The organism is Rhodococcus sp. 11-3, assembly GCF_023704055.1.
Taxonomy (GTDB): Bacteria; Actinomycetota; Actinomycetes; order Mycobacteriales; family Mycobacteriaceae; genus Rhodococcus; species Rhodococcus aetherivorans.
Window position 1 is genome coordinate 1,817,775 of sequence record NZ_CP080406.1, and the last position, 54,699, is coordinate 1,872,473.

A 54,699-nucleotide genomic window follows, 5' to 3' on the forward strand; every position below is an offset into this window, starting at 1 on the left:
CACCTCGTAGGCGAGGTCGCCGCCGGAGTGGGAGGCGCCCACCACGAGCACCGGCCCGTCGTTCAGCTGTGTCGGATTGCGGTACTCGCTCGAGTGCAGCTGCACGATCCGCGGGTCCAGCTCCGCTGCGAATTCCGGGATGCTCGGGGTGCGGCCGAACGTGCCGGTCGCGACGACGACGTTGCCGGCCTCGATCCGCATCTCGCCGCAGTCGAGGAGGAAGCGGTCGCCGTCGCGTGAGAGCCGACGCACCCGGGTGCCGCCCGCGACGGGGAGATCGAACCGCGCGGCGTATGCCTCGAGATAGTTTGCGACGTCGTCCTTCGTCGGGAACCGGTGCGGATCGCCGGGGAACGGCATGCCGGGCAGGCCGTCGTATCCGGCGGGGCTGTACAGGCGCAGCGAATCCCAGTGGCTGCGCCAGTTGTCGCCGATCCGCCGGTTCGCGTCGACGATCAGGAAAGAGCGGCCGCGCCGGGCGAGGTGGTAGCCGGCGGACAGACCCGCCTGGCCCGCGCCGATCACGACGGTGTCGATCAGTCGGGGTGCACTGTCGGTGGTCATGGGGAACTCCTGGCTCGAGGGGTCTGGACGGACGACGTTAGGCGCCGCCGGCATCGGCCGCGTCGGGCGAACTATGTAGCCGGCCCGAGAACCCGGATGGGTAATTCTGTGCAGCTCAGAGCAGGTGGTGCTCGTACGCGTATGCCGTCGCGGCCGCCCGGGACGACACGTCGAGCTTGGTGAAGATGTTGCTCAGGTGCCGCGCCACGGTCTTCTCGCTCAACACGAGTTCACGGGCCACGGCCCGGTTGGTCTTCCCGGTGGCGACGGCCCGCAGCACTTCGACCTCGCGCGGGGTCAGCCGGCCCCGCGCGGCCGGCCGCGTCGGCACTCGCGCGAGGTCCCGCAGGTCCGGCTCGGCGTGCAGGTCCCGGAACGTCGCCGCCGCGGCCTCGTACTCGAGCCGCGCCGACTCGGCATCGCCGAGCGCATCACAGCAGCGGCCCTGCAGCACCCGCACCCGCGCGCACTCGTAGGGCGCCTCGAACCCGCGCCAGAGCCCGCACGAGCGGCGCAGCCGGTCGAGGGCGGCGCGCGGTGCGCCCTCGGCGAGCAGGACGGCCCCGGTGACCTGCTCGGCGATCGCGCTCAACGCCGGAGCGTCCTGTTCGCGGGCCAGCGCCGCGAGTTCGTCGGCGCTGCGGCGCGCGGCCGCGACGTCGCCGACGGCGAGCGCGACCTCCACGTGGCCCGCCAGCAGCCGCGGACGATAGAGGGGAAGCGATTCGCCGAGCGCCCGCCGGATCCCGGCGAGCGCCGCGTCGGGGTCGCCCTGACGCAGACGCAACAGCGCCATGCCCGGTTGGATCTCGCGGCCCAGCCGGCCCGCGCGGCGGTAGGCGTCCTCGGCCTCGTCGAACTCGCCGCGCAGCCGGTGCAGTTCACCCTGTTCGTACAGGGCCATGCCGACGGCCGGTTGCCCCGGTGGGTCCGACAGCCGACGGAAGGCGAGCCGGGCCAGGTCCATGGCCTCCGTCCAGGCGCCCTCCAGTTGTAGGATCTCCGCGCGGTGTACGAGGCACTGTCCACGGAACGGGACGAGGCCGGGCTGGGCGTCGCACCAGCGGCCGAGTGCCCGCGTCCATTCCCTGGCCCGCTGCAGCTGGAACGTGTCCTGGCAGGCCTCGATCACCGCGCAGTACACCAGGCCGGCCACGACCGGCGAGACCTCTTCGAGGGTCACGCCGACCATCACCTCGTCCAGCGTGCCGAGACCGCCGGTGACGTCGCCGAGCAGGATGCGGCACTGCCCGATGCCGAGGGTGCTCAGCGCGACGAGGTCGGCGTCGCCGCAGGACCGGCCGATTTCCTGGGCGGCGGTGAACGCGGGCAGGGCGTCGGCCGGGCGGTTCGCATGCATGTCCTGCACCGCCGCCGGCAGCAGCAGGAAGCCGCGCGTCGCGCAGTCCGGGCGTCCGGGCTCGCTCAGGTGCTGGGCCCGGGCGAGCCAGCCGCCGGCGCGCGCCACCTCACCACGGTTCATCAGCAGGAAGCAGAGCCAGAAGGCACTGCGTCCGGCCCGCTCGGGGTCGTCGGCGTCGAGATGGGCCGAGAACGCACGTTCGTACAGCGTCGCGCAGTCGTCGTCCCGGCCGACCAGATACGCCGACCGTGCGAACAGGTCGAGGTCGTCGGCGGTGAGGGGCTCGTGCGCGTCGGCGGCGCGGAACGCGTCGAACGCCCGCGTCCAGTCCCGCGCGTGGAACGCTGCCCGCGCGTGGTCGAGCACCGTCGACGGGCCCATCCTCGCTCCCTGCGGCGACCGAACGTGCACCGAGTGGTTGCCTGCGATCCTACGCCCCCCGGCCTCCCGGTCCGGGGCGCAGCGGAGATCAGTCCGGCAGGCCGGGCCGGGTACGGACCGGTGCCAGACCGGAGACGAGGACGACGGCGGTGATCGTTCCGGCGGCCATGATCGCGGCGAGCACCACGATCTGGAAGCGTCCGGCCTCGAGCGGGGACACACCCCCGAAGATCGCGCCGACGAAGGCGCCCGGCAGCGTCACCAGCCCGGTGGTCTTGGTCTGGTCGGTCGACGGGATCAGCGCCGAGTGGACGGCCAGGCGCGTGAGCTCGCGGGTGGACTGCCGCGGCGTCGCACCGAGCGCGAGCCAGCCCTCGACGGTGTCCCAGTTGTCCCCGGTCAGTTCCGTGAAGCGCCGCCCGGCGAGGGTCGCGATCGTCATGGCGTTGCCGACGACGATGCCGCCGATGGCCAGGACGTACCGCGGGGAGAACTCGATGGCGCCGGTGACGAAGACGATCGTGAGCGTCACGGCGATCCCGAGCGCCATCGCACCGGATACGAGGGCCACGTGTCCCGGGCTCCAGCCGATCCGGCGCGATGCGGTGAGAGCCGCCACGGTGAACATGACGAGCAGGGCGGCGCCCACCCAGATCGGATTCGTGATCACCCCGGACAGCACCACGCTGATCAGGGCCAGTTGCACGGCGCCCCGCAGCACCGCGATCGCCGGCGCGAACTGATGCGGGGCGCGGTAGCCCCACAGCACCGCGGTCGTCGTCCCGACGAGCAGTGCCACCCCGACGGCGGTGGGCACCAACTCCAGGGACCAGGTCACCTCCGGAGCGTATCCGCCGGTCGCGCCCCTGCAACATCACCTGTGTCTGCCGTCGGCAGACGAAGCGCCCCGGCGCGCGGAGCCGGCGCCAGGATGACGGTCATGATCACCACACCACCGCTGAACTACCGCGACCAACTCGCCGACCGGCTCTTCCAGCACCGCACGGTGCTGCTGACCGGGGAGGTGAACGACGACACGGCCGAACGGGTCTGCTCCGAACTCGTCCTGCTCGCCACGGCCGACACCGAACGCGACGTGGTCGTCTACATCAACTCGCCGGGCGGATCGGTCCTCGCCGGGCTCGCGATCTACGACACCATGAAGCTGATTCCGAACGACGTGGTCACCGTGGCTCTCGGGTTCGCCGCGAGCATGGGGCAGGTGCTGCTCGCCGCCGGCACGCACGGCAAGCGGATCGCCTTGGCGCACAGTCGCATCATGATGCATCAGCCGTCGGCGGGGATCGGCGGCACCGCGATCGACATCGCCATCCAGGCCGACAACTGGGAATACATGAAGCGCCAGTCCGAGGAGATCCTGGCGGCCGAGACCGGGCGCCCGGTGGAGCAGATCGCCGCCGACAGCGACCGGGACCGGTGGTTCACGCCCGAGCAGGCCCGCGAGTACGGCATCGTCGACGCAGTGGTCGACTCGTTCGGTCAGCTCGCCCCGTTCGCGGCCGGTCGCCGGATGGGGTTGTGATCATGTCCCAGTACACGATTCCGCACGTGATCGAACGGACGCCGGCGGGGGAGCGGTCCTTCGACGTGTTCAGCAGGCTGCTGAACGAGCGAATCATCTTTCTGGGCACGGAGATCGACGACGGCGTCGCGAACGTCGTGATGGCCCAGCTGCTGCACCTCGAAGCCGAGTCGCCCGATCGGGAGATCGGCCTCTACATCAATTCGCCCGGTGGGTCGAGCACCGCGATGATGGCCGTGTACGACACGATGCGGTTCCTGCGGCCGCCCGTCGCCACGTACTGCATGGGTCAGGCCGCGTCCGCGGCGGCGGTGCTGCTCGCGGCCGGAGCACCGGGCCGGCGCTTCGTGCTCGCCCACTCGCGGGTGCTGCTGCACCAGCCGTCGACGCAGGGGCAGGGCACGATCTCGGACCTGTCGCTCCAGGCCGCAGAGGTGTTGCGGATCCGCGCGCAGACCGAGGAGATCCTTGCCGAGCACACCGGTCAGGACCCGGCGCGCCTGCGCAAGGACACCGATCGGGACCGCGTCTTCACCGCGCAGGAGGCCATCGACTACGGGCTCGCCGACGAGCTGATCGTCGACCGCGAGCCGTAGTGGCCGGGCCGCAGGGTGCACTCCCCCCTTCGGGTGGCCGAATGTGACATGCGTTCGCTCGGATCGAAGCGGTGTGACATTCGGCCACGTTGGGTGGGGGCGCTCAGCGGATCAGGTTCCCCAGGTCGACCGGGATCTGCGCGCCGGTGATGTACTTCGCCTCGTCCGAGCACACCCACGCGACGACGGCCGCGACGTCCTCGGGCTGCAGGATCTCGTACGGCAGGGAGTTCATGTAGATCGGGCCGAGAGTGGTCGCGTACTTCGCGATCAGCGGGTGCAGGTCGCTGACCTTCATACCGGTCTCCACCCCGGCCGGGTGGACGGTGTTGACCCGGATCCGATGCTCGCCGAGTTCGTTCGCCATCGTCTTCGCCAGTCCGGTGATGCCGTGCTTCGTCGCGACGTAGTGGCCGGTGAACGGGGTGCCCTTGAGACCCGAGACGGAACTGGTGAAGACGACTGCGCCGCCCTCGCCCTGCTCGATCAGGTAGGGCACGGCGGCCTTCGCGGTGTGGAACACTCCGGTGAGGTTGACGTCCACCGTTTCGCGCCACTGCTCGAGGGTGATCTCCCACGACAGCGCGCCCGAGCAGATGCCGGCGTTGGCGACGACCACGTCGAGCCGGCCGAGCCGGTCCACGCCGTCGGCGAGTGCCCGCGAGAGCGCGTCGAAGTCCCTCACGTCCGCGGTCGTGGCGACGATGCGACGCCCGGTCGTCTCGACCAGCCGCACGGTCTCCGCGAGATCCTCCTCCGTGGCGCCCGGGTAGGCGGTCGAGGCGAAATCGATGCACGCGTCGATCGCGATGATGTCGGCGCCCTCCCGGGCGAACTGCACCGCCTCGGCGCGGCCCTGGCCGCGGGCTGCGCCGGTGACGAAGGCGACCTTGTTCTCGAAACGGCCGGCGGCATCCATGCTCGTCTCCTCGGCAGTGGGGGGATCGTCGGGTCGGACGCGGATTCTCCAGCCCCGAAGCGACGGGCGATACCACGGGTTCCGCTCAGCGGGACCGGGGCTCAGGCGGCGCACAGCTCCACGCGCGGGTCGCGCACCCGCTCGACCTGCGCGTTCACTCGCGCGGCGGTCAACCGCCGGATCCCGCGCGAGAGCAGGTGCTCGACGGGCAGGTGCAGCGCGCCGCACACCGAGCGCAGCACCTCCGACGACGGCTCCTTGCGGCCGCGCTCGATCTCGGACAGGTACTGCTTGGACATGCCGACCGCGGCCGCGACGTCGGCGAGGCTGCGGTCCTGATCCCGGCGTTCGTCGCGCAGGATCTCCCCGTAGACCTCGCGCAGCAGGCGCTCGGGCCGCGGCCGCTTGGCACGGTGCTGTCGGCGCCGGGCGTCGAGATCCGCGACGGCGGGCCGGTCCGCTGCTGACATGCCCCGAAGTCTCGCACGATGCCGGCGCCGGGGCCGGGGTATTCACCGACAGCGAAACGGGGGCCTCCGTCCGCGACGCGACGCGGCACGGCCGGCCGCGGTTCGGCAGCGCAGCCGATCGCCACCCCGCGGTTACCGCCTAGTAATAGAGCGCATGTTCTGTTATGGTCCCGCTGTGCCCCGCCCCCGCATCCATGACCTCGACGAGGTTCTCGACACCACCGAAAGTCTGGTGGTGGAGGGTGGCGCGAGTGCGGTGACGCTGCGTGCGGTCGCCGCGGCCACGGGGATGTCGAACGGCGCTCTGTATCACGCGTTCGGCTCACGAGGCGGGCTGGTCGGCCGGGCCTGGTTGCGCGCGGCCCACCGCTTCCTCGACCTGCAACACGCGGCGGTCGACGAGGTTCTCGGCTCCGCCTCGGCGCCGGGCTGGGCCGTCGGGGTCGACGCCGTCGTCGCAGCTGCCGATACCCCGGCGACGTTCGCCGCCCGCTTCCCCGAGTCCTCGCGTCTTCTGCTCACCGTCCGGCGCGACGAGTTGCTCGGGTCCGACCTGCCGGAGGATGTCGCCGCAGAGTTGAGCCGGCTCGATTCGGTTCTGGTCGCGCTGCTCGTTCGCCTGACTCGGACGTTGTGGGGCCGCGGCGACGCGCGTGCGGTCGCGGTCGTCGAGGACTGCGTCGTCGGTCTGCCCACAGGGCTGTTGCTCCGGCGTCGGCGTGTCCCCGACACCGCCTTGCGGCAACGCCTCGAGGCCGCGGTCCGTGCGGTTCTCGCCCTCGATCCTCCGCCGGCGCCGCCCCGGCGCGGCGGCCACACGAAAGGTTCTCGATGACTGCCACTCTGACCTACCGGGACAAGATCGCCGTCCTCGACCTCGGCGACGACGAGAACCGGTTCTCCCCGGACTGGCTCGACACCGTCGACCGCCTCCTCGACGAAGCGCAGCAGAACGCGCACGCGCTCGTCACCACGGCGACGGGGAAGTTCTACTCCAACGGCCTGGACCTGGAATGGTTGACGGCGCACGGTGATCGGGCGCAGTGGTACGTCGGCCGGGTGCAGGCGCTGTTCAGCCGCATCCTCACCTTCCCGTTGCCGACAGTCGCCGCGGTGGTCGGGCACGCGTTCGGGGCGGGCGCCATGCTCGGCATCGCGCACGACTACCGGGTGATGCGCGCCGACCGGGGCTACTACTGCTTCCCCGAGGTCGACATCCACATCCCGTTCACGCCGGGCATGGCCGCCCTGATCCAGGCCAAGCTGACCCCGCAGACTGCAGTCACCGCGATGACCACCGGGCACCGTTACGGCGGCCTCGAGGCCGAGGCTGCCGGCCTGGTCGACCGCACAGCCGGCGAGGGTACCGTCCTGGATGCCGCCGTCGAGCTCGTCACCCCGCTCGTGGGGAAAGACCCCGGCACCCTCGGTGTCATCAAGTCCACCATGTTCGCCACCGTGGTCGAGTCGCTCGCCCAGGGGCGGGCATGACCGGCCACGAGCGACATCCGGTATCGGGCGGAAGTGCGGGGCGCTAACCGGAATCCGTCGCCGGCAGCAGCGCCCGCACCGCGTCGATCGTGTCCGCCTCGGCAGCCGTCTTGTCGGGGCGGTAGCGCACCACCCGCGCGAATCGCAGCGCCACCCCGCCGGGGTAGCGCGGGCTGACCTGCACGCCGTCGAGTTCGATCTCCACGACCAGCTCCGGTCGCAGGTACACCGCGTGTGCGTCGCGGCTGCGTTCGTGACGCGGGAATTCCTCGGTCTGCCATTGCAGCAGCGCGTCGGTCAGCCCCTTGAACGTCTTGCCGACCATGATCGGTTCACCGCCGTCCGGGTCCCGCGCGCCCAGATGGAGATTGGACAGGTACCCGGTGCGGCGGCCGTAGCCCCACTCGGCGCCGAGCACCACCAGGTCGAGGGTGTGCTCCGGCTTGACCTTCTGCCAGGCGCGGCCACGCCGGCCCGCCGCGTAGGGCGCGGTGAGGTCCTTGACGACGACGCCCTCGTGTCCGGCGGCGAGCGCGGCCTCGAACTGGGCCTTGGCTGCGGCGTCGTCCGGCTGCAGCACGCCCGGGATCCGGTGCTCGGGGGCGACCCGCTGCAGGGCGTCGAGACGCTCGGCAAGCGGTGCGTCGAGCAGGTCGACGCCGTCGAGGTGCAGGCAGTCGAAGAAGTACGGGTGCAGCAACAGATCGTGGGCGGACTCGGCGCCGAAGCGGCTCATGGTCTCCTGGAACGGCCGGGGCCGGCCCGCGGGGTCGAGCGCCAGGGTCTCGCCGTCGAGCACCACCGACGTGCACGGCAGCGCGGCGACCAGATCGACGAGTTCCGGTACGCTGCCGGTGATTTCGCGCAAGGTGCGGGTGAACACCCGCACCGTCTCGTCGTGGCGGTGCACCTGGATGCGGGCGCCGTCGAGCTTGTATTCGACGCTGACGTCGCCGCCGAACCGGCTGTAGGCGTCGGCGAGGGACGGCGCGGGAGAGGCGAGCATCGGCCTGATCGGCCGGCCCACCTCGAGACGGAACGCGGTGAGCGCGTCGGCGCCGCCGGTGAGCGCGGCGGCCGCCGTCACGGACAGTTGCCCGGAGAGCATGAACGCCCGGCGCACCGTCTCGGCGGGCAGACCGGCCGTGGCGGCCACCGCGTCGGTCATCACGCCCTCGAGCGCGCCCTGCCGCAGATCCCCGGTGAGCAGCCGCACCAGGAACTCCTGTTCGGCGGTGGTGGCCGCGCCGAGCAGCGTGGCGAGCAGTTCGCGGCGCCGCCCCGTCGATCCGGTCCCGGCCAGACCGGCGAGCTCGGTGAAGGCCCGGTCGACGTCGGAGACGGTCAGCGACGGCGCGTCGGCCGGGTCGACGCGGGCCCCGGCGAGGGTGCGCCAGCCCACGCCGATGCGGCCCTGGCGGGGCTCGCCCGCCAACCACGACACCGCGGGCTCGACCTCCACGGGGTCGAGGACGGCGAGGAGGCTGCGCAGTTCTTCCACCTTGGTCCGTCGCGACCGGGTGGTGCCGACGGCCCGTGAGGTGGCGACGATCGTCGAGAAGAGCACGTCCCGACCGTACCGACCCCCGCCGGTTCCGGCGCAGGTTCACCGCCGGTTCCGGCGCAGGTTCACCGCCGGTTCCGGCGCAGGTTCACCGCCGGCCGGTCAGTCGCCGACGCGTTCGCCCGTCTCCGGATGGAACAGGTGCACCGAGCCCTCCCGCTTGCGCAGCCGGATCGTGTCCGCGAGCCGGGCCGGGGTGCGGGTGAGCGACCGCGCGACGAGGGTGGTGTCGCTGCGCGCGACGCGGGTGTACACGTACGACTCGCTGCCGAGTTCCTCGACGAGGTCGACGATGGCCTCGACGCCGTCGCCGTCCGTGATCTCCAGCTGTTCGGGCCGGATCCCGACGGTGACGGTCTCGAGGCCGGCGCGGTGCAGCGAGGCGATGCGGTCCCGTTCGACGTCGACGACGGTGCTGCCGATCTGCACGCCGCCGTCGACGATCCGCGCGTCGAGCAGGTTCATCGCGGGCGAGCCGATGAACCCGGCGACGAACGCGTTGGCGGGCCGGTCGTACAGCTCGGTGGGGGAGGAGAACTGCTGCAGCGTGCCGCCGCGCAGCACCGCCACCCGGTCGCCCATGGTCATCGCCTCGACCTGGTCGTGCGTGACGTACACCGTGGTGGTGCCGAGACGCCTTTGCAGCGCGGCGATCTGGGTGCGGGTCTGCACCCGCAGCTTGGCATCGAGGTTGGACAGCGGTTCGTCCATGCAGAACACCTGCGGTTCGCGGACGATCGCCCGGCCCATCGCGACGCGCTGCCGCTGGCCGCCGGAGAGCTTGGCGGGCTTGCGGTCCAGGTAGTCGGTGAGGTCGAGCAGCTTCGCCGCCTGCTCGACCTTGCGCCGCCGTTCGTCGGCGCTCACACCGCGCATCTTCAGTGCGAAGCCCATGTTCTCGGCGACGGTCTTGTTCGGGTACAGGGCGTAGTTCTGGAAGACCATCGCGATGTCACGGTCCTTCGACGGCACACCGACCATGTCGCGGCCGCCGATGCTGATCGAGCCCTCGTCGATGTCCTCGAGTCCGGCGAGCATCCGCAGCGCGGTGCTCTTGCCGGAGCCGGACGGTCCGACCAGGACGACGAACTCCCCGTCCTGGATGTCCAGGTTCAGCGAGTCGACGGCGAGGGTGTCGGAGTTCTCGTAGATGCACGACGCGTTGCGGTAGGTGATCTCGGCCATGACGATTCCTTCGAAAGTGATCGGGGGAGTTACTTGATTGCGCCGAACGACAGGCCGCGCACGAGCTTGTTCTGGGCGACCCAGCCGGCGAGGACGACGGGCAGCGCCGCCATCGTCGCGGCCGCGGACAGGCGAGCCCAGTACAGGCCCTCGCCGGTGATGAAGCCGACGAGGAACACGGGAATTGTCTGCGCCTGTACCGCCGTGAGGTTGACGGCGAAGAAGAATTCGTTCCAGGAGAAGATGACGCAGATCAGGGCGGTGGCGGCGATGCCGGGCGAGACGAGCGGCAGGATCACCTCCCGCACCGACGTCCACAGGCCGGCGCCGTCCATGCTCGCGGCCTCGAGCAGCTCGCCCGGCACCTCGAGGAAGAACGAGCGCATCATCCACACCGCGATCGGCAGGTTCATCGCGGTGTAGAGGATGATCAGGGCCCAAATATTGTCGAGCAGGCCGATGTTCGCGACGATCACGTACAGCGGGATGATCGCGGCGACGATCGGCAGCATCTTCGTGCTGATGAAGAAGAACAGGGCGTCCTTGGTCTTGCGCACCGGCCGCAGCGACAGGGCGAACGCGGCGGGCACGCCGAGCAGCAGGACGAGGATCGTCGACACGCCGGTGGCGAACGCCGAGTTGAGCAGGCTGACACCGACGCCGGTGTCGAACACCGCGCGGAACTGGTCGAGGGTGGGTGTGAAGAAGAACTTCGGTGGATCGGAGTAGGCGTCGGCCTCCTGCTTGAAGGCGGTGAGCACCATCCAGAACACCGGGAAGAAGAACCCCAGGGCGGCGATCCAGGCGACGACGCCCCATGGATTTGCCTTGCGGTGCTTACGTTTCCGGGGGCGCGCCGGGACGGTCTCCGGTGCGGGGAGCTGCTGTGTGGTGGGGGCGGTGGTGCTCATCAGGCGGCCTCCTCCTTGCCCGTGAACGATGTGAAGATCAGCCGCAGCGCGACGGTGGCCACGACGATGGTGGCGACGACGACCACCACGCCCATGGCGGCGGCCTGGCCGATGTCGAAGCCGAGGAACGCCCGCTGATAGATGTAGAACGGCAGGTTGGAGCTGGCGGTGCCCGGTCCGCCCTGGGTCATCATGTAGATGGCGTCGAACGTGTTGACCAGGTGGATCGCGCCGAGCACGGCGCCGAGTTCGATGAACCGCCGCAGGTGCGGCAGCGTCAGCTCGCGGAACAGGGCGAAGGCGCCGGCCCCGTCGACCCGGCCGGCCTCGAGAGTGTCACGCGGCATGGACTGCAGCCCGGCCAGGATGAGCAGCATCATGAACGGGGTCCACTGCCACACCAGGTTGGCCATCACCGCGGCGAGCGGGTAGCGGCTGACCCAGTCGATCTGCCCGACGCCGAACGGGGAGAGCACGAAGTTGACGATGCCGAACACGGGATCGAACATCGCGGTCTTCCACATCAGCGCTCCCGCGACGGGGGTGACCAGGAACGGCGTGATGAGCAGGGTGCGGACGATGCCGCGGCCGAGGAAGACCCGGTCGAGCAGCAGCGCGAGCAGCAGGCCCAGCACGACGGAGATCAGCACGGTGCCGACGATGAGGATCACGGTGTTGACGGCGACCTCGCGGAACTGGCTGTCGCGGAAGACGTCCGCGTAGTTCTGCAGGCCCACGAAGCTGCGCGAGCCCGGGCGCACCAGGTTCCACGACTGCGTGGAGTAGTAGAGGGTGAACACGAACGGGATCTGCGTGACCACGATCATGAAGATCAGGGCCGGCAGCAGGGGCCCCCGGCGGCGCCAGCCTTCCGCGCGGGAGACCGCGTCGCTCTTGGCTTCCCGCACCCGGCGGATGCGTTCCGAGTCGTCGGCGGTGGGTGCGCCGACTGCCACGGTTGTCATTGTTGATCCTCCCGATAGGTGGCACCGACGACGTCGGCGTATTCCTGGGCCTGTTCCAGCGCTTCGGTGACGGTCTTCTGGCCGGCGATCGCGGCGCTGATCTGCTGGCTCACGCGGGTTCCGAGGTCCTGGAACTCGGGGATGGCCAGGAACTGGACGCCGGTGTAGGGCACCGGCTCGACCGTCGGGGCGTCCGGGGTCGCGTTCTCGATGGACCGGAGGGTGAGCGGCCCGTAAGCGGCTGCGGCCTCACGGTATTCGGGGATCTCGTAGGTGGACAGCCGGCTGCCGGGCGGCACCCGCTCCCAGCCGAGGGTCTCGCCGACGGTGCGCAGGTACTCCTTGCTCGTCATCCACGAGACGAACCGCCACGCCGAGTCCGCGTTGTCGCTGTCGACGGGGATGCCGAGCGACCAGCTGTAGAGCCAGCCCGCGTCGTCCTTGACCCGGATCGGTGCCGGCGCGTACCCGATCTTTCCGACCACGTTGCTCGACGCGGGGTCCTCGAGGGTGGAGACCGCCGACGTGGAGTCGTACCACATCGCGACGCGGCCCTGGGCGAGCTGCGTGGCGCATTCGCTGAAACCGCTGGTGGCGGCGCCCGGCTGGCCGTGCTCGCGCACGAGGTCGACGTAGAACTGCACGGCCTCGACGACCTCGGGACTGGTGAGCTGCGCGTTCCAGTTCTCGTCGTACCACCGGCCGCCGAAGGTGTTGATCACCGTGTTCAGCGGGGCGAGCACCTCACCCCAGCCGGGCTTGCCGCGCAGGCAGATCCCGGCGGTGTCGGGGCTGTCGAGGCGGGCGGCGGCAGCGGCGACCTCGTCCCATGTGGGGGTGGGGGACAGGGCGATGCCGGCCTGCTCGAACAGGTCCTTGCGGTACATCAGGAACGAGGACTCGCCGTAGAACGGCACCGAGTACATGTCGCCGTCGTAGGACAGCGATTCGCGCAGGGAGGGAATGAAGTCGTCCTCGTCGTAGCCCTCCGTCTGCCGGGCGTAGTCGGAGAGGTTGGTCAGCCAACCGTTCTCCGCCCACTGCGGGGTCTCGTAGTTGCTGATCATCACTACGTCGAACTCGCCGCCGCCCATCGCGGTGGAGGCCGTGATCTTCGCGCGGGCCTGGTTCTCCGAGAGCGTGACGAACCGCAGGTCGATGTCCGGGTTCTCGGCCTCGAACTGCGCGGCGAGTTGCTGGGCGTCCTGCATCTGGGAATTCGACACCATCGCGATGGTGACGGTCTGGTCGGAGGCGCCGAGCGAGCCGGCGCCGGCGCAGCCGGTGAGCGTGAGGCTGAGCGCCCCCGCTCCGGCCACCAGCATTCGGGTGGTCGTTCTGGATGTGTTCACCGATCGTCGCCTCTTCTTCGGTCTCTCCGGTGGGGTTATCGGTCGAGTAGCCAACGTGCGCACTCGATGTCGCACACGAGCATGGTGGCCAGGCCGCCGCGCAGCGCCCCGAGCGCGGCCTGGTGTTTGGCGGCCCCGCCGGTGACGAGGACCGTGCCGGGGCAGGCGCGGATGTCGTCGAGCGAGACCGACACGGCGCGACGGTCGAGGTCCCCGCCGACGGCCGTGCCGTCGGCGTGGAAGAACCGTCCCGCGATCTCCCCGACCGCGCCGAGGTCGGTGAGGGAGTCGAGCATGGCGGTGTCGAGGTAGCTGCCCTCGAACAGGGTGGTCGACGTGGACACCGCCCCCACGCCGAACATCATCATGTCGGCGCGGCGGCCGATGTCCAGGGTGCGGGAGATCATCGAGTCGGCACGCATGGACGCGACCGTCGCGGGGTCGGCGTACAGGGGAACGGGGAGGCGGACCATCTTGGCCTGCAACTGTTCCGCGCATCGTCCGAGCACGTACTCGGCGCCGGTCTGGTAGTCGGACGCGGTGACGGCGCCGTCGAGCTGGACGATCGTCGCGCAGGTCGCCCCGCCCGGCGGCAGGGCCTGCGCGACGGCCACGGTCTCCGGGCCCCACGTGAATCCGAGGGTGTCCGTCGCGCGGATCCGCCGGCTGATCAGGGCGGCGGCGGCCCGTCCGACGCCCGCGAAGCTGGCGGCCTCGTCGAGCGGGCCGGCCGCGTCCACGCCGTCGCCGACGACGACGGCCTCGAGCAGGCCGAAGCGCTCCTCGAGGGCGCGTTCCTCGTCGGCGTGCAGGTCGTCGCGCAGGTTGGCCGGCACGTTCACCTCGATGCGCACCAGGCCCTGGGCCCGGGCCCGGGCGACGAGGCGTCCCGCGGTCGGCCGGGAGACGCCGAGGCGCGTCGCGACCTCCGCCTGGGTGAGGCCGTCCAGGTAGTACAGCGTCGCCGCGCGCAGCGCCAGGCGCAGCTCCTCCGGCGCGGCGGCGGCCGCGGGCTGGTTCGTCACGTGGGGGACGGTCACGACATCTCCTGGTTCGGAGGAACACCGTGAGCAAATGCTCATGGGTGCGTTCATTTGCTCAGTACGCTAGCATCGGCAATGTGACCCACACAACACCCCCGTCGATCCCGGCCGGCATGCGCGCCGCCGTCCTCGTCGAACCCGGACGGATCGAGATGCGCGAACGGCCGGTCCCCGAACCCGCACCCGGCGACGTGCTCGTCCGGGTCACCTCCGTCGGCGTGTGCGGATCGGACACGCACTACTACCGGGAGGGCCGCATCGGCGAATTCGTCGTCGAGGCCCCGCTCGTCCTCGGCCACGAGGCCGCCGGCACGATCGCCGCGGTCGGCGCCGGCGTCCCCGCCGGCCGGGTCGGGCAGCGTGTGTCCATCGAGCCGCAGCGCCCCGACCCCACCACCGACGAAACCCGGCGCGGGCGCTACAACCTCTGCCCGCACATGCGGTTCTACGCCACCCCACCCGTCGACGGCGCCTTCTGCGACTACGTCACCATCGGGGCGGAATTCGCCCACCCCGTGCCCGACACCGTCTCCGACGACGCCGCCGCCCTCTGTGAACCGCTGTCCGTGGGCATCGCCGCCGTCCGCAAGGCGGGCGTCACCGCCGGTTCCCGGGTCCTGGTCACCGGCGCGGGCCCCATCGGGATCGTCACCGCGCAGGTCGCCCGCGCGTTCGGCGCCATCGACATCGTCGTCACCGACCTCGACGCGGACCGGCGCGCGCTGGCCCGGAAGTTCGGGGCGACCGCCACGCTCGACCCGCGCACCGACGACGTCAGCGACCTGCACGTCGACGCCTACATCGACGCCTCCGGCGCCCCCGCCGCGGTCGCCGCCGCGATGCGGGCGGTCCGGCCCGCCGGCACCGTCGTCCTCGTCGGCTCCGGCGCCGAGACGATGAACCTGCCGGTCCAGCTGATCCAGAACCGCGAGCTGGTCCTCACCGGCGTCTTCCGTTACGCACACACCTGGCCGACGGCGATCGCCCTCGCCGCCACCGGCCGCGTCGACCTCGACGCGATGGTCACCGCCCGCTTCCCGCTCGAGAGGGCGGCCGAAGCACTCGAATCCGACCGGACACCCGGCAACATCAAGACCGTCGTGCGGGTGCACCCCGGCGACGACACGTAAGGAGCCCCGAAGTGGACCTGGGGGAGAACACCCTGAACGCCCTGCCCGTCCCTGGCCCGACCTACTCGCGCCGCGACATCGGCGTCGGCATCGTGCATTTCGGGGTCGGCGGATTCCATCGTGCCCATCAGGCGATGTACGTCGACCGGCTGCTCGAACGCGGCGCCCGCAACTGGGGCATCTGCGGCGTCGGCGTCATGCCCGGCGACCGCCGCATGCGCCACGCCCTCGCGTCCCAGGACGGCCTCTACACCCTGATCCTGCGCCACCCGGACGGCAAATGGGAACCGCGGGTGATCGGTTCGATCGTCGACTACCGCTACGCCCCCGACGATCCCGAGGCGGTGATCGAACTGATCGCCGCACCCACCACCCGCGTCGTCTCGCTCACCGTCACCGAGGGCGGTTACAACATCCGCCACGACACCGGCGAATTCGACGTCGACGACCCCGCCGTCCGCCGCGACCTCGAGCACCCCGACGCGCCGGCCACCGTCTTCGGCCTGGTCACCGCCGCGCTCGCGCGCCGCCGGGAGCGCGGGCTGCCGTCGCCGACGATCATGTCGTGCGACAACATCGAGGGCAACGGCACCGTCGCCCGGCGGGCTTTCACGTCCTTCGCCGAACTCGTCGACCCCGATCTCGCCGGCTGGATGCGCGAGCACACCCGGTTCCCCAACTCGATGGTCGACCGCATCACCCCCGTCACGACCGACGACATCGCCCCGGAACTCGACGCCCGCTTCGGCGTCCGCGACCGCTGGCCCGTCGTCTCCGAACCGTTCACCTCGTGGGTGCTCGAGGACGACTTCTCCTGCGGCCGTCCGGCCTTCGACGAGGCCGGGGTGCAACTCGTCGACGACGTCGCGCCGTACGAGTTGATGAAGCTGCGCCTGCTCAACGCGAGCCACCAGGCGCTGGCCTACTTCGCCCACCTGTGCGGCTACCGCTACGTGCACGAGGCCGCCCAGGACCCTCTGTTCGCGGAGTTCCTGCTCGACTACATGGACACCGAGGCCACCCCCACCCTGCGGCCCGTGCCCGGCATCGACCTCGCGCAGTACAAGCGCACCCTGATCGAGCGCTTCGCCAATCCCGAGATCCGCGACACCGTCGCCCGGCTGTGCGCCGAATCCTCCGACCGCATCCCGAAGTGGCTGCTGCCGGTGGTGCGGGAGAACCTCGCCACGGGCGGATCGGTGCGCCTGGCCGCCGCCGTCGTGGCCGGCTGGGCCCGCTACGCCGAGGGCATCGACGAGGCCGGCGACCCCATCGAGGTCGTCGACCGGCTCGCCGACACCCTCGGGCCCCTCGCCCGCAGCCAGCGCGAGGAGCCGACCGCCTTCCTCGGGAACCGGTCCGTCTTCGGGGATCTCGCCGATCAGCCGCGGTTCGTCGAGGCCTACCTGTGGGCGCTCGGGTCCCTGCACCGCGTCGGGGCCCGCGCCACCCTGCAAGCCCTGCGCAGCAAGGTCGGATCGTGAACGGGCCCGTCCTCGTGATCGGCGAGGCGCTCGTCGACATCGTCCGCCGGGGCGCGGCCGAGCCCGTCGAACACGTCGGCGGCAGCCCGCTCAATGTCGCCGTCGGCCTCGGCCGGCTCGGCCGCGACGTCGAGTTCGTCACCCATATCGGCGACGACGACCGCGGCCGCCGTATCGTCGGCCACCTCGCGGCCTCGAAGGTGCGGCTCGCCGCCGGCAGCAGCACCGCGGCGCGCACCCCGACCGCGACCGCCGTGCTCGACGAGAACGGCTCCGCCACATACGAGTTCGACCTGGAATGGCAACTGCCCGATCCTCGTCCCACGCCCGGTGCCCGGCACGTGCACACCGGATCCATCGCGGCCCTGCTCGAACCCGGCTGCGAGGCCGTCGCCGCGCTGCTCGACCGGCACGTGCCCACCGCGACCGTCAGCTACGACCCGAACGTCCGGCCCGCGCTCGTCGGCGACGACCCGCGCGCCCGCGACCGCATCACCCGGTTCGTCGCGGGCGCCGACGTCGTCAAGGCCAGCGACGAAGACCTGCGCTGGTTCGCCCCCGGCCGCGACCCCCGCGACGTCGCGCGGGAGTGGCTCGCGCTCGGGCCGGCACTCGTCGCGGTGACGCTCGGTGCGGGCGGTGCCGTCGCCGTCGCGCGGTCCGGCGCCGTCGAGGTCGCCGCGCACCCGGTCGAGGTCGTCGACACCGTCGGCGCCGGCGACGCGTTCATGGCCGGCCTGCTCGACGCCCTGTGGACCCAGGAGCTGCTCGGCGACCGCGAGGGCCTGCGCGGAATCGGACCGGACGCGCTGCGCACGGCCCTGGACGTCGCCGCGCTCACCGCGGCCCGCACCGTCGCGCGTGCCGGCGCGGACCTGCCCACCCGCGACGAGCGGGACGCCGACCCGAAGGAGCCGTGGTGACGCTCGTCGCCGGGATCGACTCGTCCACCCAGTCCTGCAAGGTGCTCGTCTGCGACGCGCACACCGGCCGCATCGTGCGGCAGGGCCGCGCCCCGCACCCCGACGGCACCGAGGTCGACCCGCGTGCCTGGGCGGACGCCCTCGACCGCGCCGTCGCCGCCGCCGGCGGGCTCGCCGACGTCGCCGCGGTGTCGGTCGGCGGTCAGCAGCACGGGCTGGTGACCCTCGACGAGACCGGGACGGTGGTGCGCCCGGCGCTGCTGTGGAACGACACCCGCTCGGCCGCGGCCGCCGCCGACCTCGTCGCCGACCTCGGGGGCGGACAGAAGTGGGCCGACGCCGTCGGCGTCGTCCCGCTCGCCGCGATCACCGTCGCCAAGGCCCGCTGGCTCGCCGACCACGAGCCCGCCCGCGCCGACCGCACCGCGGCGCTGTGCCTGCCGCACGACTGGCTGACCTGGCGGCTGGCCGGAGGATCGGACATCGGTGCGCTGATCACCGACCGCAGCGACGCCAGCGGCACCGGCTATTACAGCGCCGCCGACGACGCCTATCGCACCGACCTGCTCGAACTGGCGTTGCGCGGCCGGCGGCCCCTGCTGCCCCGGGTGGCCGGACCGGCCGAACAGGTCGGGGAGACGAGCCGGGGCGCCGCGCTGGGACCCGGCGCCGGGGACAACGCCGCCGCCGCCCTCGCCCTCGGTGCGCGCGAGGGCGACGTGATCGTCTCCGTCGGCACGTCGGGCGTGGTCTCGGCGGTCTCGGTCACCTCCACCCGCGACCCCGACGGGCTGGTCGCCGGCTTCGCCGACGCCACCGGCCGCCACCTGCCGCTCGTGTGCACCCTCAACGCGGCGCGGGTCCTCGACGCCACCGCCGCGCTGCTCGGCGTCGACCACGACGAACTGTCACGGCTCGCGTTGTCGGCCCCGCCCGGCGCCGGCGGGCTCGTGATGGTGCCGTACCTCGAGGGCGAGCGCACCCCCAACCGCCCCGGCGCGACCGGCGCGATCCACGGCCTGCGCCTGACGAATTCGACGCGGGAGCACCTGGCGCGCGCGGCCGTGGAGGGGCTGCTGTGCTCGCTCGCGGACGGCCTCGACCACATCACCGCGCAGGGCGTGCCGGTGCGACGGGTGCTGCTCGTCGGTGGCGGCGCCCGTTCCCGCGCGCTGCGCGAGGTCGCGCCCGGCGTGCTCGGGGTCCCGGTCGAGGTGCCCGAGCCGGGCGAGTACGTCGCCGTCGGCGCGGCCCGCCAGGCGGCGTGGGTGCTCGACGGCGGTGCGGAACCACCGCGGTGGCAGGGTGGTGCCGTGCAGCGTTACGAGACCGACCCGATGCCGGCCGTGCGCGCCCGGTACGCGGAGGTCCGCGACCTGACCGAGGACACGATCCGTTGCAGCTGACGCGGGTGGCCTGCTCAGGACAGGCCGAAGGCACTGGCCAGGAAGTCGATCAGCCAGGAGAAGATCTCGACGGACCCGATCACGCTCGAGCCCTCGTCGGTGGTGTCGGCGAGGGCCGTGCCGGGCGCGAGCGCCGACAGGACTGTGGCGCCGAGAACTGCCGTGGTGATGCGAGCCGACGTCCGCATGAGCGTCTCCTTCCGACGGGTATCGAAACCAGTTCATGATCGCCCGGGCATGCACCGGTTCGCGACCGCGATGAGTTCCGGTTCCGTCTCGGGTCGATATCTGTGACACCGAGGGCAGTGCCGTCATCCACCCGAGCAAGGAGAAGACGATGCCGAAGATCACCCCGTTCCTGTGGTTCGACACCGAGGCCGAGGACGCGGCCAAGTTCTACACCAGTGTGTTCCCCGACTCCCGCATCCTGGGCACCACCTACTACCAGGACGCCGGCCCCAAGCCGGCCGGCACCGTCATGGCCGTCGACTTCGAACTCGACGGCCAGCGCTACGTCGCGTTCAACGGCGGCCCGGAGTTCTCGTTCTCCGAGGCGGTGTCGCTCCAGATCGACTGCGCCGACCAGGACGAGGTCGACCACTACTGGAACGCCCTCACCGAGGGCGGGGAGGAGAGCCAGTGCGGCTGGCTGAAGGACCGCTTCGGGCTGTCCTGGCAGGTGGTGCCGCGGCGGCTCTACGAGCTGCTCTCCGACACCGACCCCGAGGTGGGACGGCGCATCACCGAGGCGATGTTGCAGATGCGCAAGATCGAGATCGCGCCGCTCGAGGACGCCGCCCGCGGCTGAACCGGCGCGGCGGCCGAGCCCAGCTATCACCGCGGTGGCGGTGATAGCTTTCGGTCGATGACCACGCGCACCGAGCGGCTCGACGAGCTCCCGTTCACCCGCAAACACGGCAGGCTGCTGCTCGGCTCCGGTGTGGGCTGGGCGCTCGACGCCATGGACGTCGGGCTCATCTCGTTCGTGATGGCCGCCCTGGCGGTGCAGTGGGGCCTGAGCACGACCCAGTTGTCGTGGATCGGTTCGATCGGCTTCGTCGGGATGGCCGTCGGCGCCGCGCTCGGCGGCCTGCTCGCCGACCGGATCGGCCGGCGCCAGGTGTTCGCGGTGACACTACTGGTGTACGGCCTGGCCACCGGTGCCGCCGCGCTCGCCGGCTCCGTCGCGGTGCTGATCGTGCTGCGGTTCGTCGTCGGTTTGGGTCTCGGGGCCGAACTTCCGGTGGCGTCGACCCTGGTCAGTGAATACGCGCCGCGTCGGCAGCGCGGCCGCATGGTGGTGGCGCTCGAGGCGTTCTGGGCGGCCGGGTGGATCCTCGCCGCCCTCATCGGCTACTTCGTGATCCCGCTCGGCGACGACGGCTGGCGCTGGGCGCTGGCCGTGGGGATCGTCCCCACCCTGTACGCGGTGGTCGTGCGGTTCGGCCTGCCCGAATCCGTCCGGTACCTCGAGAGCCGTGGCCGCTACGGCGAGGCCGAGACGGCCGTCCGGTCCTTCGAGACGTCCGCCGGCGTCGACGCGCCCCCGGACCAGGAGGAGACGTCGCGCCCGGTGCGCACCGACCCGGCGGCGGCCGAGTCGATCTGGTCGTCGCGGCTGCGGCGCCGGACCGTCGCCCTGTGGACGGTGTGGTTCGGCATCAACCTCTCGTACTACGGGGCCTTCATCTGGCTGCCCAGCCTGCTGGTCACCCAGGGCTTCGATTTGGTGAAGTCCTTCGAGTACACGCTGATCATCACGCTCGCGCAGTTGCCGGGGTACGCGGTCGCCGCGTGGCTGATCGAGGTGTGGGGGCGGCGCGCCACCCTGGCGAGTTTCCTCGTCGGCTCGGCGGCGGCCGCGGGGCTGTTCGGCCTCGCCGACACCCCCACCCGGATCGTCGCCGCCGGAATGGCGTTGTCGTTCTTCAACCTCGGCGCGTGGGGCGCGCTGTACGCGATCGGTCCGGAACTGTATCCGACGTCGGTGCGGGCCGCCGGGACCGGTGCGGCGGCCGCGTTCGGGCGCATCGCGTCGATCCTGGCGCCGCTGCTGGTGCCCGGGCTGCTCACGGCCGGCGGCAACCCGCTCGTCTTCGGGGTGTTCGCGGCGGCGTTCGCCGTCGCCGCCGTCGCCGCCTACACGCTGCCGGAACGCAAGGGGCAGGTGCTCGAGGCCTGAGCCCTACGACCGTGCGGGCGGCGCCTGGCTGCAGGCCGTCGCCACGGCGAAGGCCCCGAGGGCCGTGCCGGTGACGAGGCGCTGCGCCCGCACGGCCCGCGGGTGCGTTGCCACGCGGCGCGCGACGGCTGCCGCGCCGAGCACGATCAACCCGTTCACCGTCAGCGCCACCCCGATCTGGACCGCGCCGAGCACGAGTAATTGCCGCCACTCGGGACCGGCGACGGGCGAGACGAACTGGGGCAGCAGCGCCGCATACATCAGGGCGATCTTCGGGTTGAGCACGTTCGTCGCGAGGCCCATGCCGAACAGTCGCGCCGCCGAGTGCTCGGTCGCAGGGGCCGGGGCGAAGAGTGCACCGCCGCCGGGACGCAGGATGCCCCATGCGAGATACGCGAGATAGCCCGCGCCGGCGAACCGCAGGAGATCGTGGGCGACGGGGACCGCGGCGAACAGGGCGGAGAGCCCGGCCGCAGTGGCGAGCAGGTAGCAGAGGAACCCGGCGCCGACACCCGCGAGGGACACCAGGCCGGCCCGGCGGCCCTGCGCCAGCGACCGGGAGGTCAGGTACATCATGTTCGGGCCGGGCGTGAGGACCATGCCCAGCGCGACCACGGCCACCCCGGCCGCAGCGGAGGCAGAAACCACGGGAACCCCTTCCGTTCGGGACAGGATCGAGAGTGCCGCGCGGAAACGTGCACGTCCATCACGGCTTTGTGCAGGGTTCTGTGTAATGTTGCTACATGCTCGACGTCGACGGGCTCGTGGCCCTGCGTGCGCTGCGTGACCACGGCACGGTCACCGAGGCCGCGAGCGCCCTCGGATACACGCCCTCCGCCGTCAGCCAGCGCGTCAAACGGCTCGAGCGACGCCTCGGCGCGGCCCTCACGGCCCCGGCGGGCCGCCGGGTGGTGCTCACCCCCGCCGCCCAGCGCCTCCTCGACGACGCCGAACCCCTTCTCGGGCAGCTGGAATCGGCCTTCTTCCGGGTCTCGGGATCGTCGCGGATCGCCGGCGCGGTCACGGTGGCGGCATTCACGACGGCGATCCGGGCCGGCATCCCCGCGGCGCTGGCCTCGGCCACCATGGGCCGGCCGGATCTGTCCGTCAGGGTCGTCGAGGCCGACCCGGTCGACGCTGCCCTGAGGGTGGCCACCGGGCGGGCCGACGTCGCCGTGCTGCACCACTGGCGGTCGCTGCCGCGGGTGTTGCCCGACACCCTCGTCGCCGAACATGTGCTCGACGACGGCGCCGACGTGATCGTGCGCGCGGACCATCCGCCGGCCCTCGGCGAAACGCTCTCACCGCAACAGCTCTCGTCGTCGGACTGGGTGTCCACCGGCGAGGGGACGCTGTGCCACGAATGGCTGATGTCCATGTTCGCCGGGCACGGCCTGCGCCCCCGGATCACCTGCACGTCGAGTGACTTCGACATCCATCTGGACTTCGTGCGCGCCGGGCTCGCCGCCGCGCTGGTGCCGCGACTGGGCCGCAGGCCGCTGGGACCGGACCTGGTGGCGATACCCGCGCCCGGCGCCGTGCGGGTCGTCAGCGTCGTCCGGCGCGCCGGTCAGGTCGACGACCCGACCCTCGCGCACGTCGTGGCGCACCTGCGGATGTCGTTGGGCGCGTAACCGCCGAGGCCCCGCGAGTGCGCACGTCTCGCGCCGATTCCCGAGGCCGCGCGACGGGATGTGCGCACTCGGTGCGCGTGGAGTCATCCTTCTGTGCATTCCCAGCCATGTTCGCCCGCCATCCGGGGACCTAGTGTTCCAGATCACAAGCATCCGGCGGCGGCGGTGCGCATTCGAGGCCTCCGCCGCGACCCGAAAGGACGGACCTGGACGTGGCGTCACTGCAGACGGTGCAGAGGATCGGACCGGTGCTGGACCTGTTCACGGTGCAGCAACCCGAGTGGGGAGTCTCCGAGGTCGCGGCGGCGATCGACGTTCCCCGATCGAGCGCGCACGCCCTGCTGTCGAGCCTGGTCGACACGGGGCTGCTCCAGTGCCGCGCACGCGGACGCTACCGGCTCGGTTGGCGCGTCGTGGAGCTGGGAGAGACGCTGCGCGGCACCGTCGACGTCCGGTCCTGTGCCGCCCCGGTCCTCGAGCGCCTGGTGGAGAAGTGCGGCGAGACAACTCATCTCGCGGTCATGGATCGATGGAACGTCCTCTATGTGGACAAGATTCTCGGCAATCACAACATCACCGTGCAGGGTGCGCGGATCGGGACGCGCCTGGATGCGCATTCCACGGCGGTGGGCAAGGTGCTGCTCGCGCAACTCGAGGAGATCGAGGTGCGCCGGTATCTGGCCACGCGCCCGTTGCGGCGGCTGACACCGTCGACCACCACGAACCCCCAGGCACTTCTGGACGCCCTGGCCGGTGTGCGCTCGGCCGGCTTCGCTGCGGACCTCGGGGAGACGGTCTCGGAGGTGCACTGCGTCGCCGCCCCGGTGCGCGACGACCTGGGTTCCGTCGTGGCGGCCGTGAGCGTGAGCGTGCCCGCGACGCGCTTCGTCCAGCGGCGACCGCAGCTCGAGCGGGCCGTGGTCGGTGCCGCGCACGAGATCACCCGGGCGATCGCCGAAGCCCACGACTGCAGTCCCGTGCTCCTGCGGGACGACCCGGGTGCCGCCGGTTTGACGGCGGCGAGCCCACGCGCCTCCTGACCACGAATCCGACCGCACGAACGAGACAAGCGAAAAAGAGGAGCCATGGACACCGCCGCCCACAAGGCCGCAGACCGACTGCTCGAGGTGTATCGCACGGGGGAACCGATCGATCCGCTCACCCCGGACCATCCCGACGCGTCGATCGAACTCGCCTACCGGATCCAACAGCTGCAGGTCGAGCAGTGGACGCTGGCCGGTGATGTCGTCAAGGGCCACAAGGTGGGCTTGGCCTCCCGCGCGATCCAGCGGCAGATGGGCGTCGATCAACCCGATTTCGGGCACCTGACCGCGAGCATGTTCCACCTCGAGCACCAGCCGATCCCCGCCGGCCGCTTCCTGCAGCCGCGGATCGAGCCCGAGGTGGCGTTCGTGCTCGGCCGGCCGCTGGCCGGTCCGGGCGTCACCGCCGCCGAAGCCGCGCGGGCCGTGGACTTCGTGCTGCCCGCACTCGAGATCGTCGACTCGCGGATCCGGGACTGGAAGATCGGCATCTTCGACACCATCGCGGACAATGCCTCCTCCGGCGGGGTGATCCTGGGGAGCCGGCCGGTCTCCCTCGGCGACGTCGACCTGAGGCTGATCGGATGCACGCTCCACATAGGCGGTGAACTCACCGCGACGGGAGCAGGCGGAGCCGTGCTCGGGTCCCCGCTCAACGCACTGGTGTGGCTGGCCAACACGGTCGGCCCGCTCGGGGTCACCCTCGAACCGGGGCATGTGGTGCTTCCAGGTTCCATGACCAGGGCGTTCCCGGTGGCGGCGGGCGACTCCGTCGTGGCGAACATCAGCGGGCTCGGCAGCGTCACCGCCGTGCTCGGAGGAAAGGACGAGAAATGAGCGACCAGTTGTGGAGCGCGGCCCGCGTCGCCGACGTGCTGCTGCGTGCGGAGGACACCGCGACCCCGCAGACGTCGATCCTCGCGGAATGGGACGGACTGGACCTGGGGACCGCGTACGCCGCGCAGGACATCGCGTTGCGCATGCGGCTCGCCCGCGGCGAGCGGCTCACCGGCGTGAAGCTCGGGGTCACGTCGAAGGCGAAGCAACGGCAGGTGGGCGTGGACTCGCCGTCCACCGCGTGGCTCACGGACCGGATGATCCTGCCGATCGGCGAGCCTGTCCCGCGCGAGAAGATGATCCACGCCCGCGCGGAGCCGGAGATCGCGTTCGTCATGGGCCGCAGGCTCGAGGGACCCGGGGTCTCGGCCGCGACCGCGCTGGCCGCGGTGGAGCACGTGGTCGGCGCGATCGAGATCATCGACAGCCGGTTCTCCGGCTACCAGTTCTCGATGATGGACGCCGTCGCGGACAACAACTCGTCCGGACGGTACGTGACCGGTCCGGTCGGCCGTGCGCCGGAGGATCTCGATCTCGCCCTCGAGGCGTGCCTGCTCGAGGTCGACGGCGAGGTGGTGGACTCGGCGACGGGCGCCGCGGTGCACGGACATCCCGCGGAGGCGCTGGCCTTCGCCGCGAACACCCTGGCCGAGCGGGGACTCGCCATCGAGGCAGGGTGGGTGGTGCTCACCGGCGGCATGACCGACGCGGTGCCGGTGCAGCCGGGGGCGCGCATCGCCGCGCACTTCACCACCCTCGGCACCGTCACCGTCGCGGGAGGCTGACGATGCCGTTCATCGACGTGACGATCGCGGAGGGGCGCAGCCCGGACGAGCTCCGGAGGCTGATCCACGAACTGACCCAGGCGGCGCACCGGGCCCTGGACGCGCCGCTGCCCAACATCCGGGTGGTGCTGCGGGAGACGCCGAAGACACACTTCGCGGCGGGTGATGTGACGATCGCCGAGCGTGAGACACGGGCCTGAACGGTCCGGATATCCCGAACTGCGACAACGCCCGCCGGCGACGAAGTCGAGCATCGTGATCGGACCGGATCGGGGCGGGGCCGCGGGATACACAAGGGAGACACCATCCCCTGTATCCCCCGGAGAACCCGATGACGTCGAACCGACAGCGCGCCCTGACCCTGGTTGCCGAGCCCGAGCCCGGCTGCGAACGGGTGGCGGACCGGATGTACCACGACCTGCTGTCGCGACCGGAGGTGCGACAGGTGCGCGACCGCGTCCGGGACTTCGCCACCCGGGCCGTCGCGCCGATCGCCGGCCGGATCGCCGGCGGGGACGAGCGCCTCGACGGGTTCCCGCGGGACGCGTTCGAGGCCATGGCCTCGAACGGTCTGTTCCGCATTCCCTTCACCGCGGACGTCGGTGGCGACGGACTCACGCATCGCGCCACGGCCACCGCGGTGGCCGTCGAGGAACTGGCGTACTACTCCAACAGTGTCGCCGCCATCTACGACGTCCATTGCATCCTCGCCGGCACGGCACTGGACCAGGGCACCGAGGAGCAACGGCACCGATGGCTGCGTCCCGTCGTCGACGGGGAGATCGTCGGGTCGTTCGCGACGAGTGAGCCCGGTGCGTCGAGCGATCTCTCTCCCGAAGCGGTGCAGACCGTCGCGAGCCCGGACGGCGACGGGTGGGTACTCACCGGCCGCAAGCGGTGGATCACCAATTCGGTCGTCGCCGGCGTCGTCGTCGTGCTCGCCCGGACCGGCGACAGCCTCACCACCTTCATCGTTCCCACCAGCGCACCGGGCGTCACCGTCGGCACACCCGACCGCAAACTCGGCAACCGCGGGCAGATCACGGCCGACGTGATCCTCGACCGTGTTCGGCTCGGACCGGAAGCGGTGCTCGGGCGGGTCGGCGGCGGCCTGCGCGTCGCGCTCCGGACACTCACGTACGGCCGCATCGGAATCGGCGCCGCCGGCGTCGGCATGGCGCAGGCCGCCTTCGACCGCACCGTCGCGCATCTGAAGTCGCGGCACGCGTTCGGTGGTTCGCTGGCTTCCAAACAGCACTGGCAGTTCGTGATGGCCGACTACGCGGCGGATCTCGAGGCCGCCCGCAGCCTGTACCTGAAAGCGGCTCTTCGGCTCGACACCGGGGAACATTTTCCCGAGCCCGAAGCGGCGATGGCGAAGCTGCGCGGCACCGACCTGGCGGCGCGCATCGCCCGGGATGCCGTGCAGGCGTTCGGCGGACTCGGATTCGTGCAGTCCCTCGGAGCCGACGACACCGAAGGACCGGTCGAGGCGATATACCGGGACAGCAAGATCGGTGAGATCTACGAGGGCGCCAACGAGATCCAGCGATGGGTCCTCGCACGACAGATCTTCGGACGCGATCACACCGGATAACGGAACATTCTCCGCACATCATTCGGAGCGCGGGACGGTCGTCGATCTCCGGCGAGGCAACGGGACGAACGGTTCTCGCGGGACTGCGGACGCGCGGTGCACGCGGTCCGCCCGTCCCGGCGACTATCGTACGGCTCGACCGAGCCGGAAATGCGCGGGGCTGGAGCCGAACTGCCGACGGAAGGCACGGCTGAAGTGGGACACGTCCCGGAAGCCGACCAGGCCGCTGATCTCGGTGACCGTGAGGTCGGTTTCCGACAGCAGGGCACGCGCGCGTCCGAGGCGTACCTGGTACAGCCAGGTGCGGGGGGTGGTTCCCGCCGTGCTGAACAACTTGTGGATGTACCGCACGGACATTCCGAGTTCCGCGCCGACATCGGCGAGCGTGTGGTCGGGGTCTCGGAGATACCGGACCATGGTGCTCTGCACCTTGCGAAGGTCGTCCGCGTGGATCCGCTTCGTGGCGCTCAACGGGGGCGACTGTTCACCGATCGCGCTCACGAGCAGATCCAGCGCCGCGGCCGCAACGGTTGCCGAAGAGCCCTGCGACAAGGGGGTATCGGCGGTGGCGACCTCGACGAGGAACCGGGACACGAACCGTCCGATTCCGGACTGTCCGGAAATGCCCTGGCCTGTCACGCTGTTCATGAGCTCGACAGGAAGGCGGGAGGTCAGCTGCTCACGCGGCGTGCGCAGCACGATCTGCTCGAATTCGGTTGTGGCGTCGACGACGAACGGTGCCGACGAGTCGACGATGCCGAAGGCGCCGTCGGTGAGGGTCGCCGACCGGGTCCCCTGCGTCAGGATCGCGGAACCGCGCGTGATCAAGCACAGCAGGTAGTCGTCGTTCGGATCCGAGGTGATCATCGACGGTGTCCGCACCACCGCGTGCGGATCGGCATGCACCACACTGACGGTCATCTCCCCGAGCGGGCGCGCGACCAGATCCGCCGCGAAACGGTCGTGCGTCTGCGGCCAGTCGACGTCCATCTCGCAGTAGGTCGTCTCGAGCGTGTCCGTCCACCGGGCACGACCTTCGGTGGACTCCAGTTCGCGCGTGCTCAGCGCCAATCTCCGGCCGGACGCCGCGGTGCACGGGGAGTCATCCTTCGGTGCACTGTCGGTCATGTTCCCGCTCACCTCCGCCTTCTAGTGTTCCAGATCACAGGAACTCGGCGGGCGGACGATACCGCGGGACACCCCGTCTGCGCGACCCCGGCCGTCATCTCCGGATGAGCCCACGACAGGAGAGCGACATCATGACCACCACCCATACCTGGATCGACGAGATCACCATGGAGGAACTCGACCGCGACCCGAATCCGATCTACGAGCGGCTGCGCCGGGAGGCGCCGGTCGCCTACGTCCCGGCGATCGGGATGCACGTGGTGGCCACGAGGGAGCTGTGCCTGCAGATCACCCAGGACTCCGAGACGTGGTCCACGGTGATCGCCCCCTCGGGCGGGCGGACGTTCGGGACCGGAACCGTGCTCGACTCCAACGGCGAGCGGCACCGCAAGCTGCGCGAATGGATCGATCCGCAACTCCGGCCCGCCGCGGTCGACTCCTACGTGGAAGCGCTGGTCCGGCCGCAGGCGCGGAGCATCCTCGAACGGATCGAGGAACTCGGGGCCGTGGACATCCAGGAGGCCTATTTCGCTCCGGTCAGCGTCCGTGCGGTCGGTGACCTGATGGGTCTGCGGAACGTCCCCTCGGAGACGCTCGTGCGGTGGTTCCAGACGCTCGCGCTGTCGTACGGCAACGCCGAGGTCGACGAGAACGGCGAGTTCGCCCATGCCGAGCCCTTCGAGGCCGGAGACCGGATCAAGGAGGAGATCGTCGCCACCGTCGATCCGTTGCTCGACCACTGGACCCGCAATCCCGACCACACGTTGATCTCGCACTGGTTGCACGACGGAATGCCGGAGGGGCAGGTGCGGGAGCGGTCGGAAATCTACCCGAACATCTACGTCTTCCTGCTCGGTGCGCTGCAGGAGCCCGGTCACGTCATGACGACGACACTGGCGGGCCTGCTGCAGCATCCCGACCAGCTCGAGCGCGTCGTCGACGATCCGGATCTCCTCCCGCGGGCGGTCAACGAGGGCGCGCGCTGGGTAGCGCCGATCTGGAGCGCCGCCGTCAAGGTCGCGAACCGGGAGGTCACCGTCGGCGGCGTCGACCTGCCCGCGGGTACGCCGGTCATACTCGCGTACGGCTCGGCCAACCGCGACGAGACGGTGTGGGCGAACCCGGACGCCTACGACGTGGACCGGCCGGTCATGCCGCACCTCGCCTTCGGCGCCGGCAAGCACGCCTGTGCCGGCACCTACCTCGGGACCGCGATCGTCCGGATCGCCCTCGAGGAGTTGTTCGAGACGATCCCGAACATCGAACCCGACCCCGACCGCACCCCGAGCTTCTGGGGCTGGACCTTCCGCGGCCCGCAGGGCCTGCACGTCCGATGGGAGGTGTAGTCGTGAGCCACTCGGTGACCGTTTCCGGGCAGGACGGGGCCTTTCCCGGCGCGCCCGACCGTTCGGTACTCGAGTCCGCACTGCGGGCGAACCGCTGGTTGCCGCACGCGTGCTCGCAGGGCACCTGCGGGACCTGCAAGATCAGGGTGCTGTGCGGCGAGGTGGACCACGGCCGGCCCGACGAGACCATCCTGAGCGAGGCGGAGCGCGCGTCCGGGCTCACACTCGCCTGTCAGGCGACACCTCGCACCGATCTGACCGTCGCGCCGTTGAACGACGTGCCCCCGGACGGGCCGAGGCATCCCTTGCGCGACCACGCCGGCACCGTGCTCGAGCTGGCCGACATCGCACGGTGCACCCGCCGGCTCGTCGTGGAGCTGGACGAGCCGATGGAGTTCTCCGCCGGTCAGTACGCCGAGCTGATCGTGCCGGGTTCCGTTGTGGCGCGTCAGTACTCGATGGCCAATCCGCCCTCCGAGTCGCGCCGGCTCGAGTTCCACATCAAGCGGGTCGATGGAGGGCTCGCGACGGAGGGGTGGATCTTCGGCTCGCTTCGGCCGGGAGACCGGATCGGGCTGCGCGGGCCGCTGGGGCAGTTCGCCCTGGTTCGTCCCCAGGAAGAACCGGCCATTCTGGTCGGCGGCGGAACGGGGCTTGCCCCCTTGAAGTCGATTGTGCGCCATGCACTCTCCAACGATCTTGTCCCGAGCATCGACCTGTACCACGGAGGGCGCGGGCAGGCGGATCTGTACGACGTGGACTTCTTCCGGGCTCTCGAGGCCGCCGATCCCCGATTCCGCTACCACCCTGTACTCAGCGAGGAGCAGTGGGACGGCGCCACCGGCGTGGTCACCGACGCCGTGCTCGACGACTTCGCCAGTTGCAAGGGGCGCAGCGCATACCTGTGCGGGCCACCCGCCATGGTCACCGCGGCGGTCAAGGCGCTCAAACGGCGTCGCATGGCGCCCCGGTTGATCTTCAAGGAGGAGTTCACCGTCGGCAGCGCGCCGCCGGTGATGTCGCCGGTGTGACCGGTTCCGCGGCCGGGTGTTCGGGTTCAGCCCGAGCACCCGGCCGGTCGTCGTTCAGTGTCGGTGCCCCGGTTCGCGGCCGGCGCGTTCCTTCCGATACTGGCCGGGGCTCGCGCCGAAGGCGGCGCGGAACGTCCTGCTGAAGTGGGAGACGTCCCGGAAGCCCGCGCATTCGCTGACCTCGGCGACGGACATCTCGGTCGTCAGCAGGTACTTCCGCGCGCGCTCGAGCCGTGCCTGATACAGCCATGCGCGCGGAGTGGTGCCCGCTGCGCTGAAGAGCTTCTGGACGTTGCGCAACGACATCCCGGCGTCGGCGGCGACGTCCGGAAGCGTGAGCTCGGGATCGTGCAGCTTCTGTTCGATGACCCGCTGGACGCGGGTGAGATCTTCCGTGCGGTGCAATTGGGCGGCACCGGTCGCGACAGTGCCTTCGGTGAGGGCGGTGACCAGCATGTCGACGGCCGAGGAGGCGAACGACACGGCGGCCCCCCGCGAGATGGGGGCATTCATCGACGCGATGTCGACGAAGAAACGACCGACCAGTCCGCCCGGCCCGGTCTCGCCGCAGATCGTGCGGGCCGTGCCGTGTTCGACGATCCGCCCCGGCAGGCGCGAGGTGAGCAGTTCACGAGGAGACCGCACGACGATCTGCCGGAACGGCGCGGGGGAGTGGAAGACGAACGGGGTGGCGCAGTCGAGCAATGCGAACGACCCTCGCTCGACCGTCGTGGTCCGGCCCGACTGCTGCACCTCGACGTGGCCCTCGGTCACGATGCACACGAGATAGCCTGCACCGGAGTCGGAGTCGACCATCGCGGGCGAGCGGACCACCGTGTGGGCGTCGGCCCGGATCGTGCTGACGTGCAGATCGCCGAACGGCCGGCCGCCCCATTCCGCGTCGAAGTGACGTCGTGGGTTCGGCCACGCGACGTCCATCTCGCAGTACAGCTGCCCCAGCGTGCTCGCCCATCGGGTGTGCCCCTCGCTCGTGTCCAGCTCCTGCGTCCGCAGGGAAACGATGCCGGGGGCCGCTCCGTTGCGCGCAGAGTCACCCGTTTGTTCGCGCTCAGCCATGTTCCACCACACCTCCGCCTTCTAGTGTTACAGATCACAGGAACGTGGCGCCCGGAACGATATCCCAACCCCCGGCCCCGCGCGACCACCGAGGACGGTTACCGAAGCGCGCCAGCGTGATCGGTGCCGGGATCCTCCGAAGTCGGCGGATACGGCCGGGCCGGGTCGACGCCCGTCGTGCCGTTCCCCACCCGAGCCGATTCCTGCACCACACCCCCGAGACCAGGAGTGAAGACCATGACGACCACATCGATCCTGGGCGACGCCGTCGGAGCGCCCAACACCGTCCGGCCCATGACCGGCGACGAGTACATCGAGTCGCTCCGCGACGGTCGTGAGGTGTACTTCCGTGGCGAGCGGGTCGACGATGTCACCACACATCCGGCCTTCCGCAATTCGGTCCGGTCGGTGGCCCGGATGTACGACGCGATGCACAAGCCGGAAGCGAAGGGCATCCTGTCGGTGCCGACCGACACCGGTAACGGAGGATTCACCCATCCGTTCTTCAAGACGGCGCACAGTGCCGACGATCTGCTCCTCGCTCGTGATGCGATCGCCACCTGGCAGCGCGAGGTGTACGGCTGGCTGGGCCGCTCGCCCGACTACAAGGCGTCGTTCCTCGGCACCCTCGGAGCCAACGCGGAGTTCTACGGGGAGTACCAGGACAACGCGAAGCGGTGGTACAAGGAAGCACAGGAACGCGTGATCTACATGAACCACGCGATCGTGAACCCCCCGATCGACCGCGACAAGCCCGCCGACGAGACCGCCGACATCTGCGTGCACGTGGTGGAGGAAACCAACGCGGGCCTGATCGTGTCCGGCGCCAAGGTGGTGGCGACCGGGTCGGCGATCACCAACGCCAACTTCATCGCGCACTACGGCCTGCCGCTCCGCAAGAAGGAGTTCGGCCTGATCTTCACCGTCCCGATGGATTCGCCGGGCCTGAAGCTGTTCTGCCGTACGTCCTACGAGATGAACGCCGCCGTCATGGGTACGCCGTTCGACTACCCGCTCTCGAGCCGATTCGACGAGAACGACGCCATCATGGTGTTCGACCGGGTGCTGGTTCCGTGGGAGAACGTCTTCGCCTACGACACCGAGACGACCAACGGGTTCGTGATGAAGTCGGGCTTCATGTCTCGCTTCATGTTCCACGGTTGCGCCCGTCTCGCCGTGAAGCTGGACTTCATCGCCGGCTGTGTGATGAAGGCGGTGGAGATGACCGGCTCGGCCGGATTCCGCGGCGTGCAGATGCAGATCGGCGAGATCCTCAACTGGCGTGACATGTTCTGGGGACTGTCCGACGCGATGGCGAAGACGCCCGATCCGTGGGTCAACGGGGCCGTGCAACCGAACCTCAACTACGGTCTCGCCTACCGCACCTTCATGGGCGTCGGCTACCCGCGGATCAAGGAGATCATCCAGCAGACCCTCGGCAGCGGCCTGATCTACCTGAATTCGCATGCGAGCGACTGGGGTAACCCCGAGATCCGGCCGTACCTCGACCAGTACGTTCGCGGGTCGAACGGCATCGTGGCCATCGATCGTGTCAAGCTGCTCAAGCTGCTCTGGGATGCCGTCGGTACCGAGTTCGGCGGCCGGCACGAACTGTACGAGCGCAACTACGGCGGCGACCACGAGGCCGTGCGCTTCCAGACGCTGTTCGCCTACCAGGCTCAGGGCCTGGACAATCAGCTCAAAGGCTTCGCCGAGCAGTGCATGTCCGAATACGACATCGACGGCTGGACGCGCCCGGACCTGATCAACAACGACGATCTGAAGATCGTCCGTAGCTGAACGGGGCGCAGCGATGAGGAGTACGGTCATGACCGACACCGCCCGGGGATCCGATCTCGACGTCACGCCTCTGCACATGCGTAAGGCCCTCGGCCGGTTCGCCAGCGGCGTCACCATTGTCACCACCGCCGAGTCCGAGGACGAGGCCTCGGTGCACGGAATGACCGCCAACGCGTTCACCTCCGTGTCGCTCGATCCGCCGCTCGTGCTCGTATCGATCGCCAACCGCGCCAAGATGAACGAGCGGATCCGCGAGGCGGGGCGGTACGGCGTTTCGATCCTCGCCGGGGACCAGGAACCGTTGTCCCTGCACTTCGCCGGCGCGGCGAACCAGCCGGATCTGGTTCGGTTCGTGTGGCGCAAGGGCGTGCCTCTCCTCGAAGGTGCACTGGTTCACCTCGCGTGCACCGTGGTCGATTCGCATCCCGCGGGTGACCACACCCTGCACGTGGGCCGGGTGGAGCGGCTCTGGTACGACGACGGGCACCCGCTGGTGTTCTACACCGGCACCTTCCGGTCGCTCGAGCTGCAGGGCAGGGACGAACCCTGGGGGTTCTGATCGAGCAGGGCGGGGTGGCCGCGGCGGGCGTCGCGGTCACCCCGCCTCTCGAACCCCCGAGCGAATGTGCCGTTGTGTCGGATAGATCGACGTAACGGCACATTCGCTCATGCCCCGCTGATCACCGCGCCGGCTGTGCGGCCGCCGCGCGCGCCGTGATCTCGCCGGCGCGCGTGGCAGCGGCCGGGTTGCCTGCGATGGACCAGTTCACCGGATCGACTTCGACGATCTGTCCGCGCACCAGATCCCGCTGCGCCCCAAGGATCTCGACGATCAGATCGGTGAATCGAGCCGCCAACTCCTGGCGCTGCTCGATCGGGCGTCCGGCGAGGACGATCGCGGTGAAGTAGGGGGCCGGGGTGCCGCCGTCGGCGATCACCGTCCCGGCCGTCGCGGCGTCGTCCGGGTCGTACCGGACGACGAACGCCCGCACTCGCTCGATCGGGGAGTCGAGGACCTCCGCGTAGCAGCGGCTCGCGTCGGCGAGCAGCCGACGTCGTTGCTCGGCAGTGTAGGCGCCGTCGACGAGATGGAAGTGTGCAACGGGCATGGCCGCTCCTTTGTGACGTTTTGGGGTACAGATCTAGTGGACGCCGTGACTATTGGACTCCGTGACTATTGGACTCCGTGACTATTGGACTCCGTGCCGGGTCCCGCCGTCGACGGTGAGGACGCTTCCGTGCAGCACGGCGGCCTCGGGGGCGAGCAGCATCTCCAGAGTCCAGCCGATCTCGTCGAGGGTCGGTAGCCGGCCGAGCGTGGTCTTGGCGCGGTAGCGGTTCCAGATCTCGCCGGGGTCGCGGCCGGTCTCGGCGGCTTCGGTCTCGACGAACTTCCGCAGCCGTGGCGTGTCGACAGGCCCCGGCGCGATGGTGTGGGTGGTGACGCCCTTCGGGCCGTACAGCGCGCTGAGCTGGCGCATGAGGTTGAAGACCGCGGCATTCACCGTCCCCGGCCCGGCGTCGAGCGGGCCGGGTTCGAGTCCGAGCGACCCGGCGATCGTCACGAAACGCGAACCCGGCACCAGGTGGTCGCGGACGGCGTGCAGCAGCCGCACCAGCCCGCCGACCTTGATGTTCGCGCCGACCGCGAAGTCTCCCGGCGCGATGGTGTCGGCCGAGCCGCGCACCGGAAGTCCGGCCGCGAACACGGCCATCCGCACCGGTGCGTCGACGTGGGCGGCGATCGCCTCGATCGCGCTGTCGTCGGCGATGTCGGCGACGCACGGGACGATCAGGTCGTCCGAGGCCGCCAGCTTGTCGAGGTCGTCGGCGTTGCGGGCGACGGCGATCACGCGAAGGCCGCGACGGGCCAGGCGACGGGTGAACTCGGTGCCCATCGCACCGGTCGCGCCGACGACGACACACACTGAGGACGAAGTCATACCTGTGCTCCCTCTTGCCGTTGTGGAACGCCCGGACGATCCGCGCAGTAGCGGGACGGGCGATTGGTCGTTCGGCCGCGATCGACGCGCCGAACAGAAATCCGCCCACGCAAGATGCCGTGGGCGGATTCCGGTCTGCGGAGCGAATCCGATTCTCCGGCCGTTTCAGCCGCGCAATCGGAGGGTGACCGCGCGGGGTTCGGTGAAGAATTCGCGCGAGTACTGGCCGCCTTCGCGGCCGAGGCCGCTGGCGCCTTCGCCGCCGAACGGCAGGCGCAGGTCGCGTTCGAAGAACGTGTTGATCCACACGGTGCCGGCCTTCCAGCGGGCGGCCATCCGGTGGGCCCGGTCCAGGTTCTGGGTGAACAGCATCCCGGCCAGGCCGTAGGGGGAGTCGTTGGCGATGCGCAGGGCCTCCTGTTCGGTGTCGAAGCCGAGGACGGTCTCGACCGGACCGAAGATCTCCTCGCGTGCGGTGCGGGAGTCGTTGCTCAGCCCGGTGATCACGGTGGGCGGGTAGTAGAAGCCGCCGGCGCGGGCCTGGTCGGTGAGGCGGGCGCCGCCGGTGACGACCTTGCCGCCTTCCTCCTGGGCGAGTTCGACGTAGCCGTGCACCTTGTCGAGGTGGCGTTGCTCGATGAGCGGGCCCAGGAAGTTCGACGGGTCCTTCGGGTCGCCGACGGTGAGCGTGTTCGCCTGCTCGGTGAACCGGGCCAGGAACTCGTCCATGATGCTGTTGTGCACCAGCAGCCGGGACCCGGCCAGGCACACCTGTCCGTTGCCGCCGAAGATCGCGCGGATCGCCATCGGCACGGCGACGTCGAGGTCGGCGTCGGCGAAGACGATGTTCGCGGACTTGCCGCCCATCTCCGCCGAGACCGGGGTGTGGTTGACTGCCGCGGCCTGCAGGATCTTCACGCCCGTCGCGCTCGAGCCGGTGAAGGTGATCCGATCCACCCGCGGATCCGAGGTCAGCGGCCCGGCGACGGCCTCACCGCCGAACCCGTGCACGACGTTGAGCACGCCCTCGGGCAGTCCGGCCTCGAGGGCGAGTTCGGCGAAGCGGTGCGCGGTCAGCGGGGTCTGCGGCGCCGGCTTGAGCACCGCGGTGTTACCGAAGGCCAACGCGGGGGCGATCTTCCAGGTGGCCAGCATCAGGGGTGCGTTCCACGGGCTGATCGCCGAGACCACACCGGCCGGCGGGTAGAGCACGTAGGACAGCAGGTCCCCGTCGGGGTAGGCCTCGTTGGCGGCCATCGCGACGTAGTCGGCGAAGAACCGCAGATTGTGGGCCACGCGGGGGATTTCGGCGTGCAGCGACTGGTTGATGCTCTTGCCGCCGTCGCGGGTCTCGAGCAGGGCGAGTTCCTCGCGGTGGGCGTCGACCGTGTCGGCGACCGCGTGCAGGATCTTCGCGCGCTCCTTCGGGGACAGCAGCGGCCAGGGGCCGTCGTCGAAGGCGGTGCGGGCGGCGGTGATCGCCGCGGCACCGTCCTCGGCGGTGCCCGCGGGCACGACCCCGAGCAGCGCCCCGTCGTGGGGGTCGCGGGACTCGAAGGTGGCCCCGTCCGACGCCGGCTTCCATTCGCCGCCGATCAGGTGCCGGACCTGCGTCACCGACGGCGTGTTCTGGGTCTGTGTCATGGCAGTCTCCCCGGGTCAGACGCCGGCTCGGGCCGGCAGTTCGTAGGTGCGGCCGGCCAGTTCGGAGGCGACATCGACGATCATGTCCTCCTGCCCGCCGATGACGCCGCGGCGGCCGAGCTCGAGCAGGATCTCGCGGGTGGAGAGGCCGAACTTCTTCGCAGCCCGCTTGGTCGGGTGGAAGAACGTCGAGTACACCCCGGCGTAGCCGAGGATCAGGGCGGTCTCGTCGACGATCTGCGGTTCGGTCATCAGCGGGGCGACGACGTGCTCGGCGGTGTCGATCAGCGGGAACAGCTCGACCCCGGTGTCCCAGCCGGCCCGCTCGAACGCGGCGGCGAGCACCTCGGTCTGGGCGTTGCCGGCGCTGGCGCCGAGCCCGCGCAGCGACCCGTCGATGAACGTCGCCCCGTGCTCGGCCGCGGTGAGCGCGTTGGCGATGCCGACCCCGAGATTGTTGTGAGCGTGGAAACCGATGTCGGCGGAGATCGCCTGCCGCAGGGCCGCGACGCGGTCGCCGGCGTGCCGGGGCACCATCGCGCCGGCGGAGTCGACGACGTAGACGACGTCGGCGCCGTAGGAGTCGAGCTTGGCGGCCTGCTCGGCGAGCGGTTCGGGCTCGAGCTTGTGGCTCATCATCAGGAACGTCATCACGTTCAGGCCCTTGTCCTTGGCCCACTCGACGGGCTGCTGGGCGCAGTCGGCCTCGGTGCAGTGCACCGCGACGCGCACGGTCTTGATGCCGGCGTCGATCGCGCCCTGCAGTTCGGCGAGGGTGGCGATGCCCGGGACGTACAGCACCGCGATGTCCGCATCGTCGACGGCGTCGACGGCGGCACGCACGTACTCGGGGTCGGTGGCGGCGGCGAAGCCGTACTGGATCGAGGAGGCACCGAGGCCGATGCCGTGGGCCACCTCGATGGTGGGGATCCCGGCCCGGTCGAGGCCGCGGGCGATGTCGGCGACGTTGCCGGGGGTGAACCGGTGCGAGACCGACGACATGCCGTCGCGCAGGGTGGTGTCGACGAGGGTGACCTTGCGGCGCCCGCCGGGAGTGCCGGGGGTGTGGGTGGTGTCGGTGGTGCTCACTGGGCTGCTCCCTGGACGAGGCTGCGCTGCGCCATGACGTCGGCGACCTGCACGGCGGCGGCGGTGATGATGTCGAGATTTCCGGCGTAGGTGGGCAGGAAGTCGCCGGCGCCGACGACCTCGAGCATGACCGTGACCAGGTCGCCGTCCACATCGACCAGACGCAACGTGTAGCCGGGGACGTACTGCTGCACCTTGGCGACCATCTCGACCACGGCGCGTTCGATCGCGTCCGGGTCGGGGTGGCGGACCTTGGCGTAGACGGTGTCGCGCATGTTCATCGGCGGCTCGGCCGGGTTGATCACCGAGATCGCCTTGGCGCGGTCCGCGCCGGCGACCTGCGCGAGTGCCCGGCCGGTCTTCTCGCTGAATTCGCTGAGGTTCTGGCGGGTGCCCGGGCCGGCGCTGTGCGAGGCGATCGCGGCGACGATCTCCCCGTAGTAGGCGTCCGCGGCCTGGTTGATCGCGTACAGGATCGGGATCGTGGCCTGACCGGCACAGCTGACCATGTTCACGTTCGGTGCGTCGAGGTGTTCGGTGAGATTGACCGCGGGCACGACGTACGGGCCCACCGAGGCGGGCGTCAGGTCGATCGCGGTGATGCCGGCCGCGGCGTACCGGGGTGCGGCCGCGGCGTGCACCCTCGCCGAGGTGGCCTCGAACACCACGTCCGGCAGCTCGGGCCGGGCCAGGAGCCACTCGAGCCCCTCCGCGGACGCCTCGAGGCCCTCCTGCCGGGCCCGCTCGAGTCCCTCGCTGGCCGGATCGATGCCGACCATGTACACCGGCTCGACATGCTCGGACCGCAACAGCTTGTACATCAGGTCCGTCCCGATGTTCCCGGATCCGACGATCGCGGCTTTCAATCGACTCATCTGTGGGCCTTCCCTCCAGTGTCGGGGTGATGCTGCCGACGCTAGGGGCGATCCCCTGGTAGACGGCGGGTGATCCGGCGGTACCGGACACGCCCGGCCGTGATCCGATCGGTGTTCGGCTATCCCGAACAGCGCTGACGGAAGCGCCGGCACCCCCGCAAGCTCGTGACATCCACCACAACCGGAGCAGCAAGCCCGGCCAGCGGAGATCAGGAGTAGCCATGACCGACCCCACTGCCCGTTTCGACATCGCGCACCTCGCCCGTGCCGAACTGTTCACCCCCAGGCCGCAGGAAACCCTCGACTTCTTCACGAAGTTCCTCGGCATGTACGTCACGCATCGGGAGGGGCAGTCCGTCTACCTGCGTGGGTACGAAGACCCGTACCAGTGGAGCCTGAAGGTCACCGAGGCGCCGGAAGCCGGCATGGGCCACGCCGCGCTGCGCGCCAGTTCGCCGGAGGCGCTCGAGCGCCGCGTGGCGTCGCTGAAGCAGGGCAACGTCGAGGGTACGTGGAGCGAGGACCAGTTCGGCTACGGCAAGACCTTCGAGTTCCAGTCCCCGGACGGTCACAACCTGCAGTTGCTGTGGGAGGTGGAGAAGTACGTCGCCCCGCAGGAACTGCAGAGCAAGATCCTCTCGCGGCCGTCGAAGAAGCCGCTGTCGGGGATTCCGGTCAAGCGGATCGACCACCTCAACCTGATGGCCTCGGATGTCACCCCGCTCAAGGACTCGTTCGAGCGGCACCTCGGATTCCGCACCACCGAACGCGTCGTGGACGGCAACGTCGAGATCGGCGCCTGGATGAGCTCGAACCTGCTCGGCCACGAGGTCGCCTGCATGCGGGACATGACCGGCGGCCGCGGCAAGCTCCACCACCTCGCGTTCTACTACGGCACCGGCCAGCACCTTGCCGATGCGGTCGAGATGTTCCGCGACTACGACATCCAGATCGAGGCCGGCCCCGACAAGCACGGGATCACCCAGGGGCAGTTCCTCTACGTGTTCGAGCCGGGCGGCAACCGCATCGAACTGTTCGGCGAGGCCGGTTACCTGCACCTGGATCCGGACGCCGAGACCAAGACCTGGCAGATGTCCGATATCGACACCGGTCTCGCGGTCGGCGGCGCGAAGCTGCCGTGGGAGACGTACTTCACCTACGGCACCCCGAATCCGCTCGCACTCGATCAGCACATCGAGAAGTTCTCGCACTTCGGTCCCGGTGCTCCCGTCGACGACCCGGAGGTGAGTGCCGCGGAACGCGCGGTTCCGGACGAAATCGACCATTCCCGAGCGGTTTCGGGATCCCCGGTCTGAGCCCTGGCCTTCTGCGGGTGCGCACCTCCCGCGCCGGTCTCCGGCGTGCCGCGACGAGAGGTGCGCACCCGCGTGTCAGCCGGCGTCCGGGAACGTCACCTCGAGCGCCGCGAGCTGCCCGGGATCCGACACCACCTCGATCTCGACGATCGCGTCGTCTTCGATCGTGAAGGCGAACACCGTGCGCGGACGGCCGCCCGGCGCCCATGCGGCACCGGGCATTCCGTCGACGAGCACCGTCCGGGCGGCCTGGGCGCGGCCGTCGAAAACCTTTGCGACGCTGTGGGGTCCGTGAAGCTCGTGCGCGAGCGCCGGTGCGCCGTGAGCCGCGCCGGCACGGGCCGTCGCCACGGCGACGTCGTCCGCGCGAAGGACCACGTCCGGATCGAGCAGGGCCAGCAGGTCGTCGAACCGTCCCTCCCGCGACGCGGCGAGGAACGCGTCGACGAGGCGACGGCGGCGCATCAGGTCGGCCCGTGGGGCGGTCGCGCCCTGGATGCGCCGCCGCGCGCGGCTCGCGAGCTGGCGGGTGGCGGCGGGGGAGCGCTCCACGATCGGGGCGATCTCGTCGAACGGGACGGCGAACAGGTCGTGCAGCACGAACGCGAGGCGTTCGGCCGGGGCGAGGGTGTCGAGCACGACGAGCATGGCCACACCGACCGAATCGGCCAGCAGTGCAGCGCTTTCCGGAACGTCGCGCGGGTCCGTCGACCCAGGTTCGGGACGGTCGGGCTGATCGAGGGGGACCTCCCGGCGCGAGCCCCGGGAGCGCAGCATGTCCAGGCACACCCGGCTCACCACCGTCGTCAGCCAGCCTCCCAGGTTGGCGACCTCGTCGGTGCCGGAGCGGTGCAGGCGCAGCCAGGCCTCCTGCACGGCGTCGTCGGCCTCGCTCGCCGAGCCGAGCATGCGGAAGGCCACCGCCCGGAGATGGTCCCGATGTGCCTCGAACTGTTCGGCGGGGAAGGCGCCGCCGGGGTGGGCCGAAAAGTATCCGTCGCTCATGTCGTCACATTCTGTCGTCGGGATCCGTCATGGCTGTGACGAACGCACGACCCCGGATGTGACAAGGAGACGATCATGAAGGCTCGAATGACGAATCCCGCGCTCGTTCTGCCCGACGCGGTGACGGCGTTGCAGGCACTGGGGAACGCCGCCGACGGTGGCGGGCTGCCGGCGCGCACCACCCACCTCGTGCATCTGCGGGCGAGCCAGATCAACGGATGCAGCGTCTGTGTGGACATGCACCCGCGGCTGGCGAAGAAGGACGGGGAGACCGACAAGCGGCTGTTCGCGGTGGCGGCGTGGCGCGAGGCGCCGTACTTCACCGATGCCGAGCGGGCGGCCCTGGCGCTGACGGAGGCGGTGACCCGGCTCGCGGACCGGCCCGACCCGGTGCCCGACGACGTCTGGGACGAGGCCGCCCGCCACTACGACGAGCCGCAACTGGCGGCGCTGATCTTGCAGATCTCGCTGATCAACGTGTGGAACCGGCTCAACGCGACGGTCAAGCAGGTGGCCGGCGCGCAGTGGTGACGACCGCGACGTTGCCCCCCGCCGTATTTTCTGGAATCATTCCAGATAATGCGTCGGAGGGTCGTCGCCCGCGTGGTGACGGCCCCGAACGAAAAGGAGTGCGCTCATGTTCGCCGCCGGCTCCGGTGCCGTCACGCTTCCGTCGATGGTCCTCGGAGGACTGCGGCCGCTCTACCGGCAGATGGCACGCGCCAACGTGCGCACCGTGGGCTTCGTGCACACCGTGGGCGCGAACCGGTTCGAGGTCCGGCTGACCGCGGCGGTGGGTGGACCGACGCTCGACATCCGTTCGCGGGACCGGACGATCGCGTTCACGGTGCCGCTCACGGCGCAGTTCCGGGCGCAGCCGGAACTCGATCCGGGCAGCTACCGGACGCTGTGCGCGATGCTGACGCCGGACGCCGCTCCGGCGGCCGGCACCGTCGTCCGCTTTCTGCAGGGCCTCGTCGCGCAGGCGCCCGCCGTGCTCTCCCGCACGGACACCCCCGCGGCCTGAGGGAGCCCGCCGCGACGGGGTTCGGCTGCCGAGACGGTGCCCGGGGGGCATGATCGGATCGGGACCGAACCGTGGTCCGGAGGAGGGTGACGATGGCGGAGGAAGGCGAGACCCGTCGATTCGGACTGCTCGGGTCCGCGATGGAGGAGTTGCTGGAGAGGACCCGCGCCGTGGCGGACGCGGTCGGGTCGATCGGGAGCGACGCCCTCGGCGCGATTCCCGAGCCCCTGTCCGCGCCCGCGAACCGGATGCTCGGCTCTCTTCGGCAGGTGATGGAGCTCGTGCCACCCGTCCTCACCGAGTTCGACGCACTCGTCGAGCAGCTGCACGCGCAGCGAAAATCGGTGCAGGCGCTGCAGGCACAACTGTCGGCGTTCGACCGTCAGTTGGAGGTGGTCGAAAAGTCGCTGGCGCCGTTGCAGGGTCTGGCCCATCAGTGGTCCCGTCTGCAGCAGTCGCTGCTCGACTACCCCGCCACCGGCGAACCGAAGAAGTCCGGCCCGTCGGAGGCCTGATCGACCGGATGCGTCGGCTCGTCCGGCGCCGCAGCATCCCGGTGCGTCCTTCGGGCTGCTGGGACAGCCCAAAGGACGCACCGGCGGCGCAGCCGCCTACAGGCCGGGGCGCTTGCCGATCGTCAGGGTGACCTCGCCGGTGCCGGCGAAGAAATCGTTGCCCTTGTCGTCCACGACGATGAACGCCGGGAAGTCCTCGACCTCGATCTTCCACACCGCTTCCATACCCAGTTCCGGGTATTCGAGAACCTCGACCTTCTTGATGCAGTCGAGTGCGAGGCGCGCGGCCGGCCCGCCGATGGAGCCGAGGTAGAAGCCGCCGTGGTTCTTGCAGGCGTCGGTGACCTGCTGCGAGCGGTTGCCCTTGGCGAGCATGACCATCGAGCCGCCCGCGGCCTGGAACTGCTCGACGTAGGAGTCCATCCGGCCGGCCGTGGTGGGGCCGAACGAACCGGAGGCCATGCCGTCCGGGGTCTTGGCCGGCCCGGCGTAGTACACCGGGTGGTCCTTCAGGTACTGCGGCATTCCCTCGCCGGCGTCGAGGCGTTCCTTGATCTTCGCGTGCGCGATGTCGCGGGCGACGACGAGCGGGCCCGTGAGGGACAGCCGGGTCTTGACGGGGTGCTTGGACAGTTCGGCGAGGATCTCCGGCATCGGCCGCGTCAGGTCGATCTTCACCGCGGCACCCTTGCCGGTGCCCGACACGCCCTCGGTCTCGGCGTCGAGCTGGGCGTCGGTGATCTCGGGCAGGAAGCGGCCCGGGTTGAACTCGAGCTGTTCGAGGAACACGCCCTCCGGGGTGATCTTCGCCTTCGCCTGCCGGTCGGCGGAGCAGGACACGGCCAGCGCCACCGGCAGCGACGCGCCGTGCCGGGGCAGGCGGATGACACGCACGTCGTGGCAGAAGTACTTGCCGCCGAACTGCGCGCCGATCCCGATCTTGCGGGTCAGCTCGAGCACCTGCTCCTCGAGCTCGAGGTCGCGGAAGCCGCGGCCGGTGATCGCGCCCTCGTTCGGCAGCTCGTCCAGGTAGTGCGCCGAGGCGTACTTGGCGGTCTTGAGGGCGAACTCGGCGGAGGTGCCGCCGACGACGATCGCGAGATGGTACGGCGGGCACGCGGCGGTGCCGAGCGAGCGGATCTTGGCCTCGAGGAATCGCATCATCGAGTCCGGGTTCAGGATCGCCTTCGTCTCCTGGTACAGGTACGACTTGTTGGCCGATCCGCCGCCCTTGGCCATGAACAGGAACTTGTAGGCGTTCTCGTGGCCGGCCGCCGTGTCGGCGTAGAGCTCGATCTGCGCCGGCAGGTTCGAGCCGGTGTTCTTCTCCTCCCACATGGTGAGGGGAGCGTTCTGCGAGTACCGCAGATTGAGTCGGGTGTACGCGTCGTACACGCCGCGGGCGATGGCTTCCTCGTCGTTGCCGGGACTGAGGACGTGCTGGCCGCGCTTGCCCATGACGATCGCGGTGCCGGTGTCCTGGCACATCGGCAGCACCCCGGCGGCGGCGATGTTGGCGTTCTTCAGGAGATCGAGCGCGACGAACTTGTCGTTGTCCGACGCCTCCGGGTCGTCGAGGATGCTTGCGAGCTGCTTCAGGTGATCCGCGCGCAGGTAGTGCTGGATGTCGTGCAGCGCGGTCTCGGTGAGCAGGCGCAGCGCCTCGGGCTCGACCTGCAGGAAGGTGCGGCCGCCCGGTCCTTCGACGGTGGACACCCCCTCGGTGGTCAGCAGCCGGTACTCGGTGGGGTCTTCCCCGATCGGCAGCAGGTCCTCGTAGAGGAAGTCGGCCATTTCTTCTCCTGAACTGTCCTGGACAGCGGGGCTGATGTTCGCGACAAGGCTAGTCCGGGCGACACGGCGCCCCGACGCCGGGGCGTGTGACGCAATCCGCTCCCGCACCCGTCGTGACCTGCGTCACTATCGAATTCGGCCGTCGCTGTGGCGCCGGTCACGGCCCCGGCGGCACGCGATCCGTACACTGGTATGGATGGTTCGTACGGCACAGGAACGGGTACTCGGAGAGCATCGGGTACCCGGAGGGCACCGCTTCCGACAGACCCGAGAGCGGGAGTTCGAGAACACATTGAGTACCGAGACCGTGCCGACGACGGCACTTGCGCACCGCGGATCGCTTCGCGGCGCCCACGCCTGGCTCGACGTCGCCGTCGTGGTGGTCGTCCTCGTCGCCACCAACCTGATCGCGCACTTCACCACCGTGTGGGCCAGCATCGCGACGGTGCCCATCGCGGCCGTGGTGCTCGTCGCGCTGATGCGCCGCCGGGGCATGCGCTGGTCCGAACTCGGGCTCTCGCCGCGCCACTGGCGGTCCGGTTCGCTCTACGCGCTGGGCGCCGCGGGGATCGTGCTGGCCGTGATCGCTGTCGGCGTGGCGCTGCCCCCGACCCGGCAGTTCTTCCTGTCCGACCGCTACGCCACGATCTCCGGCGCGCTCCTCGCGTCGATGATCGTCATCCCGCTGCAGACGGTCATCCCCGAGGAACTCGCGTTCCGCGGCGTGCTGCACGGCACGCTCGAACGTGTCTCGGGTGCGCGCGGCGTGTTCGCCGCCGGCTCGCTGCTGTTCGGCCTGTGGCACATCGCCTCGTCGCTCGGGCTCACGAACGGCAACCGCGGGCTCAGCGGCGTCCTCGGCGGCGGCCTGTGGGGACAGGTGCTGGGCATCGCCGGAGCGGTCGTGGCGACCGCGGCCGCCGGATTCGTCTTCACCTGGCTGCGCCGCCGCAGCGGGAGCCTGATCGCCCCGATCGCCCTGCACTGGTCGCTCAACGGCGCCGGTGCCCTGGCCGCGGCCCTGGTCTGGCACGCCACCCTGAACTGACCGCCGGCGAACCGCCACCGCGGTACCGTGCGCTGATGGCACTCGCGGTCTGCCTGCTCTTCGACGCCGCCGCCCGGCGCGCCCTGCAACAGCTGTGGGCCCGGCTCGAAGATCTCGGTGTGCCGACGCTGCTCACCCATACCCACGGCCGGCACGTGCCGCACCTGTCGTACGCGGTGCTGCGCAGCTACGACGTCGACGACGTGACGGCCGCGCTCGAGGCGCTGCCCGACGGCGGGCCGCTGACCCTCTACTCCGACGGCCTGGGCGCCTTCCGGCGCGGACGGATCTGGCTCGCGCCCGCCCCCACCGCCGACCTCCTGCGGCGCCAGCAGCGTGTGGTCGACACCGTCACCGCCACCGGCGCGGACCTGCACAAGCACTACCGGCCGGGCGTATGGACCCCGCACCTGACCCTCAGCCCCCGCGCACGGCTGGACGACCTGCCGCGGGTGGCCGCGGCCGTCTACGACGTGCTGCCCCTCGCAACGGCCGTGTCCGGCGCGGCACTGATCGACACCACGACGGGGGAGCGCCGTCCGTTGCGGCGGGTCCCGTGACCGACGTCGCTCACTCCTCGGGGTTCTCCACCCACTTGCCGTAGGGCGGGGGGCCCTCGCCCATGATCTGCACTCCGAAGTGCGGGGCGTGCTTCCACACGTAGCCGTGCAGGGTGTGTTCCTCCGACGTCTGCGTGTTGACGAGGACGAGGTCTCCCGTCGCGCGCTCCTCGAGCGAGAACCCGCTCTCCGGGCCCTCGAGTACCCACCACTTCTTCCTGCTCATGATCGATGCCCTCCGGTGCGGGACGGGACAGGTCTCGGGCCGGACGTTACTCCCGAGCGGGCCTTCGCGGCACCGGTTCGCCGATCCGGGTCATCGGCTCCCCAGCAGACGGCGGGTGGTCTCGTCGGCGGGGTAGAACGCCTCGATCGCCAGTTCCGCGACGGTGACGTCCAGCGGCGTGCCGAACAGCGTCGTCGTGCTCAACAGCGACAGCTCGCCGTCGTCGGTGCGCAGCCGCAGCGGCACCACCAGGGCGTGGGCGCCGGCCGGGTCGAGCTCGGCGTCGTGGCCGTCGTCGCACGGGTAGGCGGCCAGTTCGGCGTGCAGCCGTCGCAGCACCGGGTCGCCCGTCGCGGCGAGCTGGTGCCGCAGACGTGTCAGCAGGTGCGCCCGCCACTGGCCGTGGTTGGCGATGCGCGGCGCCATGCCCTCCGGGTGCAGCGTCACCCGCAGCACGTTCACCGGGGGCTCGAGCAGCCGCGGCGCGCAGCCGTCGAGCAGTCCCACCACGGCGTCGTTGGCGTCGACCATCGTCCAGTGCCGGTCCACCACCAGCGCCGGATACGGCCGGTGCGACGCCAGGATCCGCTCGATCGCGTCGGCCACCGCGGCCATCGGCACGTCCCCGAGTCGGTGCTCCGGATACGCGGGGGCCAGGCCGGCCGCGAGCAGCAGCGAGTTGCGCTCCCGCAGCGGGATGTCGAGCTGATCGGCCAGGCGCAGCAGCATGGTGCGGGTCGGCCGCGACCGGCCGGTTTCGAGGAAGCTCACGTGCCGCGCCGAGACCTCCGCCCGGTTGGCGAGCGCGAGCTGGCTCAGGCCGCGACGCTCGCGCCAGTGCCGCAGCAGCACTCCGACGGGTTCCTCGTGCACGGTGGTCATGCCCGTCACCGTAGGCGCGGAGTGGGAAGGGCGGCCATTACCTGCCGGGTAATCGATTCGGGCACCGGAGCGCGGCAGTCTCGTCGGTGTGCGGCACACCGCCGCCACCGACCGACCGGGAGGACCCCATGACCGCCTACGCGATCGCCCATCTGCGTTCCGTCGACTTCGGCCCCGAGATCGTCCGTTACCTCGAGGAGATCGACGACACCTTCACGCCGTACGGGGGCAGGTTCGTCGTCCACGGCGCCGAACCCGAGGTTCACGAGGGACCGTGGCCCGGCCACGTCGTGGTCGTCGAGTTCCCCGACCTCGAGCAGGCCCGCGCCTGGTACCGGTCGCCGGCCTACCAGGCGATTCTGCCGCTGCGCACCGAGCACTCCGACAGTTCGGCGATCCTCGTCGACGGCGTGCCGCCGGGATACCGGGCGAGGGACTACCTCGCCAAGGTGGGACGCGGCTGATCCGTCCGCGGTTCAGCGCAGGATCCCGGCCGCGCGGGCCGGCGCCGCATACGCCTCGGCGAGGGTGTCCACCGTCTCGTGGGCGTTGAGCCCGCTCGGATTCGGCACCACCCACACCGGCACCCCGCCGAGCGTCTCCGCCTGCAGCCCCGCGACGGCCTTCCGGTGCCCGAACGCCGACCGGTACGCGGTGATGCCGGCGACGGCCACCACCCGCGGCCGGTGCAGCGCCACCACCTCGGCCAGCCGCACCGCCCCGGCCCGCAGTTCCTCGGCCGTGAGCTCGTCCGCGCGGGCCGTGGCGCGCGGCGCGAGATTGGTGATCCCGACGCCCCGCTCGATCAGGTGGGCCCTGTCGTCCTCGCTCATCCCCGAGGTGGGGTCGATGGGCCGGAGCAGGATGCCGGCCCGCAGCAGCGCCGGGTAGAAGCGGTTGCCGGGCCGCGCGAAGTGCGCACCCGTCGCCGCCGTCCACAGGCCCGGGTTGATGCCCACGAACAGCAGCCGGCAGTCCGGCCCGATCAAATCGGGCACCACCGCGTCACGGAAGCGTTCGAGTTCGGCGCGCGTGAATCCCACCCGCCCCACGGTAGCGAGCGGCGCCGCCGGCCCCGGCAGTGCCGGGCCCGGGGAGTGTGGCCGCCATCGCGCCCGCGCCCATCGGCTAGGGTGAAATGCGCGTCGTGGCGGGACCGGACAGCCGCGGCGAGCAGGGCCGAAACGATAGGGGAAGGTGTGCAGCGCCGGAACGTGATCGGTAACCCCGTCGGAGACTCGTCCGGCCGCGAGGTGGCGCTACCGCCGTACACGGATCTGCTGTGGCCCACCCTGCAGGCGCTGATCGGGCTCGGAGGCTCGGCCTCGATCGAGGAGCTCGAGAAGGCCGTCATCGCGCGCGAAGGTCTGTCCGAGGCCGCGCGGTCCGTACTGCACGGCGACGGGCCGGTCACCGAGATCGAGTACCGGGTCGGCTGGGCGCGCACCTACCTCAAGGGCATGGGGCTGCTCGCCAACACCCGTCGCGGCGTGTGGAGCGTCACCGACCGCGGCCGCGCGGTGCAGGAATCCGAGATCAAGCCCCTGCAGGTGGCATACACCGCGGAGAAGCGGCGCAAGCGGCTCGTGCGCAACGCGTCGTCGCGCGCGCAGGTGGTGACCCTCGCGGCCGCCCCCGAGGATCCCGAGCTGTGGCGCGAGCCCGTGCTCGCCGCCGTCGCCGAGCTCCCCGACGAGGGCTTCGAACGGCTCGCCGTCGCGGTGCTCCGCGCCGCCGGCTTCACCACCATCTCGGTGCCCCCGCACGGCGGTCACCTCGACACCGGCTCCGACAACGACGTCGACGTCGAAGGCACCGGCGTGCTGCGGGTGTCGCTGCTCGGCTTCTCGGTGTTCTTCCGGTTCCTGCGCGGCCCCGAGCGGGCGGGCGCGGACGTCGTGCGCGAGTTCCGCGCCGCGATGGCCGGTCGCGGCGAGAAGGGCCTGCTCGTCACCACCGGGACGTTCGGCGACGACGCCCGCGCCGAGGCGCATCGCCTCGGCGCGCCGCCCATCGAACTCGTCGACGGCGACGGCCTGTGCGATCTGCTCAAGGAGCACGGTCTCGGGGTCCACACCACGGTGCGCACCGTCGAGGACGTCGCCCTCGTTCCCGCCTTCTTCGCCGAGCTCGGCGGCCGGTAGCCGCGCCGCGTCCCCGTCGCGCGGGCCCCGAATCCCGATGTGCCCGCGCGGGACCCGCGAGTGTGGTGCAATACCGGAAGCTCGACACCCTGTCCGCCGTGCACGCTCGTCCAAGCGAGGTTCGATGGCCATCTCACGTCGGGAACTGTTGCGGTACGCGGCCGTCGGCTCGTGCGCGGCCTGGGTGTCGGCCGTCGCCGCCCCCGGGGTGGCGCACGGCCGGGAGGTGCTCGGCACGATCGTCGACTACTCGGCGGCCGTGCCGTCGCCGTCGTCGATCCGTGCCGCCGGGCACATCGGTGCCATCCGGTACGTCTCGGACCGCCGGCCGGGCGCCGAATGGATGCTGGCCAAGCCGCTGACGGAGTCGGAGGCCGCCGCGCTCGTCGCCGGCGACCTCGAGGTCGTGTCGTGTTATCAGTTCGGCAAGGCCGACACGGCGGACTGGCTCGGCGGATACGACGCCGGGGTCCGGCACGCGACGCGCGGCCTCGAGCTGCATCGGGCGGCCGGGGGACCGGCGGACCGGCCGATCTACGCCTCGGTCGACGACAATCCGTCCGAGCAACAGTTCGCCGACCTGATCGCGCCGTACCTGCAGGGCTGGCACGACGTGCTCGGCGCCGGGAACACCGGCGTGTACGCCAACGGGCCGACCATCTCCTGGGCCCGCGACGCCGGCCTGGGATCGTTCTACTGGCAACATGATTGGGGCACGGCTGAGGGCTACGTGCATCCCGCGGCGAACCTGCACCAGGTGGGTGGCGGGACGATCGACGGCATCGGCATCGACGTCAACAATGTATTCAGCGCCGACTACGGGCAGTGGTCGCTCACCGCCGGTTGAGCCCGCCGGGCCGCGCCCGGGGAACGGCGGCGGTCAGGGCCAGCGCGACGGCGGAGGCCGCGATCGACAGCAGGAAGGTGGCGCGGAACCCGTCGAGGGCGGGCACCGTGTAGGTGCCGACCGTCGTGGTCATCGCCGCGAGCACCACGCTCACCACCGCCGCGGACGTGGACGTCCCGATCGAACGCATCAGCGTGTTGAGACTGCTCGCGGCGGCGGTCTCGGACAGCGGCACCGCGCCCATGATGAGGGCCGGCATCGCCGCGTACGCCAGGCCGATGCCCGCCCCGATGATCATCCCCGCCACGACGATGTGCCAGATCTCGGTGTACGCGACGTAGACCAGCACGTAGCCGGCGCCCACCACCACGACCCCGCTCGCCAGGGTGACCCGTGGCCCGTGGCTGCCGGTGATCCGCGCGGAGACGGGGGACAGCGCCATCATGACGATCCCGCCCGGCGCGATGAGCACGCCGGCCGTCACCATGGACAGCCCGAATCCGTAGCCCGTCTCGGTGGGGGCCATCAGCAACTGCGGGAACGCGAGCATCTGTCCGTAGATCGCGAATCCGACGGCGACCGACGCGAGGTTGGTCAGCAGCACCGGGCGCCGCGCGGAGATCCGTAGATTCACCAGGGGTCGCGCCGTGCGCAGTTCGTAGTATCCCCACACGAGCGCCGCGCCGGCGGCGCCGGCGAACATGCCCAGGGTCAGGGGATTCGACCAGCCCCAGGTGCCGCCCTTGGTGACGGGCAGGAGCAACAGCGTCAGCGTGACCGAGAGGCCGATCGCGCCGACGACGTCGAACCGGCCGGGGTTGCGGTGGGGCGACTCCGGGATCACCTTCAGCACCATGGCGATGCCCAGCAGGCCGAAGCCGGCGGCGGCGGCGAACAACATGTGCCAGTCGGCGATCTGGGCGATGGCCGCGGCGACGGGGAATCCGACGGCGCCGCCCACCCCGAGGGTGGCGCTGATGGTCGCCATCGCCCCGGCGATCCGCCGGGGCGGCAGTTCGTCGCGCAGGATCGCGATGCCGAGCGGGATCGCGCCGGTCGCCGCGCCCTGCAGGGCGCGGCCGGCGATCATCGGGAGCAGCGACTCGGCGAGGGCGCAGACGAGGGAGCCGGCCACGACCGCGCCGAGGCTGACCAGCAGCATGCGCCGCTTGCCGAACATGTCGCCCAGCCGGCCGCTGATGGGGGTGAGGACCGCCGCGGCGAGGAGCGTGGCGGTGACCGCCCATGAGGCGTTCTCCACGGACGTGCCGAGCAGGTGCGGCAGCTGGGGGAGCAGGGGGATGACGAGGGTCTGCATCAACGCGACGACGATCCCGCACAGGGAGAGCACCGCGACGAGACCACGGGGTGCGGGGCGTTCGGCTGTGACCGGAACGGGGGTCTCGACGGCCATGCGCCTCCTCGGGTCCGGGGGCCGCGCGATACGGGCGGGCATGGACGTGATCTACGAGATGTATCAGGTTCCCCACCGGGAGGGCAGCCGCGCGCCCGCCGATCGGGACACGGGCCCGGCCGGTCAGCTCTGGCAGTGCGCGGCGGGGTCGGGTTCGGCGGCGGTGACGACGAGCGTGGGATGCGGGTTGTCGGGGGCATCGTGGACACCGCGCCACGACAGCAGCGACCAGCGGGACAGTCCCGACAGCGCCGAGCCGAGGCTGGCGAACGACAGCGACGACAGGGCCGAACCGAACGAGCCCACCGAACCGACGGACAGCACCGACCCCACGCTGCCGATCGACAGGATCGAGTACGCCGAGCCGATGGACAGGATCGAGCCCTCGGAGCGGACGGACAGGATCGACCGGTGTGAACGGCGCGAGCGCAGGGACCGGGAAGCGGTGAGCCTGGACGGTGTTTCGGCCATGACTCGGTCTACCACGCGGTTCCCGGCTCGGGAAGCGCCCGGACGACGGAGGCCGCCGGGGGATGATCCCGGCGGCCTCGGCCAAGGTGCGGATGATCGGTCAGGCGACCGTGACGAGCCCGATCGTCGGCAGGAAGGTGCACGAACGCGGGGCCGCGCCCGCGGCTTGCGTGGTGATGCCGCCGGAGATCACGGCGGCCACGTTGCCGGAGCCGGTGTCGGCGATCGCGCTGAGCGTCGTCGGCCCGTCGGGATTGATCCTGGCCTCGTTGGTCAACGTCGCGGTGCCGCTGCGGCCGTTGGAGACGTTGATCCAGCTCACCGTCAGCGGCTGCGCCTGCTGGTCGGCGAACTTGGCGGTACCCAGGGCGGTGAACACGAACCCGGCCTGGCCGGCCTTCGGGCCCGGCGGCGGGAGCGGCGCGGGGCCGGCCACGGCGAGCGCGGTGCCGATGGAGTCGCCGCCGTCGCGGATGCAGTCCTTGCCGATGCTCGGGTACAGGAACTGCGAGATCGCCACGGCGCCCGGCTCCGGAATGTCGGGTCCGCCGCCGCCGCTGCCGTCGAGGAAGGTGATCACGCGCTGGAGCAGGGCCTTGACCGAGTCCGGCAGCTGCGAGTTCGCGAGCAGTTCCTTCGCCTGGTCGAGGAGCTGATTCTTGCCGTCCGCGACGTCGGCCGGGCCGGCCGCCGCTCCGACGATGGCGGGGGCGAGGGAGGCGAGGGCCTCGACCTCTTCGGGGGCGGCTGCCTGGGTGCTGAGCATGCCCATGAGCGACTCGATCGACAGATCCGCCGGCACCTGGTAGCCGGCGAACTCGGCCGGCAGCTGGAGCACGTCGGGGATGCCCGGAACGACGGGTTGCGCGACCGCCTGCGACGGCACGGTGAGCGCCGCGGCGGCGGCGAGGGCGCAGGCGGTGAACATCCTGCGCGTTGCTCGGGTTCGAAGCACTTTTCCCCATCCTTGTCGTTGAAGCGGCTCCGGAGCGCGAGGCGCCGATGCCGCTGACGGCTCGGGGAGACACTTTATGTAGGCCCCCCGATCAGTACAAGCCGTGGCCGGTCTCACAGCCGCGCCCGTACTGGCGGGAGTCTAGCCATAACGTGTTCCGATCAGTGGTGTCCGCTCGAGACTACGTGTGACTGATGTGGTTTTTGTGAGAGTAGATGAAACTGTTACTGATGTGAGTATCGTGTTCGGCCCGCCGCCGCGGAACGGATAGTCTGCATCCGTCCCCGGCCCTTCCCCCCGGGGTGACGTGACGACGGGAGGCCGCACCGCAGTGTCCGATCCGGTTCGCCCGCATCGACTGTGGTGGTGCGCGGCCCTGCTGGCCGTCTCCGTCGGAGCCCGGCTGGCGTGGAACTTCCTCACGCCCAACGGCATGAATCTCGTGGATCTGCACGTGTACGTCGACGGTTCCGCGGCGCTGCTGCGCGGCGAACTGTACGACTTCACCTACACCCGGGACACTCCCGAGTTCTCCCTGCCCTTCACCTACCCGCCGTTCGCGGCACTGGTCTTCTTCCCGCTGCACTATCTGCCCTTCCCGGTGGTCGGGGTGGCGTGGCAGCTGCTGACCGTGGCCGCCCTGTTCGGCCTCCTGCGCATCTGCCTCGAGTTGCTGTTCGGTTCCGCGGCGCACGGCGCGCGCTGGACGGCGGTCGCGCTCGTGTGGACGGCGGTGGGCATCTGGACGGAGCCCATCCGCACGACCCTCGACTACGGACAGGTCAACGTGTTCCTGGCCTTCGGCGTGATGGTCGCGGTCCGCAGCAACCGCTGGTGGCTCTCGGGCGGACTGGTCGGATTGCTCGCCGGCATCAAGCTGACCCCGGCGATCGCCGGCATGTACTTCGTGGCGCGTCGCCGCTGGGCGGCGGCGTTCTTCTCCGCGGCGACCTTCGCCGCCACCGTCGCCGTCAGCTGGCTGCTCCTCGGCGACCAGGCGCGGACCTACTTCACCACGTTGTTCGGCGACGCCGACCGGATCGGGCCGGTGGGGTCGGTCTGGAACCAGTCGCTGCGCGGAGCGCTGAGCCGCATCGTGGGACACGACGTGGGCACCGGGCCGCTGTGGCTGGCGGCTGTCGCGGCCTCGGCGGCGCTCGCCGTCGCGGCCTGGCGTGCCCTCGGCCCGGACGA

58 protein-coding genes (2 of these 58 running past the window's edge) are annotated in these 54,699 nt (G+C 70.7%); 30 read left to right on the plus strand and 28 right to left on the minus strand.

The window, feature by feature from the left end; genetic code table 11:
* From KZJ41_RS08585 to KZJ41_RS08595, 3 genes are all read right to left on the minus strand, one after another.
* On the minus strand, positions 1-564 hold the start of the coding sequence (locus KZJ41_RS08585) for an NAD(P)/FAD-dependent oxidoreductase (protein ID WP_065922841.1). 654 nt of this gene lie to the left of the window's left edge; 564 of the gene's 1,218 nt are visible here — the first part of the coding sequence; its start codon is at positions 562-564; its stop codon lies off the left edge, out of view.
* 115 nt (positions 565-679) lie between these two features.
* Positions 680-2,308: a LuxR family transcriptional regulator gene (locus KZJ41_RS08590; RefSeq protein ID WP_006948036.1), complete on the minus strand. Its 1,629-nt coding sequence runs from the start codon at positions 2,306-2,308 to the stop codon at positions 680-682.
* Between the two features lie 88 nt (positions 2,309-2,396).
* Complete coding sequence (locus KZJ41_RS08595) at positions 2,397-3,146, minus strand: ABC transporter permease (protein WP_043799209.1); 750 nt, start codon at positions 3,144-3,146, stop codon at positions 2,397-2,399.
* A 102-nt stretch (positions 3,147-3,248) separates the two neighbouring features.
* Between KZJ41_RS08595 and KZJ41_RS08600 the strand changes: the two genes are divergently transcribed.
* Entirely contained in the window at positions 3,249-3,851 is a 603-nt protein-coding gene (locus KZJ41_RS08600; RefSeq protein ID WP_029542283.1) for a ClpP family protease, read from the plus strand.
* A gap of 2 nt (positions 3,852-3,853) precedes the next feature.
* On the plus strand, positions 3,854-4,447 hold the full coding sequence (locus KZJ41_RS08605) for an ATP-dependent Clp protease proteolytic subunit (protein ID WP_029542284.1): 594 nt from the start codon (positions 3,854-3,856) through the stop codon (positions 4,445-4,447).
* Positions 4,448-4,550: 103 nt separating this feature from the next.
* Here KZJ41_RS08605 and KZJ41_RS08610 read toward each other — a convergent pair whose 3' ends face one another.
* Positions 4,551-5,366, minus strand: coding sequence for a mycofactocin-coupled SDR family oxidoreductase (locus KZJ41_RS08610; protein ID WP_006948042.1), 816 nt, complete (start codon positions 5,364-5,366; stop codon positions 4,551-4,553).
* Between the two features lie 101 nt (positions 5,367-5,467).
* Positions 5,468-5,836, minus strand: coding sequence for a helix-turn-helix domain-containing protein (locus KZJ41_RS08615; RefSeq protein ID WP_050034842.1), 369 nt, complete (start codon positions 5,834-5,836; stop codon positions 5,468-5,470).
* 175 nt (positions 5,837-6,011) lie between these two features.
* Here KZJ41_RS08615 and KZJ41_RS08620 point away from each other — a divergent pair, with 175 nt between their 5' ends.
* Both KZJ41_RS08620 and KZJ41_RS08625 read left to right on the plus strand, forming a co-directional pair.
* On the plus strand, positions 6,012-6,671 hold the full coding sequence (locus KZJ41_RS08620; protein ID WP_251550449.1) for a TetR/AcrR family transcriptional regulator: 660 nt from the start codon (positions 6,012-6,014) through the stop codon (positions 6,669-6,671).
* Positions 6,668-7,327: an enoyl-CoA hydratase-related protein gene (locus tag KZJ41_RS08625; RefSeq protein WP_006948048.1), complete on the plus strand. Its 660-nt coding sequence runs from the start codon at positions 6,668-6,670 to the stop codon at positions 7,325-7,327. Before KZJ41_RS08620 ends, KZJ41_RS08625 begins: the two co-directional genes overlap by 4 nt.
* 43 nt (positions 7,328-7,370) lie before the next feature.
* Here the strand turns inward: KZJ41_RS08625 and KZJ41_RS08630 are convergent, their stop codons facing one another.
* From KZJ41_RS08630 to KZJ41_RS08655, 6 genes are all read right to left on the minus strand, one after another.
* Entirely contained in the window at positions 7,371-8,894 is a 1,524-nt protein-coding gene (locus KZJ41_RS08630) for an ATP-dependent DNA ligase (protein WP_185713694.1), read from the minus strand.
* 99 nt (positions 8,895-8,993) lie between these two features.
* On the minus strand, positions 8,994-10,076 hold the full coding sequence (locus KZJ41_RS08635) for an ABC transporter ATP-binding protein (protein ID WP_006933842.1): 1,083 nt from the start codon (positions 10,074-10,076) through the stop codon (positions 8,994-8,996).
* A 29-nt stretch (positions 10,077-10,105) separates the two neighbouring features.
* Positions 10,106-10,987: a carbohydrate ABC transporter permease gene (locus KZJ41_RS08640; protein WP_006933843.1), complete on the minus strand. Its 882-nt coding sequence runs from the start codon at positions 10,985-10,987 to the stop codon at positions 10,106-10,108.
* Positions 10,987-11,952: a carbohydrate ABC transporter permease gene (locus KZJ41_RS08645; protein WP_006933844.1), complete on the minus strand. Its 966-nt coding sequence runs from the start codon at positions 11,950-11,952 to the stop codon at positions 10,987-10,989. Before KZJ41_RS08645 ends, KZJ41_RS08640 begins: the two co-directional genes overlap by 1 nt.
* On the minus strand, positions 11,949-13,277 hold the full coding sequence (locus tag KZJ41_RS08650; RefSeq protein WP_006933846.1) for a sugar ABC transporter substrate-binding protein: 1,329 nt from the start codon (positions 13,275-13,277) through the stop codon (positions 11,949-11,951). The genes KZJ41_RS08645 and KZJ41_RS08650 overlap by 4 nt, the downstream gene beginning before the upstream one ends.
* A 62-nt stretch (positions 13,278-13,339) precedes the next feature.
* Positions 13,340-14,344 (minus strand): sugar-binding transcriptional regulator, encoded by a 1,005-nt coding sequence (locus KZJ41_RS08655; protein WP_006933848.1) that lies wholly within the window; start codon positions 14,342-14,344, stop codon positions 13,340-13,342.
* Positions 14,345-14,460: 116 nt separating this feature from the next.
* On the opposite strand from KZJ41_RS08655, the gene KZJ41_RS08660 reads away from it, so the two are divergent.
* Genes KZJ41_RS08660 through xylB form a run of 4 tightly spaced genes read left to right on the plus strand, consistent with a single transcriptional unit; the run spans position 14,461 to position 19,290 of the window.
* Positions 14,461-15,477 (plus strand): NAD(P)-dependent alcohol dehydrogenase, encoded by a 1,017-nt coding sequence (locus KZJ41_RS08660; protein WP_006933851.1) that lies wholly within the window; start codon positions 14,461-14,463, stop codon positions 15,475-15,477.
* An 11-nt stretch (positions 15,478-15,488) separates the two neighbouring features.
* Positions 15,489-16,961 (plus strand): mannitol dehydrogenase family protein, encoded by a 1,473-nt coding sequence (locus KZJ41_RS08665; protein ID WP_006933853.1) that lies wholly within the window; start codon positions 15,489-15,491, stop codon positions 16,959-16,961.
* Complete coding sequence (locus KZJ41_RS08670) at positions 16,958-17,884, plus strand: carbohydrate kinase (RefSeq protein ID WP_006933855.1); 927 nt, start codon at positions 16,958-16,960, stop codon at positions 17,882-17,884. The genes KZJ41_RS08665 and KZJ41_RS08670 overlap by 4 nt, the downstream gene beginning before the upstream one ends.
* Complete coding sequence (gene xylB, locus KZJ41_RS08675) at positions 17,881-19,290, plus strand: xylulokinase (protein WP_006933858.1); 1,410 nt, start codon at positions 17,881-17,883, stop codon at positions 19,288-19,290. Before KZJ41_RS08670 ends, xylB begins: the two co-directional genes overlap by 4 nt.
* A 14-nt stretch (positions 19,291-19,304) precedes the next feature.
* On the opposite strand, the gene KZJ41_RS08680 is transcribed toward xylB, so the two are convergent.
* The gene (locus KZJ41_RS08680) at positions 19,305-19,478 is read right to left on the minus strand and encodes a hypothetical protein (protein WP_006933860.1); all 174 of its coding nucleotides are present in this window, start codon (positions 19,476-19,478) and stop codon (positions 19,305-19,307) included.
* Between the two features lie 149 nt (positions 19,479-19,627).
* Between KZJ41_RS08680 and KZJ41_RS08685 the strand changes: the two genes are divergently transcribed.
* Positions 19,628-20,098 (plus strand): VOC family protein, encoded by a 471-nt coding sequence (locus tag KZJ41_RS08685; RefSeq protein WP_043799220.1) that lies wholly within the window; start codon positions 19,628-19,630, stop codon positions 20,096-20,098.
* 57 nt (positions 20,099-20,155) lie between these two features.
* Entirely contained in the window at positions 20,156-21,472 is a 1,317-nt protein-coding gene (locus tag KZJ41_RS08690; protein WP_065922839.1) for an MFS transporter, read from the plus strand.
* Between the two features lie 3 nt (positions 21,473-21,475).
* On the opposite strand, the gene KZJ41_RS08695 is transcribed toward KZJ41_RS08690, so the two are convergent.
* Positions 21,476-22,120: a LysE family translocator gene (locus KZJ41_RS08695; RefSeq protein ID WP_065922838.1), complete on the minus strand. Its 645-nt coding sequence runs from the start codon at positions 22,118-22,120 to the stop codon at positions 21,476-21,478.
* A 95-nt stretch (positions 22,121-22,215) separates the two neighbouring features.
* Here KZJ41_RS08695 and KZJ41_RS08700 point away from each other — a divergent pair, with 95 nt between their 5' ends.
* From KZJ41_RS08700 to KZJ41_RS08725, 6 genes are all read left to right on the plus strand, one after another.
* Complete coding sequence (locus KZJ41_RS08700; protein ID WP_029542302.1) at positions 22,216-23,106, plus strand: LysR family transcriptional regulator; 891 nt, start codon at positions 22,216-22,218, stop codon at positions 23,104-23,106.
* Positions 23,107-23,318: 212 nt separating this feature from the next.
* Positions 23,319-24,146, plus strand: a complete 828-nt coding sequence (locus KZJ41_RS08705) for an IclR family transcriptional regulator (protein WP_065922837.1) — start codon at positions 23,319-23,321, stop codon at positions 24,144-24,146.
* A gap of 45 nt (positions 24,147-24,191) precedes the next feature.
* Positions 24,192-24,986, plus strand: a complete 795-nt coding sequence (locus KZJ41_RS08710) for a 2-keto-4-pentenoate hydratase (RefSeq protein WP_006933873.1) — start codon at positions 24,192-24,194, stop codon at positions 24,984-24,986.
* Positions 24,983-25,771 (plus strand): 2-keto-4-pentenoate hydratase, encoded by a 789-nt coding sequence (locus tag KZJ41_RS08715; RefSeq protein ID WP_006933875.1) that lies wholly within the window; start codon positions 24,983-24,985, stop codon positions 25,769-25,771. The genes KZJ41_RS08710 and KZJ41_RS08715 overlap by 4 nt, the downstream gene beginning before the upstream one ends.
* A gap of 2 nt (positions 25,772-25,773) precedes the next feature.
* Entirely contained in the window at positions 25,774-25,971 is a 198-nt protein-coding gene (locus KZJ41_RS08720) for a tautomerase family protein (protein ID WP_006933877.1), read from the plus strand.
* A gap of 131 nt (positions 25,972-26,102) precedes the next feature.
* On the plus strand, positions 26,103-27,368 hold the full coding sequence (locus KZJ41_RS08725; RefSeq protein WP_251550451.1) for an acyl-CoA dehydrogenase family protein: 1,266 nt from the start codon (positions 26,103-26,105) through the stop codon (positions 27,366-27,368).
* Between the two features lie 123 nt (positions 27,369-27,491).
* On the opposite strand, the gene KZJ41_RS08730 is transcribed toward KZJ41_RS08725, so the two are convergent.
* Entirely contained in the window at positions 27,492-28,496 is a 1,005-nt protein-coding gene (locus tag KZJ41_RS08730; RefSeq protein WP_043799227.1) for an AraC family transcriptional regulator, read from the minus strand.
* A 131-nt stretch (positions 28,497-28,627) separates the two neighbouring features.
* Between KZJ41_RS08730 and KZJ41_RS08735 the strand changes: the two genes are divergently transcribed.
* The gene (locus KZJ41_RS08735) at positions 28,628-29,842 is read left to right on the plus strand and encodes a cytochrome P450 (RefSeq protein ID WP_029542310.1); all 1,215 of its coding nucleotides are present in this window, start codon (positions 28,628-28,630) and stop codon (positions 29,840-29,842) included.
* Positions 29,843-29,844: 2 nt separating this feature from the next.
* Complete coding sequence (locus KZJ41_RS08740; RefSeq protein ID WP_006933887.1) at positions 29,845-30,873, plus strand: NADH:ubiquinone reductase (Na(+)-transporting) subunit F; 1,029 nt, start codon at positions 29,845-29,847, stop codon at positions 30,871-30,873.
* A gap of 54 nt (positions 30,874-30,927) precedes the next feature.
* Here KZJ41_RS08740 and KZJ41_RS08745 read toward each other — a convergent pair whose 3' ends face one another.
* On the minus strand, positions 30,928-31,950 hold the full coding sequence (locus tag KZJ41_RS08745) for an AraC family transcriptional regulator (RefSeq protein WP_006933888.1): 1,023 nt from the start codon (positions 31,948-31,950) through the stop codon (positions 30,928-30,930).
* A gap of 237 nt (positions 31,951-32,187) precedes the next feature.
* Here KZJ41_RS08745 and KZJ41_RS08750 point away from each other — a divergent pair, with 237 nt between their 5' ends.
* The gene (locus KZJ41_RS08750; RefSeq protein ID WP_065923515.1) at positions 32,188-33,750 is read left to right on the plus strand and encodes a 4-hydroxyphenylacetate 3-hydroxylase family protein; all 1,563 of its coding nucleotides are present in this window, start codon (positions 32,188-32,190) and stop codon (positions 33,748-33,750) included.
* A gap of 28 nt (positions 33,751-33,778) precedes the next feature.
* On the plus strand, positions 33,779-34,309 hold the full coding sequence (gene nphA / locus KZJ41_RS08755) for an NADH-dependent flavin reductase (RefSeq protein WP_006933892.1): 531 nt from the start codon (positions 33,779-33,781) through the stop codon (positions 34,307-34,309).
* Between the two features lie 121 nt (positions 34,310-34,430).
* Here nphA and KZJ41_RS08760 read toward each other — a convergent pair whose 3' ends face one another.
* From KZJ41_RS08760 to KZJ41_RS08780, 5 genes are all read right to left on the minus strand, one after another.
* A complete protein-coding gene (locus tag KZJ41_RS08760; RefSeq protein ID WP_006933894.1) occupies positions 34,431-34,859 on the minus strand; it encodes a tautomerase family protein in 429 nt (142 codons plus the stop codon).
* Positions 34,860-34,940: 81 nt separating this feature from the next.
* On the minus strand, positions 34,941-35,693 hold the full coding sequence (locus tag KZJ41_RS08765; RefSeq protein ID WP_006933896.1) for an SDR family NAD(P)-dependent oxidoreductase: 753 nt from the start codon (positions 35,691-35,693) through the stop codon (positions 34,941-34,943).
* A gap of 165 nt (positions 35,694-35,858) precedes the next feature.
* Positions 35,859-37,337, minus strand: coding sequence for an aldehyde dehydrogenase (locus tag KZJ41_RS08770; protein WP_043799230.1), 1,479 nt, complete (start codon positions 37,335-37,337; stop codon positions 35,859-35,861).
* Between the two features lie 15 nt (positions 37,338-37,352).
* Complete coding sequence (gene dmpG, locus KZJ41_RS08775; RefSeq protein ID WP_006933900.1) at positions 37,353-38,426, minus strand: 4-hydroxy-2-oxovalerate aldolase; 1,074 nt, start codon at positions 38,424-38,426, stop codon at positions 37,353-37,355.
* Positions 38,423-39,301, minus strand: a complete 879-nt coding sequence (locus tag KZJ41_RS08780) for an acetaldehyde dehydrogenase (acetylating) (RefSeq protein WP_065922835.1) — start codon at positions 39,299-39,301, stop codon at positions 38,423-38,425. The genes dmpG and KZJ41_RS08780 overlap by 4 nt, the downstream gene beginning before the upstream one ends.
* Before the next feature lie 221 nt (positions 39,302-39,522).
* On the opposite strand from KZJ41_RS08780, the gene KZJ41_RS08785 reads away from it, so the two are divergent.
* Positions 39,523-40,617 (plus strand): VOC family protein, encoded by a 1,095-nt coding sequence (locus tag KZJ41_RS08785; protein WP_006933903.1) that lies wholly within the window; start codon positions 39,523-39,525, stop codon positions 40,615-40,617.
* Between the two features lie 75 nt (positions 40,618-40,692).
* Here the strand turns inward: KZJ41_RS08785 and KZJ41_RS08790 are convergent, their stop codons facing one another.
* Positions 40,693-41,622 (minus strand): sigma-70 family RNA polymerase sigma factor, encoded by a 930-nt coding sequence (locus KZJ41_RS08790; RefSeq protein WP_065922834.1) that lies wholly within the window; start codon positions 41,620-41,622, stop codon positions 40,693-40,695.
* 75 nt (positions 41,623-41,697) lie between these two features.
* Here KZJ41_RS08790 and KZJ41_RS08795 point away from each other — a divergent pair, with 75 nt between their 5' ends.
* From KZJ41_RS08795 to KZJ41_RS08805, 3 genes are all read left to right on the plus strand, one after another.
* Complete coding sequence (locus KZJ41_RS08795) at positions 41,698-42,153, plus strand: carboxymuconolactone decarboxylase family protein (protein ID WP_029542316.1); 456 nt, start codon at positions 41,698-41,700, stop codon at positions 42,151-42,153.
* Positions 42,154-42,259: 106 nt separating this feature from the next.
* A complete protein-coding gene (locus KZJ41_RS08800; RefSeq protein ID WP_065922833.1) occupies positions 42,260-42,649 on the plus strand; it encodes a hypothetical protein in 390 nt (129 codons plus the stop codon).
* A gap of 92 nt (positions 42,650-42,741) precedes the next feature.
* A complete protein-coding gene (locus tag KZJ41_RS08805) occupies positions 42,742-43,164 on the plus strand; it encodes a hypothetical protein (protein ID WP_029542318.1) in 423 nt (140 codons plus the stop codon).
* 96 nt (positions 43,165-43,260) lie between these two features.
* On the opposite strand, the gene KZJ41_RS08810 is transcribed toward KZJ41_RS08805, so the two are convergent.
* Positions 43,261-44,958 carry a fumarate hydratase gene (locus KZJ41_RS08810; protein ID WP_029542320.1) on the minus strand — a complete coding sequence of 566 codons (1,698 nt, stop codon included), beginning with the start codon at positions 44,956-44,958 and terminating at the stop codon, positions 43,261-43,263.
* A gap of 292 nt (positions 44,959-45,250) precedes the next feature.
* On the opposite strand from KZJ41_RS08810, the gene KZJ41_RS08815 reads away from it, so the two are divergent.
* Together KZJ41_RS08815 and KZJ41_RS08820 are read left to right on the plus strand one after the other, a co-directional pair.
* Positions 45,251-46,006 (plus strand): CPBP family intramembrane glutamic endopeptidase, encoded by a 756-nt coding sequence (locus tag KZJ41_RS08815; RefSeq protein ID WP_044475769.1) that lies wholly within the window; start codon positions 45,251-45,253, stop codon positions 46,004-46,006.
* Between the two features lie 35 nt (positions 46,007-46,041).
* Positions 46,042-46,566, plus strand: coding sequence for a 2'-5' RNA ligase family protein (locus tag KZJ41_RS08820; RefSeq protein WP_006933916.1), 525 nt, complete (start codon positions 46,042-46,044; stop codon positions 46,564-46,566).
* A 10-nt stretch (positions 46,567-46,576) separates the two neighbouring features.
* On the opposite strand, the gene KZJ41_RS08825 is transcribed toward KZJ41_RS08820, so the two are convergent.
* Positions 46,577-46,792 (minus strand): hypothetical protein, encoded by a 216-nt coding sequence (locus KZJ41_RS08825; RefSeq protein ID WP_006933918.1) that lies wholly within the window; start codon positions 46,790-46,792, stop codon positions 46,577-46,579.
* Positions 46,793-46,882: 90 nt separating this feature from the next.
* Positions 46,883-47,674, minus strand: a complete 792-nt coding sequence (locus KZJ41_RS08830; protein ID WP_006933920.1) for a helix-turn-helix domain-containing protein — start codon at positions 47,672-47,674, stop codon at positions 46,883-46,885.
* Between the two features lie 128 nt (positions 47,675-47,802).
* On the opposite strand from KZJ41_RS08830, the gene KZJ41_RS08835 reads away from it, so the two are divergent.
* Complete coding sequence (locus KZJ41_RS08835) at positions 47,803-48,138, plus strand: DUF1330 domain-containing protein (protein WP_029542324.1); 336 nt, start codon at positions 47,803-47,805, stop codon at positions 48,136-48,138.
* A 12-nt stretch (positions 48,139-48,150) separates the two neighbouring features.
* On the opposite strand, the gene KZJ41_RS08840 is transcribed toward KZJ41_RS08835, so the two are convergent.
* Positions 48,151-48,717, minus strand: a complete 567-nt coding sequence (locus KZJ41_RS08840; protein WP_065922832.1) for a mismatch-specific DNA-glycosylase — start codon at positions 48,715-48,717, stop codon at positions 48,151-48,153.
* Positions 48,718-48,873: 156 nt separating this feature from the next.
* Between KZJ41_RS08840 and KZJ41_RS08845 the strand changes: the two genes are divergently transcribed.
* Together KZJ41_RS08845 and KZJ41_RS08850 are read left to right on the plus strand one after the other, a co-directional pair.
* A complete protein-coding gene (locus KZJ41_RS08845; protein WP_006933925.1) occupies positions 48,874-49,818 on the plus strand; it encodes a winged helix-turn-helix domain-containing protein in 945 nt (314 codons plus the stop codon).
* A 124-nt stretch (positions 49,819-49,942) separates the two neighbouring features.
* Positions 49,943-50,665, plus strand: coding sequence for a DUF1906 domain-containing protein (locus KZJ41_RS08850; RefSeq protein ID WP_065922831.1), 723 nt, complete (start codon positions 49,943-49,945; stop codon positions 50,663-50,665).
* On the opposite strand, the gene KZJ41_RS08855 is transcribed toward KZJ41_RS08850, so the two are convergent.
* The 3 genes from KZJ41_RS08855 to KZJ41_RS08865 all read right to left on the minus strand — a co-directional run bounded on the left by KZJ41_RS08855 (position 50,652) and on the right by KZJ41_RS08865 (position 53,478).
* On the minus strand, positions 50,652-52,079 hold the full coding sequence (locus tag KZJ41_RS08855) for an MFS transporter (protein ID WP_006933931.1): 1,428 nt from the start codon (positions 52,077-52,079) through the stop codon (positions 50,652-50,654). The two genes, KZJ41_RS08850 and KZJ41_RS08855, sit on opposite strands and share 14 nt — an antisense overlap.
* A gap of 123 nt (positions 52,080-52,202) precedes the next feature.
* A complete protein-coding gene (locus KZJ41_RS08860) occupies positions 52,203-52,550 on the minus strand; it encodes a hypothetical protein (RefSeq protein WP_044475770.1) in 348 nt (115 codons plus the stop codon).
* A 100-nt stretch (positions 52,551-52,650) separates the two neighbouring features.
* Positions 52,651-53,478: a hypothetical protein gene (locus KZJ41_RS08865; protein ID WP_037200674.1), complete on the minus strand. Its 828-nt coding sequence runs from the start codon at positions 53,476-53,478 to the stop codon at positions 52,651-52,653.
* A gap of 358 nt (positions 53,479-53,836) precedes the next feature.
* Between KZJ41_RS08865 and KZJ41_RS08870 the strand changes: the two genes are divergently transcribed.
* On the plus strand, positions 53,837-54,699 hold the 5' portion of the coding sequence (locus tag KZJ41_RS08870; protein WP_037200676.1) for a mannosyltransferase. 385 nt of this gene lie beyond the right edge of the window; only the first 863 of its 1,248 coding nucleotides appear in the window; it begins with the start codon at positions 53,837-53,839; its stop codon lies off the right edge, out of view.

Coding starts and splice junctions, on each gene's coding strand:
- KZJ41_RS08600 (WP_029542283.1), top strand. CDS start 3,249: ATGATCACCACACCACCGCTGAACTACCGCGACCAACTCGCCGACCGG.
- KZJ41_RS08865 (WP_037200674.1), bottom strand. CDS start 53,478: ATGTTCACCGCCTGCGCCCTCGCCGCCGCCGCGGCGCTCACCGTGCCG.
- nphA (WP_006933892.1), top strand. CDS start 33,779: ATGACCGACACCGCCCGGGGATCCGATCTCGACGTCACGCCTCTGCAC.
- KZJ41_RS08650 (WP_006933846.1), bottom strand. CDS start 13,277: ATGCTGGTGGCCGGAGCGGGGGCGCTCAGCCTCACGCTCACCGGCTGC.
- KZJ41_RS08835 (WP_029542324.1), top strand. CDS start 47,803: ATGACCGCCTACGCGATCGCCCATCTGCGTTCCGTCGACTTCGGCCCC.
- KZJ41_RS08710 (WP_006933873.1), top strand. CDS start 24,192: ATGGACACCGCCGCCCACAAGGCCGCAGACCGACTGCTCGAGGTGTAT.
- KZJ41_RS08690 (WP_065922839.1), top strand. CDS start 20,156: ATGACCACGCGCACCGAGCGGCTCGACGAGCTCCCGTTCACCCGCAAA.
- KZJ41_RS08625 (WP_006948048.1), top strand. CDS start 6,668: ATGACTGCCACTCTGACCTACCGGGACAAGATCGCCGTCCTCGACCTC.
- KZJ41_RS08780 (WP_065922835.1), bottom strand. CDS start 39,301: ATGAGTCGATTGAAAGCCGCGATCGTCGGATCCGGGAACATCGGGACG.
- KZJ41_RS08590 (WP_006948036.1), bottom strand. CDS start 2,308: ATGGGCCCGTCGACGGTGCTCGACCACGCGCGGGCAGCGTTCCACGCG.
- KZJ41_RS08700 (WP_029542302.1), top strand. CDS start 22,216: ATGCTCGACGTCGACGGGCTCGTGGCCCTGCGTGCGCTGCGTGACCAC.
- KZJ41_RS08860 (WP_044475770.1), bottom strand. CDS start 52,550: ATGGCCGAAACACCGTCCAGGCTCACCGCTTCCCGGTCCCTGCGCTCG.
- KZJ41_RS08810 (WP_029542320.1), bottom strand. CDS start 44,958: ATGGCCGACTTCCTCTACGAGGACCTGCTGCCGATCGGGGAAGACCCC.
- KZJ41_RS08770 (WP_043799230.1), bottom strand. CDS start 37,337: ATGACACAGACCCAGAACACGCCGTCGGTGACGCAGGTCCGGCACCTG.
- KZJ41_RS08800 (WP_065922833.1), top strand. CDS start 42,260: ATGTTCGCCGCCGGCTCCGGTGCCGTCACGCTTCCGTCGATGGTCCTC.
- KZJ41_RS08855 (WP_006933931.1), bottom strand. CDS start 52,079: ATGGCCGTCGAGACCCCCGTTCCGGTCACAGCCGAACGCCCCGCACCC.
- KZJ41_RS08790 (WP_065922834.1), bottom strand. CDS start 41,622: ATGAGCGACGGATACTTTTCGGCCCACCCCGGCGGCGCCTTCCCCGCC.
- KZJ41_RS08735 (WP_029542310.1), top strand. CDS start 28,628: ATGACCACCACCCATACCTGGATCGACGAGATCACCATGGAGGAACTC.
- KZJ41_RS08745 (WP_006933888.1), bottom strand. CDS start 31,950: ATGGCTGAGCGCGAACAAACGGGTGACTCTGCGCGCAACGGAGCGGCC.
- KZJ41_RS08680 (WP_006933860.1), bottom strand. CDS start 19,478: ATGCGGACGTCGGCTCGCATCACCACGGCAGTTCTCGGCGCCACAGTC.
- KZJ41_RS08750 (WP_065923515.1), top strand. CDS start 32,188: ATGACGACCACATCGATCCTGGGCGACGCCGTCGGAGCGCCCAACACC.
- KZJ41_RS08715 (WP_006933875.1), top strand. CDS start 24,983: ATGAGCGACCAGTTGTGGAGCGCGGCCCGCGTCGCCGACGTGCTGCTG.
- KZJ41_RS08730 (WP_043799227.1), bottom strand. CDS start 28,496: ATGACCGACAGTGCACCGAAGGATGACTCCCCGTGCACCGCGGCGTCC.
- KZJ41_RS08605 (WP_029542284.1), top strand. CDS start 3,854: ATGTCCCAGTACACGATTCCGCACGTGATCGAACGGACGCCGGCGGGG.
- KZJ41_RS08805 (WP_029542318.1), top strand. CDS start 42,742: ATGGCGGAGGAAGGCGAGACCCGTCGATTCGGACTGCTCGGGTCCGCG.
- KZJ41_RS08725 (WP_251550451.1), top strand. CDS start 26,103: ATGACGTCGAACCGACAGCGCGCCCTGACCCTGGTTGCCGAGCCCGAG.
- KZJ41_RS08720 (WP_006933877.1), top strand. CDS start 25,774: ATGCCGTTCATCGACGTGACGATCGCGGAGGGGCGCAGCCCGGACGAG.
- KZJ41_RS08785 (WP_006933903.1), top strand. CDS start 39,523: ATGACCGACCCCACTGCCCGTTTCGACATCGCGCACCTCGCCCGTGCC.
- KZJ41_RS08765 (WP_006933896.1), bottom strand. CDS start 35,693: ATGACTTCGTCCTCAGTGTGTGTCGTCGTCGGCGCGACCGGTGCGATG.
- KZJ41_RS08615 (WP_050034842.1), bottom strand. CDS start 5,836: ATGTCAGCAGCGGACCGGCCCGCCGTCGCGGATCTCGACGCCCGGCGC.
- KZJ41_RS08850 (WP_065922831.1), top strand. CDS start 49,943: ATGGCCATCTCACGTCGGGAACTGTTGCGGTACGCGGCCGTCGGCTCG.
- KZJ41_RS08795 (WP_029542316.1), top strand. CDS start 41,698: ATGAAGGCTCGAATGACGAATCCCGCGCTCGTTCTGCCCGACGCGGTG.
- KZJ41_RS08820 (WP_006933916.1), top strand. CDS start 46,042: ATGGCACTCGCGGTCTGCCTGCTCTTCGACGCCGCCGCCCGGCGCGCC.
- KZJ41_RS08660 (WP_006933851.1), top strand. CDS start 14,461: ATGCGCGCCGCCGTCCTCGTCGAACCCGGACGGATCGAGATGCGCGAA.
- KZJ41_RS08825 (WP_006933918.1), bottom strand. CDS start 46,792: ATGAGCAGGAAGAAGTGGTGGGTACTCGAGGGCCCGGAGAGCGGGTTC.
- KZJ41_RS08610 (WP_006948042.1), bottom strand. CDS start 5,366: ATGGATGCCGCCGGCCGTTTCGAGAACAAGGTCGCCTTCGTCACCGGC.
- KZJ41_RS08645 (WP_006933844.1), bottom strand. CDS start 11,952: ATGACAACCGTGGCAGTCGGCGCACCCACCGCCGACGACTCGGAACGC.
- KZJ41_RS08685 (WP_043799220.1), top strand. CDS start 19,628: ATGCCGAAGATCACCCCGTTCCTGTGGTTCGACACCGAGGCCGAGGAC.
- KZJ41_RS08830 (WP_006933920.1), bottom strand. CDS start 47,674: ATGACCACCGTGCACGAGGAACCCGTCGGAGTGCTGCTGCGGCACTGG.
- KZJ41_RS08640 (WP_006933843.1), bottom strand. CDS start 10,987: ATGAGCACCACCGCCCCCACCACACAGCAGCTCCCCGCACCGGAGACC.
- KZJ41_RS08635 (WP_006933842.1), bottom strand. CDS start 10,076: ATGGCCGAGATCACCTACCGCAACGCGTCGTGCATCTACGAGAACTCC.
- KZJ41_RS08760 (WP_006933894.1), bottom strand. CDS start 34,859: ATGCCCGTTGCACACTTCCATCTCGTCGACGGCGCCTACACTGCCGAG.